This window comes from Dactylosporangium sp. NPDC049525, from assembly GCF_040676755.1.
Lineage (GTDB): Bacteria > Actinomycetota > Actinomycetes > Mycobacteriales > Micromonosporaceae > Dactylosporangium.
Genome location: NZ_JBFAPO010000064.1, coordinates 1 through 57,671 on the forward strand (window position 1 = coordinate 1; position 57,671 = coordinate 57,671).

A 57,671-nucleotide genomic window follows, 5' to 3' on the forward strand; every position below is an offset into this window, starting at 1 on the left:
CTCACCGGTGTCCAGTTCACCCGGCTGCCCCCCCACCGCGCGGCCGGGGGGGGGCGCGCCCGCCGCCGGCCTCCTCGTCAGAGTGCGGGGTGCTGTTCGCGCACCGGGCTCAAGGATTCCAGCAGCGTGGCGAGGTACAGGATCGTCGACTCCGCGTACCAGCTGGCGGCCAGCTGCACCCCGATGGGCATGCCGTCGCCGGTCGTGCCGAACCGCATGGACAGGGCCGGGAGTCCCGTCAGGTTGAACGGGACGGTCGTTGAGCTCACGTGGAAGGCCTCCATCGTGCGGCCGTCGAGCGTGAACTGCGTGAGCCCATGCTTGTGCGCGGGGATCGTCGTGACCGGGAGCAGGAGCGCGTCGTACCGCTGGAAGTAGTCCGCGAAACCGTCCCGGAGCCGCTCGATGCCTTGCTCGGCCAGGACGTAGTCCTGCACGGAGGTGTCAGGTGTGGCGAGCATGGTCGTGGAGTACGTGAACATCTCGTCTTCGTGGCCCGCGGTGACCTCCCGCATCACCGGCTTCATCTCCATGACGTGCTGCCGGGTGAAGAGTTCGAGGGGGTTGTCCCGCTCGAGCGCCGGGATGCTCACGGCATCAACGCGGATCCCCGCGTCCTGCAGGGCATCGGCGGCATCCTGAACAGTTGCCGCGACCTCGGCGTCGACCGGACCGAGTCCCGAGTCGACCAGCCAGCCGAGGCGGACGGGCCGGACCGGCGAGGCACCCACGCCGGCGTCGAACTCGCGCGGGACGGTCGCGAAGCCGTCGGCGCCGTCGGGACCGGACAGCAACGAGTACGCCAGTGCGAGGTCGCGGATGCTGCGGGCCATGGGACCGGCGTGCCAGTCACGACGCGGCTCCCGCGGCCAGGCTCCCGTCATCGGGATCCGCCCGTGCGTTGGTTTGAGGGCCGCGATGCCGGTGTCTGCCGCCGGCCCGCGCAGCGAGATGGACAGGTCACTGCCGATGCCGAGCGGTGACATCCCAGCCGCGATCGCCGCGGATTCCCCGCCGCTGGAACCGCCGGCGCTGAGGTCGAGGTTCCAGGGGTTGTTCGTCCTGCCCGTCAGGAGGTTGTCGGACTCGATCCAATACGCGAACTCCGGGAGGTTGGTCTTCGCCAGGAGGATCGCACCCGCGTGCTTCATGCGCGCCACGCTGGTGGCGTCCAGGTCCGGGACACGCCCAGCGAAGATCGGCGAACCGCGCTGGGTCAGCACACCTGCGGTGTCGAACGAGTCCTTGACCGTGAACGGCACACCGTGCAGCGGCCCCACCTGCCCACCCGCCGCGAGCTGCTCGTCTGCCGCCCTCGCGGCGTCCAGCGCACCGTCCGCGACCGTGACGACGGCGTTGACCTTCGAATTCACGGCCTCGATACGACGCAGGTGCGCCTGAACCACCTCGACCGAGGAAGCCTTCTTGGTGCGGATCAGCTCGGCGAGCTCGGTCGCGTCGAAACGCATGAGGTCCGTGGTCACAATGGATTCCTCCCTATTCCGGCCTACTCAGAACAGAAAGCATGTGTCGAGGTGGGCCCGGGCCCGAGCACGAAGATCTCGCCCGGATTCTCGTGTCCGGGTGAATGCAGTCGCTGCCGGGAAGCATCCGGTGGCGAGGCACTCTGCGATGCTGGCGTGGTGGTGGAGGGCAGGTTCCGGGATCCAGGGACCGGGCTGTATGAGCTCGCGGCGCAGGACATCGGCGTGGTGTGCCCGCGGTGCGGTTCCCGGGCCGTGGTCACGCCTCGGCGGGTCGACGGGTCGCCGGTGTCGTCGTGGTCGCGGCGGTTCGGGTGTACGGCCTGTGGGTCGTCAGCGTCCTGGGCGCCGGCGGACGGTGCTTCGCTCTGGGGCGGGCCGGTCGATCCGTTCTTCCGGCTGCCGCTGTGGCTGACGGCGCAGTGCTGCGGCGGGCGGACGCTGTGGGCCTTCAACGACACGCATCTGACGCTGCTGGAGGACTACGTCGCCGCGAGGCTGCGGGAGCGGGCCACGGACCGGCCCGGCCTGACGCTCGTGGCCCGGCTGCCGGCGTGGCTCACGGCGGCGAAGCACCGCGACGAGGTGCTGCGCGTCATCGCCCGGCTCCGCAGGTCTCAGGCAGGTCCCGGGCGCTGATCGCCCGACGGGGTCACGGCGCCGCCGTCCGCGTGGGGAGGTGCGCGGTCAGCAGGTGTCCGGTCGCCTCGAGGTGGGTGCGCATGGCGGTCTCGGCGGCGGCGCCGTCGCGGGCGAGGACCGCTGTGACCACCGGCTCGTGCTCGGCGTGGATCTGGGTCAGGGTGCGGCCGCTGGCGGTGGTGGGCGGGCCGAGCAGGGCGGTGGTGGAGCGCAGCTGGGCGACGATGGCGGCGGCTCGGGTGTTCGCGGCGGCGCGCAGCAACAGGTCGTGCAGCTCCCGGTCGGCCGGCCAGAAGGCCGCCTCGTCGTCGTGGTCGGCGGCGGCCGCCATGGCCTCGAGGGCCGCTCGGATGGCGGCATGCTGCGCGTCGGTACCGCACAGCGCGGCCTTGCGGGCGGCCGGCGGCTCCAGGGCGAGGCGGATCTCGATGATCTCCTGGATGTCGTGCGCCCGGGGCGGCGTGACGCGGAAGCCCCGGTTGCGCTGGATCACGACCAGGCCCGCCTCGGCGAGGCGGAGCATCCCCTCGCGGACCGGGCTGCGCGACACCCCGAGCAGCTCCGCGAGCTGGTAGACGGAGTAGGTCCGCTCCGGCACGAGCTCGCCGGCGGCGATGCCGTCGCGGACCGCCTGGGCGACGGCGTCGGCGAGGGAAGGGGCCTCCTGCGGCAGGCGGAGCGACGGCATGAGTAACATGTTACCTATGAACGACGTGGTGGCGGCGCTGGAGAAGGCCGGACTTGAGGTCCGCGCCGACGCCGGCACGCGCGGCATGTACTCCTCGGACGCCTCGCTGTACCGCATCCTGCCGCTCGCGGTGGTCCGGCCCAGGCACGTCGACGAGGTCGCCGCGGCGCTCGCCGTCGCCCGCGAGACCGGGGTGCCGCTCACGTCCCGCGGCGCCGGCACGTCCGTGGCCGGCAACGCCGTGGGCCGGGGGATCGTGCTGGACTTCTCCCGGCACCTCAACCGCGTCCTCGCCGTCGACCCGCAGGCCCGGACCGCGGTCGTGGAGCCCGGCACCGTGCACGCCGTGTTGCAGAAGGCCGTCATGCCGCACGGCGTGCGGTTCGGACCGGACCCCTCGACGCACCCGCGGTGCACGATCGGCGGGATGATCGGCAACAACGCCTGCGGTTCCCGTTCGCTGGCGTACGGGCGTACCTCGGACAACGTGGCAGGGCTGGAACTGTTGACGGCCGCGGGGGAGCGCCTCGTCACCGGCTACGACGGCAAACCGTTCGCGCGGGGTGCGGAGTCGACCGTCGACGCCGTGCGTGCGGCCGTGGGGAAGCACCTGGCCACCGCCCGCACCGAGTTCGACCGGTTCGGCCGGCAGGTGTCCGGGTATGCCGTGCAGCACCTGCTGCCCGAGCGGTTCGACCTCACCCAGGCGCTCGTCGGCTCCGAAGGCACCCTCGCCGTCATCACCCAGGCGACCGTGAAGCTCGTCGTCGACGCCCCGGTCCGGGTCGTGGTGGTCCTCGGCTTCCGCGACATCGTGGCCGCCGGCGAGGCCGCCCCGGCCGTCGTCGCGCACGGCCCCACGTCCTGCGAGGGCCTCGACTCGCGGCTGATCGACGTGCTGCGGGCCCGGCGCGGCGCCAACGCCGTCCCGCCACTGCCGGGCGGTGGCGCCTGGCTCTTCGTCGAGCTGGCCGGCGACGACCTCGGCGAGGTCGAGTCGCGGGCCCAGATTCTCGCCGCCGCCGGCATCGGCGACGACGCGCTGGTCGTCACCGACCCCGTCACCCAGGCGCAGCTGTGGCGCATCCGCGAGGACGGCGCGGGCCTGGCGGGCCGCGCCCCGTCGGACCGTCCCGCCTGGCCCGGCTGGGAGGACGCCGCCGTCCCGCCGCAGCGCCTCGGCGCCTACCTGGCCCGGTTCGACGAGCTCGTCGCCTCGTACAAGCTGACGTCCGCGCCGTTCGGGCACTTCGGCGACGGCTGCATGCACGTCCGCCTCGACTTCCCGCTCGACGAGCCGGACGGCACGAAGATCCTGCGCGACTTCCTCACCGACGCCGCCAAGCTCGTCGGCGAGTTCGGCGGCTCGCTGTCCGGTGAGCACGGCGACGGCCGGGCCCGCTCCGAGCTGCTGCCGCACATGTACTCACCCGACGCGATCGCGCTGTTCGCCGGCGTCAAGCGCGCCTTCGACCCGGGCAACCTGCTCAACCCCGGCGTCCTGGTCGACCCGGACCCGGTCGACGCCGACGTGCGCCCCGCCGGCCGGTTCCCGCTCAAGGCCCTGGCGATGGCGTACCCGCACGACGGCGGCGACCTCGCCCAGGCGGTGCACCGGTGCACCGGCGTCGGCAAGTGCCGCGCCGACAACTCCGCCGCCGGTGGCGTCATGTGCCCCTCCTACCTGGCCACCCGCGAGGAGAAGGACTCCACCCGCGGCCGCGCCCGGGTGCTGCAGGAGGTCGTCCGCGGCGAGCTCGCATGGTCCGACCCGGCCGTGCACGACGCCCTCGACCTGTGCCTGTCCTGCAAGGGCTGCGCCTCGGACTGCCCGACCGGCATCGACATGGCCACGTACAAGTCCGAGGTGCTGCACCAGACGTACCGTGGCCGGCTGCGCCCACGCTCGCACTACACCCTCGGCAAGCTGCCGTTCTGGGCGCGGCTGGCCGGGCGGACACCAAGGCTGGCGAACCTGGGCATCCGGCTGCCGCTGCTCGGCCGGCTCCTGCTGTGGCTGGCGGGCGTCGACAAGCGGCGGACCGTCCCGGCGTTCGCGCGGCACCCGTTCCGCCGGACGTTCCAGCCGCAGCCCGGTGGCACGCCGGTGATCCTGTTCGCCGACTCGTTCTCCGACGCCTTCTCCCCGGAGGCCGCCCAGGCCACCGTCCGCGTGCTGCGCGCCGCCGGCTACGAACCCAGACTCCCGTCCGGGGCGGTGTGCTGCGGCCTGACCTGGATCACCACCGGCCAGCTCGACGAGGCCCGGAAGATCCTGTCCCGGACCGTCGCGGCGCTCGCCCCCGACGCCCGCGCCGGCATCCCGGTGGTCGGCATCGAGCCGTCGTGTACGGCGGTGCTCCGCTCCGACATCCACGAGCTGCTGCCCGGCGACGAGGACGCGGCGGCGGTCGCCGGTGCGGTGCGGACCCTCGCGGAGCTGCTCGCGCAGACCCCCGGCTGGACGCCGCCGGACCTGTCCGGCGTCGACGTCATCGCCCAGCCGCACTGCCACCACCACGCCGTCCTCGGCTGGAAGGCCGACGCCGACCTGCTGCAGTCCACCGGCGCGAAGGTACGGCGGCTGGCCGGCTGCTGCGGCCTGGCCGGCAACTTCGGCGTCGAGATCGGCCACTACGAGGTCTCGGTCGCGGTGGCCGAGCAGCACCTGCTGCCGGCCCTGGACGCGGCCCCGGACGCGGTCGTCCTCGCCGACGGCTTCTCCTGCCGCACCCAGGTCGCCGACCTGCGCGACCGCCCCGCCGTCCACCTCGCCCAGCTGCTCGACTCCGCCGGCACCGGCTGAGGTCACCGGCCGAAGAGCTGCTCGTCCAGGCCGGCGGGGCGGACCGTCTCCGGGCACGACGGCGAGTAGTAGTTCATCGTCAAGACGGCCCGGAAGGCGTCGGCGCGGCGCAGCGGCTCCACGTAGTGGGCGTGCCGGCGGGCGTCGAAGAAGTACAGCTGGCCCTTCGTCGGGTAGATGCGCACGGCGTCCGCGTCGACGGCGGTGACGTCGCGGGCGGTGCGGTCGCGGGCGACGACGAGGGCGCCGCCGGTCTCCTCGGTGCAGGAGGTGAGGTACAGCAGGCCCTGCATCGGGTTGCTGTCGACGTGGCACGGGTATCGCATCGTGATCCCGTCCTGGATGTTGAGGCTGAGCGCGCGGTTGTCGCTGCTGGTCTCCTGCAGCTTCTCGTCGACCGTGCGTTCGCCGAGTTCCTTGAACCATCCGTGGTACAGCTGATGCGTCCACGGCGCGGCACGCCGCAGGACCTCGCCGTCGACGCTGTGCATCGGCAGCCGCGCGTCGGCGACCTCGCGGGCCGTGGCCATGGTCGGCCGGAAGACCCGGCGGACCGCATGCTCGCGGGCCACGTCGAGCAGGGCCTCGGCCCAGCCGGCGGGCAGCAGGTGCCCGACGTCGTACACGTGCCAGTGGAACGGCAGCTCCTGCGGTGGCCGCCAGGCGGTGCTCGTCATGCGCGACAACCTTTCTGGGCCTGGTCCGCGGTCTCGACCGGGCGACCGGCCATGGATTCGTGGTAGCGCTGCACCGCCTGCCAGAGACGCGGGAACCGCATGTGCGCGACGAACCGGTCGAGCACCTCGACGGAGCGGCCGGTCAGGCTGACCGGCCCGCCGCCCTGGCCGTGGGCGTCCGGCAGCGCGCGCAGGGTCGGATGGCCGCCGAGGCGGGCCCACACCATGCGCTGGTGCTCCTGCTGCCAGCCGAGCATCGCGTCGTCGAGCTCCAGCATCTCCAGCGCGACCGCCCCCAGGTCCGGGTGGATCGTGCCGGCCTCCAGCAGCTCCGTCTCGCACGCCACGCCGTCGGACGCCATCGCCGCGGTGAAACAGCGCCACAAATGCCGGCACGCTTTCTGCAGATTGCGCATGCCGGGGGAGTCCAGGCCGCTGCCGCCGTCCGGGAGGCTCGCCCGGATCTGCAGGAACTCCGTCTGCGGAATGCCGGACCGGACCTGGTTGAGATGCGTCACCGTCAGCCGTTGCAACTCTGTCGCGCGGCGCACCAGACGATGCGCGGAGCGATAATCGCGGCGGCCCAGATCGTCGGCGGCGCGGACGATGTCGAAATGCATGTTGTACCAGAGCAGTTCCGCCGTGAGATGCAGGGTCTGAAACAGCAGGAAATCGGGGTGCGGCATTTCCGGCAACGGGTGCAGCGCCCGGACCGCGGCGGTGAACCGCACCACGTCGTCGTATGCGGTCGGCCCGCCGACGGTGAAGACCGGCCCGGACATCCCGTGTTCGTGCTGCCCTTCGCCGCCGGACGCGTGACAGTCGCTGGCCATGTGAACGTTTCGCTCCGTTTCCCCGTATGCCGGAATGGACCGCACACGTATGTGACGAGAATCGCACGCGGAGCATTGTGTCGGTGCGTAAACGATGTGTCGCTCACGGACACGCTACCGAGTTGCACTGAGCAGTGTCAATGAGATCGGCAATGCGCCGGTCGCCTCTGCAGAGCCGATCAAGGAATCGCCAGACATTGGTCGTCGTCACCATATGGCGGTTACCCGGCCGGTGTGCCGCGTCCTGTGCCGGGCCGGATCCGGCCGTTCACCCTGCAGGGATCCGAGGAGCTGGGCCGTGCGGTGATCCAGCCGATCGCCGCGCTCGTCTCGCTGCGCGTCGTCAAGTCCTGCTGACCCGCGCGAGCCACGACGACAGCGCCGCGGCGACGGCGTGGGGGCGGTCCTCGGGCAGGAAATGGCCGGCGTCGCCGGCGTCCACGACGGTGAGGTCGGACAGCTCGGACCGGCACATGGTGACCTTGTCCGCGCCCAGCACGACCCCGGCGCCGCCGTGGATCAGCAGCTTCGGCACCGGTGACGCGACGAGGTTCGCCCAGGCGCCGGCCATCGAAGTGGCGGTGCGGGCCGGCTCGCCGCCGATCGGGATCTCCCGCGTCCACTGCAGCAGCGGCAGGCGGGACCGGGGCGTCGGGTACGGCCGGCGGTACTCCGCGAGGTCGGTGGCGTCGAGGGGGCGCCGGGTCGCGGTCGGCAGGACGACGTCGAGGAAGAGGTTCTCCTCCAGCACCAGCTGCTCGCCGGCGCCGGGCGTGCGCAGCCGCTGGAACAGCTCCCGGCCGCCGGCGTCGAAGTCCGACCAGTCCGGCAGCGGCCGGAGGTGCCCTTCCATGAACGCGACCGCCGCGACCCGCTTCGGGTGCCGGCGCAGGTACTCCAGGGCGAGCGCCACCCCCCAGTCGTGCGCCACGAACACGATGTCGTGCAGGTCGAGCGCGGCGAGGAACGCCTCGAGGTGAGCGACGTGATCGGCGAGGTGGTAGCCGAGGTAGTGCATGCTCGTGCCGGCCACTGCCACGTCCCGGTGGACGAACCGCATCGCCATGGACCCAGTGTGCGGCCGGCCGCTCAGGCGGAGTAGCTGAAGTCCTCGACGATCATGGATTCGGCGGGGACCCGCAGCCACATCGTCCCTCGAGTCTGCGGGTCGTCGTAGAGGTACCCGCGGAACCGCTCGTCCCAGCGGCCCTCATCCGGGCCGAGGTACCGGACGAGCTTGCGGCGGCCGCGCGGGACGTCGAACGGCACGAGCTCGCCGCGGCCCCGGGCGATGACCTGCCTGACGACGCCGGTGGCCAGGTCGCACTCGTCGACGATCAGGGCGAGGGCGGGGTCGGCGCGGACCCGGTGGAACAGTTTCGTCCACGGCCCGGTGAGGACCCAGAACGCGCCGTCCTCCCACAGGTACCAGACCGGCCGCACCGTCGGGCCGTTCGTCGCGATGCGGGCGACCAGGGGCCGGGCAAGGAAGGCGTCGACGTCGAACGGCGTGCCACTCATCGGTGTGTTTCTCCGCTTGTCGGCCGCAAAAGTCAATGATCCCGCCCGCCGGTGCGCGGGCCGCCTGACCCGCCTGGTCTTCGTCGACGCGCCGGAACCGTTGCCGGGCGAGCACGCCGCCCTCCGCGCCCGGTCCCGGACCTGGCGCGAGACCTGTGGCTGCCACCGAAGCCGCCGGGGGAGCGCATTTACACTCGTTTGCCGGTTGCGGCTCAGCGGCGCGCTCCGCCTGGACTGTTCGACGCGGTGGTCGGCATCCTGACGACCCCGAAGCGCACCTCCTGCCAGCGCTTCACTCCGAGCGCCGCGAAGGCGTCCTCGTATGCGTAGCGGTGCCTGCTGATCCGGCGGCTCGCTTGAGCGAACCGGTAGCGGTCGTGTTGCCAGGCATCCAGGAATGCCCCGCAGTGCCAGGGCCGGATGTTTTCCAGTCGGTCCCGGGACTCTTGCAGCGACTTCACGGCCTGGACCCGTTCGTGTGTCTCGTACATTGCAAGGAGCGTGCGGACATCTTCGACGAACTGGTGGCGCGCGTCGATGAAATGCGTCCAGTACGACTCGGTCGCCCGGTTCAGGCTGTAGCCGTCGTTGAACAGTGCGTAGAGGCCCTCGGCGAGGAGGTCGCCGAATTCCTCGAAGGAGGCTCGCAGCGGGTTCTCGAAGGGGTTGTACTCGAGTTGCCGCACGTTGCCGACGTGAGCGACACCTGCGGTGTGGGCTTCCGCGGCAAACGCGAACCAGTCCTCGTTGTAGACATCGGGGAACACCTGCAGGTCGACGCCCTCGGATGTGTTGACGCCGAGCGCGGCCCCGCTGACGAAGATGCCCTGCGGCTGGCCGATGAGGCGGTTGGCGTGGCAGACCACGGAATTGTCGGGGAAATGCACGGTCTTGAGGCCGGCGAAACGATTGGCGTCGAGGTGCTGAGCGATCCGGTGGACATGCTCCGGGGCGATGTCGATGATGTCGTCGTCCAGAAACATGATCTTGCGCCAGTTGCGGTAGCGGGCGAGCAGCAGACCGAGATTGCGTTTCAGGCTGAGGTTGCTCGTCCGGTCGCCGCTGAGCTCGCGGAATTCGTCTGCTGAGGTCGCGAGCTGTCGAACGTCGAAGTCGTCCCACGTCGGGGTGGAAGTCATCGGGGTTCGTCCGGACGACACATGCGCGAGCACGGCCCGTCCACTGCCGGGCGTGCGGGCCACCAGTTCGGCCGCCTCCTGGATGTCGCATTGATGGGAGGCGAGGACGACAAGTGTGGCGCCATACCGGCCAGCGAGATCGACGGGACCGCTCAGGTGCTGTGCCCGTCGGGCTGCCGGGACGATGATCGCATCAATCGGCCGGCCCGACGGCTGGGCCTCTGAGTGCCAGTCGAGCCTGCGAAGGAGCCGGTCGTGGTGAGACCGCTGACCGGACGACGGGCGCAAGGCAGTACTCAGCGTCATACCGGCTCCTGCCAGGACCTTGACGAGGCTTGCCCGAGCAGGCGTCTCGACGGCTCCGTCAACTGCCACCACCGATCGGTCTCTCCAACACGATCGCATTCTCCTCTGCGACGTTCGAACTGTCGCGGGAGCGCCGATGATAGACGACGCACTCGAACCCCTGCGGGTAATCTCTGCTGAGCCGGTACATGTGCCGCTCCGCGGTGACCGCTAGGTGTCCCGCGGCGATGCAGCCATAGCCATGTGCGCCGGCGGTGATGATCACGTGGCGGCCTTCTTGGTATGGGCTCGGCGCTTTCACGAGAATCCCGTAGTCGCGTATCTCCGTGGCGTCACTCGCTACCAGATAGTTTTGTCCATGAACCAGGTCCCTGACGGCGTTTCGATTATTGTCGTTCTGTAGTACGGTTACGCCGCAGCGAAGTCGTGCAAGGAGGTCCTTTGTCACCGAGTTCACATCTGGTCCACCTACCACGATTAGATTCTTGCGGCGTTCCTCGCCTAAACTGTCGGCGGACTTGACGGGAAGGACCGCCCGAAGGCCGACGCGCGCGAGTCCTGCCTGAATTCGAACGATCGCCTCGTGGTCGCCCCGGCCCATGAGGCCGGAGCTTTCCTGATCGGCGAGGTGGCGCTCGATAAAGGGGAGTAGCTCGATGACGAGGTCACGCTTTTCGGGTGGCACCGACGCGGGAAGGGTTTCATAGAGCACGGCCGGGCTCAGCGTACCCTCAATGATGCATGAATCGGCATTGAGGAACGGCGCCCACATCGCGCGGGTGTACTTGGAGCCTCGCCTGGTCCTTGCAACCCGCCATCCTGCAACGAGACCACTGCCGATTCCTGCGGCTAACAGGTTCTCCGCGATTGATTCGACCGCGCCCACGTATCGTCTCCCCTCAACGGAGGTCGCCTAGCTCAGCCGAAATGCGTAAACGTGATCTCAGTCGATGCTATTCATCGGGCATAGTCGTGCGACGATGATAACAGGATTTGTGATATTTCCGTGAGTGAGTGATCTAGTCGTATCGCCCTGGTGGACCGCCCGCTCCGGGTCGAAGCTGTGAATGTTCGGGCCAGGCGTAGAGAATGTTCGCCGGATCCTGGAGATCGGGCGAGAGAGCCTCGCCATGGAAGACAGGGACTCGTACGAGGATGCCGTACTCGCCCTTGGGGAAGCGCTGCGCGAGAAGGGCCTCGTTCGACTGGCGGATTCGGGCGTCGGTCAAGGTCCGAACCGCTCCCAAGACCCCGCGGCTGTGGATGCCGTTGCACAATGTCAGGGTTCGGCTGGAGTTGAAGGGGTTGGCCACTCGCGCCAGTAATCCGACGTCCTCCTCGAGGTCGCGCTGCGCGCCGTCCTCGGACCGCGACCAGACGGGCATGAAGCGCCGCTCGGCGGTGCCGTGGCCGACAGCGAAGATCTCACCGGTGACCAGTTCGGGGATTTCGACCTGTCGGACCGGCAGGCGGGACAGTTGGCGTAGCAGCCGGCGGGTGACCGGGTTCCAGGCGATACCGCCAAGCAGGACCAGATGGCCGGACAGGTCGTCGGCGGTGACTCTCGACGCCTGCTTGAAGAAGACTGGAAGGCTCGGGTCATTCTCCGCCCGGATATGTCCATAAAGTTCGATCAGTGCGTCCTGATCGGCATACCGGTGCAATGCGGTGTAATTGGGGTTAAACTCATCCGACAGCGGCCCTTGGGCGGGCGTCGGCGCGTCGGGCGCGATGATCACGACGGGGCCGTCATCAGCGAAATACCACGACCGGTAGCTTGCGACCCTGACCGCCTCGGCCGCGGTCGATCCTCCGCGTGCCTGCTCGAGGAGAGCCCCGAGTTCCTCAAGGAGTTGATCGTGTGCCGCCTGCTGTTCGGTCGTGAGCTCGGCGAGCGAAACGAGCCGCGGAGGAGATCCGTGCAGCGTAGGTAGGCGGGCGTAGGGCTCGAGCCTGCTTTCCGGCAATGGCTCCGGGCGTTTCAGTCGCTCCCAGGAAGACACTGCACCGGCGCTTACCCGTCGCCCGTCGTGGGAGAACGCGTCGGCGAGCTCCTCCTGAGTCAGCCCTGCGGCGGCGCGCAGGTCGCGCAGCCTTTGGGCGAGCTGCACCGCCCCTGGCGTCGTCACCGGTGCCTCCTTCGGTCCGCGTGGGCTACGACAAGGTGCATCGCCGGATCTACATCGGCGTTGCGTCACACGGGGGAATCCTTGGTGCGAAGGGTCTGCACTGAACATAGTGCACTGCACTCAGCTGGACTCTAGTAGATTCTACTCCACTGCACTAGACTCTAGTTGAGTGGAATATCTCGTGCATGGTGCGTACACATATGTCCTCCGGTCATCATGCTGCGAGCGCGTCGGCGGTGTCAGGAACGGCCTGCGGGATCGGTAGGATCGCTTGGGGCGCGCCGCGCCATTTGTTCTTTTCAGGTGGTTGTGGCAACCCGCTGCAGCCAAGAGCCTTTGGGGTCTCACGTGCTGTCTATGCAGGATGCGCTGCTCGCGCTGACCAAATACTGGGCCGGTCATGGCTGTCTAACCGTGCAGCCGATGAACACCGAGGTCGGAGCGGGCACGCTGAACCCGGCGACGTTTCTGCGGGTGCTCGGGCCGGAGCCGTGGAAGGTGGCGTACGTCGAGCCGTCCGTGCGCCCCGACGACGCGCGGTACGGGCAGAACCCGAACCGGATTCAGACCCACACCCAGTTCCAGGTGATTCTCAAGCCGGAGCCCGGCAACGCGCAGGAACTGTATCTGGGCAGTCTGGCCGCGATCGGGGTCGACGTCGCCGCGCACGACGTGCGGTTCGTCGAGGACAACTGGGCCTCGCCGGCGTTGGGTGCGTGGGGGTTGGGCTGGGAGGTGTGGCTGGACGGGTTGGAGATCACCCAGTTCACCTACTTCCAGCAGGCCGGCGGGCTGAACCTGGACCCGGTGTCGGTCGAGATCACCTATGGCATGGAACGCATCCTGATGGCGTTGCAGGGGGTCAGCCACTTCAAGGACATCGTCTACGCCGACGGCGTCAGCTACGGCGAGGTCTTCGGCCAGGCCGAGTACGAGATGAGCCGCTACTACCTCGACGACGCCGACGTGGCCGCGAACCAGACGCTGTTCGACACGTACGCCGCCGAGGCCCGCCGGATGATCGACGCGGGGCTGCCGATCCCGGCGAACACCTACGTGCTCAAGTGCAGCCACGCGTTCAACGTGCTGGACGCCCGCGGGGCGATCTCGCCGACCGAACGGGCCCGCGCGTTCGGGCAGATGCGCCGGCTCGCCGGTGAGGTCGCGAAGCTGTGGACGCTGCGCCGCGAGGAGGCCGGGCACCCGCTCGGCCTGGCGGCGCAGGCGGCCGCGCGGCCGGTGACGGGCGAACTGCCGGTCGTGGACGGCCCGTCGACCGTGGTGTTCGAGATCGGCATGGAGGAGCTGCCGCCGGCCGAGGTCACCCGTACCGCCGAAGCGCTCCGGGCCGCACTGACGTCTGCGCTGGCAGGGACCCGGCTCGGCCATGGCGACATCACCGTCTATGGCGCGCCACGCCGGGTCGCCGCCGTCATCGCCGGGGTCGCGCCGCGCGAGGACGACCACGACCGGCAGGTCCGCGGTCCGCGCCTGTCGGCCGCCTACGACGCCGAGGGGAAGCCGACCAAGGCCGTGCTCGGCTTTGCCCGCGGCAAGGGCGTCGACGTGGCCGACCTGCAGCAGGTCGACGTCGACGGGGTGAGCCACGTGGCGGTCGTCCAGCACGTCATCGGGCGCACCGCCGCGACCGTGCTCGCCGAGGTCCTGCCCGGTGTGGTCACCGGCCTGCAGGCCGAGAAGAACATGCGCTGGAACGCCCCTGGGCTGTCGTTCTCCCGGCCGATCCGCTGGATCGTGGCGCTGCTCGGCGCGCACGTCGTGCCGTTCACCGTGGCGAACCTGACCGCCGGGCGGACCACCGCCGTGCACCGCACCGCCGCGCAGCCGCACGTCGACGTCCCGGCCGCGGACGCGTACCTCGACACCCTCACCGCGCACGGGGTCGTCGCCGACGCCGCACTGCGCCGCAGCGGCATCATCGAGGCCGCGGGCGCGCTGGCCGCGCAGGTCGGCGGCGTCGTCGACGTCACCGGCGAGGCGAAGCTCATCGACGAGGTCACCAACCTGGTCGAGGCGCCGACCGCGATCCTCGGCGGCTTCGACCCGAGCTACCTGGACCTGCCCGCCGACATCCTCACCACCGTCATGCGCAAACACCAGCGGTACCTGCCGGTCCGCGACGCCGACGGCGGGCTGCTGCCGCACTTCGTCGCCGTCGCGAACGGCCAGTGCGACATCGACCAGGTCCGCGCCGGGAACGAGGCCGTGCTCCGCGCCCGCTATGAGGACGCCGCGTTCTTCTGGCGGGCCGACCTGACCGTGCCGGTGGAGCAGCTGCGGGCCGCGATCGGCCGGCTCACCTTCGCCGAGCGGCTCGGCTCCATGGCCGACCGCGCCGACCGCATCGCCGCGCTCGCCGCCGTGCTCGCCGACCGCGTCGGCCTCTCCGGCGACGACCTGGCGACGCTGCGCCGGGCCGGGGCGCTGGTGAAGTTCGACCTGTCCTCGCAGATGGTCACCGAACTGTCCAGCCTCGCCGGGGTCATGGCCCGCGAGTACGCGCTGCGCGCCGGGGAGCCGGCACCGGTCGCCACCGCGGTGTTCGAGGCGGAGCTGCCCCGGCAGGCTGGCGACATCACGCCCGCCACGCCCGCGGGTGCGCTGCTCGCCCTGGCCGACCGGTTCGACCTGCTCGCCGGGCTGTTCGCCGTCGGTGCCACCCCGACCGGCAGCTCCGACCCGTTCGGGATGCGCCGCGCCGCCCTCGGCGTCGTGAGCATCCTGCGCGGCCAGCCGGCCCTCGCCGCGGTCACCGTCCCGGACGCCCTGGCGGCGGCCGCGCAGCGGCAGCCCGTGCCGGCCGGCGACGTCGTCACGGCGGCGACGGAGTTCATCGTGCGCCGCTACGAGCAGCAGCTGCTCGACGCCGGCCACGAGCACCGGCTGATCCAGGCGGTCCTGCCGCTGGCGGTCACCCCCGCGCACGCCGACGCCACCCTCGAAGAACTCGAGCGGCGCGTCACCGACCCCGCGTTCGGTGCGCTGGTGCAGGCGGTCCAGCGGGTCGTGCGCATCGTCCCCGCCGGTACCCCGGCCGCCTACGCTCCGGACGAGCTGCGGGAACCCGCCGAGCTCGCGCTGCACGACGCGGTGGCCAAGACGCGGGTCGAGCTCGGCGACACCGCCGACCTCGGCCGCTTCGCCGACCTGGCCGCCGCGCTCGTCGAACCGGTCAACACGTTCTTCGACGACGTGCTGGTGATGGACCCCGACCCGGCGGTGCGCGCCAACCGGCTCGGCCTGCTCGCCGCCATCCGCGGTCTCGGCGCGCACCACCTCGACTGGGCCCAGCTCGACTGACATCCGGCAGCACGCGCCGAGTGCCCCGGCCGCCGCTTGTGGCGAGCGGCCGGGGCAGTCGTGCGGTCAGTTCCGTCTGCAGACGTGGGACCTCCCGCGCATCCACGCAGGGCAACTACGCTGGGGCGGATCGGGAGATGGGATGCGGCATTGACCGAGTTTGTGGTCGGAGAGTCCGTGCTGGTCGACGAGCCGATCAGTGGCTACGAGGCGCTGAGTGTCTTCTTCAAGGTCGCCGACGAACGCGGCCATCTCGCTCCCTCCGTCGTCGTCGATGACACCGGCCGGCCGGTGACGCACCGCGACTACACCGACCGGATGGGAGTCGCACACGCCGGCGCCGGATTGTGGGCGTTCTGCCGGGAACCGCTGGCTGAAGCGGTGGGGCTTCCGGAAGGTACGCACTGGGTGCGCGACCACGCGTCCCATCTCATGTTCAACGGCGGCTCACCGTTCGCCAGCAAGCCGCATTTCTCCGCGCAGTTGTACATCCAGCAGTTCGGCTCCTCCGCCCCGCAGATGATGAGCCCGGTGTGCACGGCCGGGACGGTGTCCTTCGCGCCGGACGGGTCGCGGATCTGCTTCCTCGAGGAACGCCTCGGCCACCTCACCGACCACAACGGGATGGCGAAGTACCTGCTCTGGGAGTACGAACTGGCGCTCGGCACCCGCCGCATGATTGCCGGTTTCCCCGCGCCGGCCCGTCTGGACTTCACCGAGGTGGCGTACGGCCCGGACGGGCGCTACATCCACCTCTGCGACTGGGCGTCGGGCACGAACCTGCTGGTGCGGGCGAGCGACGGGATGGTGATCCAACTCGACATCCGTTCCGCGGCGGTGAGCTGGAACCCGTCCGCGGGCGTCAACGCGATGATCGTCATGCGGCCGGAGCCCGGGACAGGTCGGGTCAACGTGTACGACTACGACCTGGCCACCGAGGCCCTGAGCCTGCGCTGCGACCTGCGGTCGACGACCGGCCTGCCGTTACGCGTCCGCGAGTTGTCCATGTCGAGCGCAGGGGTGGCGCTGGTGACCGCGTCGGTGGGCCCGGCCGGCGTCGAGCAACTGCGTCGCGGCGGGGTACATGCCGCCGCAATCGTGGACATCGACCGCGGCACCATCGAACCCGCCCTCCCGGTCGGCTTCCGGACGCCCGGCGCGCAGCGCCGGCACACCAGCCCACGATGGTGTGACGCGCCGCCGCCGATGACCGCTTCGCGGACCGAACCGGCCGAGCGCCTGATGGCTGCCGCGAGTATCAGCAGCTGCGAGCCGGACGGCCCGGCGCTCGCGCAGGACCTGGTCGGACGATGGCTGGAAATCCTGGACGGCATCGAGCAGGCGTGGCGCGCACGCCGGATGCCGCTGAGCCGGCTCGCGCAGGAGTTCGCCCAGTTCGCGATCGGCTGCCGCGACCTGGCGCCGCAGGCTGCCGCCGACGTGCTCAAGCGCCTCGACGAGCTTGCGCTCCATCACCCGGTCCCGCGGGCCGTCCGCTCGCGGATCGCCAGCCCTTACCAGGTCTGGTCACCCATCGGCAGCGAGACCGTTGCGGTATCGGCCGCACCCGAGGCGTCCGTGGAGATCCGAGGAGCGGTCGGCCGGCTCATCGCCGCGACCACGGTCGCTGCCGTGCTGCCGGCCGTGCGCCAGTTCCTGGCGGCGCTGCAGTCCGCTGGACGGCGGCCTGATCAAGCCTGGGAGTGGCTGGCAGAGCTCAGCACCGGCGCGCTGTTCGCGGCGGACTACACCTTTGCCGCGACCGCCGCGCTCGGCACCATCCGCTGGAATCTGCACCACGTCGATCTGGATCATTCGGTGACGTCGTACGGGCTCGGACTGACGCCCTCGCGCTTCGCCGCAACGCTGGTGCTGAACGGGTTCGAGGCATGCACGCACCTGCCCGAACGCACCGAACTGGGCCGCAGCACCGAGAAACTGTTCGACGTGGAAACCACCCGCGACATGTGCCAAGGGCTGCTGCAACGGTTGCCGCTGCCACAGCTGCTGGCGTCCTCGGCGCGCCCTCGCCGCCCACGCGGCGAACCGACGGAGGTGTCCCGCCCGGTGCCGGGCGCCCGCTGGAACGCGAGGGAGTCCACATTGGCGCAGCGCAGGGTCTTCATCTCGTACATGCGCGAAGACGCGACGATCGTCGACCGGGTCGTCGCCCGTCTTCGCGCCGCCGGCGTCGACGTGTGGCTGGACCGATCCGACGTCCGACCGGCCGCCGACTGGCGCCGCGAGATCCACCAGGCGATCCAGGACGGTGTCTATTTCGTCGCCTGCTTCTCACCGCGGTACAGCCACACGGACCGCTCGTACATGAACATGGAGCTTCGCCAGGCGGTGTACGAGATGCAGCTGATGCCGTTCGACCGGCGCTGGTTCGTGCCCGTGGTCCTGGAACCGTGCAAGCTGCCCGACATCGTCTTCGACGCGACCACGCGGCTGGACCACCTGCAGTGCATCGACCTGAGCGCGGACTGGGACACCGGCGTGCGTCAGCTGATCGAGGTGCTCACCTCCTCGGACTGATCAGTTGTCCGGCACCGACCGCATCGCCTTGGAGTCCTCGTCCCAGGAGCCGTGTACCCGGAACCGGATACGGTCGGTCCAATCCCTGCCGTTCCAGGCCCGCTGGAACTCCGGCTCGCCGCGCACGACGGCGCCGTAGTTGTAGGGGTTCGGGTACCAGCCGGGGACGTCCATCGCGGGCGGGTTCAGGTACTCGTCGGTGTAGAACCGGTTGCCGGCGACCAGGTCGCAGTTGCGCAGCCGGCCGAGGATGACCGCCGCCCAGGCCGTGATGTCGTGCGCGGTCTCCGCGGTACGTGGGTCCGGGTCCTCGAACATGTGCCGGTACAGTCGCCGGTCCCGGTCACCGTCGTCGAACTGCTGCTGGGAGACCGCCCAGAAGATGTTCATGCTGTAGCCGCAGAGGCCGTCGACGCGCTCCCGGACGGCGTCGCTGAGCCGGGCCTTCAGGTCGGGCCGCAGCGAGGGTCCTGGCTCGAACCCGACCGACGACAGCGCCACCCCGAGGGTGTCCAGCCAGCCGCCCTCGCCGTTCATCAACGTCGCGTCCAAGAAGACCATGGTCGTCCGGGCCACCCACGCGTACATGGACTGGTCTTGGCGCAGCACGCCACGCACCACCTGCGCCGCCGGCTGCAGCCCGTAGACGTCCGTGACCGGCTCACCCCATTCGGACGATGCGGCGACCGGTAAACGGGCGATCTGGTTGATGCACGCAGCGGCGAGGAGATCCTTGCGCTGGCCTGCCGGTGCGGTGCTCAGATACCGCTTGGCCTCGGAGTCACGACCGAACAACCCCACTGTGCGTCTCCCGTCGTCATTCGTTGGTCATTTCCAGGGCCGCGCGGTACGCGTCCGGATCGACGTGGACGCCTTCGGCGTGGAGCACGAGGAGCCCGCCGGCCACGCGCGTGCGGGAGTCCGCCACCAGAAACTGGCCGCGAAGATTGCCGCCGAGCCAGGTGTCGGCGGGCAGTTGGTGCATGGCACGGAGGCCGGCAGCGTAGATTGCTGCCTCGGCTTCGCCCGGAGCCTGCACCAGCGCGCCCATCTGGATGTTCGAATCCTCGGCGATCAGCACCCGGTTCCACAGGAAGCACAGCAGCGCCAGTTTCGCCGCGACGACTGCGTCGCCGCGCGTCGCGGCCTCGGCGGCAAGGTCGCGCAACCACCACCACGGTCGTTCCAGCAGCGCGTTCACCTCGCCCTGGCTGGTGATCCGCCGGTGCGGATCACTGACCGGGCAGGCACCGAAGATCAGCTTGGCGGCGGCGTTCGCCTCCTCCAGGTTGCCGCCGCAACCGAGGACCCGATCGACGTAGTCCATGACGTCCCGTGCGTCGGCGGCGGGAAGATCGGGCACCCGGGCAGGGCGTGGCATCGAGTGACCGCTGTGGGTGTCGAGCGCAGCCGGGCGCCGGCGAAACTTCATCCGCATCCACCGGTCACCCGGCCCCATCCAGCCGTAGTTCGCCTGCCGGCCACCCTCTTCCGTCGCGGCCAGGGTGTATCCGTGCACCTCGGCGCTACGCCGATATCCGGCCTCCGGGTATGTTGCCCATCCGCCGGGTCCGGCGTCCGACTCGCGAATTTCGATCTCGATCCGGCCGGGTGCCTCGCTTCTCAAGACCTCCTCGAAGTCCGCGGCGTTGGTGAACACCCGGACTTGCAGACCCTGCGCGGCGCCGCCCCACGTGGGATCTGCCGGTGGTGGGGCTGCCTGCCGTCGCCGGCCACCGCGACCGAAATGGACCACCGCGCCAACCGTTAGCACGACCAGGACGCCGCAACAGAAGACGCCGGAAAGATCGCTTCCACTCACGACCATCGACCCTTCGGAACTGAGGTCGTCCATCTCTTCCGGCTCACGCTAGCAACGCGGACCTGGCGTGACCCACCGTGAATCGGGCAGGTCTCGTGGCCGAACGCTGCGAACCGGCCGCCCATCGGTCAGTCGGACGACCATGATCTGCCGGGATGCGAAGCAGGTCGACCGGTTGCCGTCCGCGATCCTCTGCCACGGTGCCGCCGGCGGTCATGTCGACTTCGCCACCCCCACGCCCGTCCTCCGCCAGCCCAGCCTGATGGTCAGCGATCACCGGCCAGAATCTCGTTCGCCAGCGCCACCAACTGCGGGCCGGCGAGACGCTCCTGGGCCAGCTCCTCGACGGTCATCCCGTGCAGGACCGGCAGGATCACCTTGCGGTCCCCGCGTTCCAGGGCGACCAGGGCCGCGAGCTCGCGTTGCGTCCATGCCTTCTCAAAGAACGCGCGGCTGAGGATCACCACGCCGTACCGGCTCTCGCTCAACCCACGGTCGATGCCCGCCCGCAACGTGTCGCCGAGCGCCAGTGCATGCGAGTCGACCCAGACCTCCGCACCGATGGCCCGCAACGCGACCGCCAGCGGGGTTGTGACGGTCTCACGGTCCTCGGACGCGTCCGAGATGAACACGTCATAACCCATCCGTCCTCCATCCTGCGGCGGCCCATCATGTGTCGCCGTACGAAATCGGAACGTTCTGACGGACAGGTCACCGCCGGGGCGTCAGCCGTTCGGTTGTACCGCGCGGAGTGAACTCCCGGCTTTGCCGCACCGGGGTCCGCCCGCCCTGCCACAGTGGCGCTGGGCCGTCGCGACCCCGGCCGGAGCCGGCGCGCGCCACGGCCGCCTGCCCGCCAGACGATCGCCCACTCCGGAGCTCTCCCGTGACCGATGCGCCACCGCCGCCGCGCGACGATCCAACCGCAGGATCGAACTACGGCCACACCATCCGGGCCAGCGGCTCGGGCAGCGTCTACGCCAACCGCGGCGACGTCAGGATCAACGAGCCGCCCGACCCGCGACCGACCCTGAAGGCCGCGCGGATCGGTGCCCTGGCCGTCCTGGCCGCCGCGGTGATCGCCGGTGCCGCGACGCTGCTCGCGCCGATGCTGTCGAAGGACTCCTCAGCCGGGAAGGAGACCGCCGAGCTGCACCTGAGCGCGGACAGCGTCGCGATCGGCGGGCAGTACACGGCCGAGGCGAGCGGCTTCGAGTCCAAGGAGCCGGTGCGCCTGTCGTGGAACGACCGGCCCGACCGCGAAGGCGCCCAGGTCATCCAGGACCTGACCGCCGACGACGACGGCCGGGTGAGCGTGGTCATCCACGAGGGCGCGTCGCCTGGCATGTACGTCATCTTCGCCGCCGGCCTGCGCTCCGGGCGTACCGCGTCGGCGAGCCTGCGCGTCGTCGAGGCCGCACCGCCCAAGCTCGTCGCGTCGGCGAAGGCGAACCGCCGCGGCTCCACCGACGGCATCACGGTCACCGTCGAGCAGGTGGACCGCTACGACAACGGCCTCGTGGTGCTGCACCTGGCCGCCGCGCACAACAAGACCTCCACCGTCTCCCTCGCCGGCCACGAGTTCCGCGCCGCCGACCCGACCGGCCGCTCGTACGGCGCCGACGGCCAGCAGAGCCAGTGGGACGGCCAGATCTCGGCCCGGCAGACGGTCCGGGGCACGATCGCCCTCGACGGCCCCGTGGACCAGGCGGTGCGCAGCCTGCAGGTGACGTTCCAGCAGGTGTTCACCGACCACGGGTTCCGCGACCTGTCGATCACCGACGTGCCGGTGCCGGCCGCCTGACCCCCGGCGCGGCACGGCTCACTCGGACGGGGCGTCCCCATGGCCGTAACCCGTTCATCGGCACCTGACGGTCCCTGACATCCTGGGGGCATGAGTCGCTTCCTGGTCACGTCCATGCCGTTCGCCGGGCATGTCGGACCCACGGCTGGACTGGCCGCCGAGCTGATCGCCCGTGGGCATGAGGTCGTGGCGTACACCGGCGGGAAGTACGTGTCGCGGTTCGCCGAGCTCGGTGCGCAGGTCCGGCCGTGGGTGCAGGCCCAGGACTACGACGACGCGGACCTCGCGGCCACCTTTCCGGCGGTCGGCAACGGCAAGGGGATGCGCAGTGGCCGGGCCAACGTCGAGCTGGTGCTGCTCGGCACGGCCGCCGGGCAGGCCGCCGACATCCGCGCCACGGTCGAGGAGCACAGCGCCGCGGGCCGCCCGATCGACGCGATCGCCGCCGACCAGCTCGCGCTCGGCTCGGCGCTGGCCGCGGAGGCGTTGGGGTTGCCCTGGGCGACGGTGGCGATCACCGCGCTGACCCTGACCAGCCGGCACCTGCCCCCGGTCGGGCTGCGGCTGCTGCCGGTCACCGGGCCGGTCGGGCGGTTCCGCGACGCGGCGCTGCGGTCCCTCATCGGCGGCGTCTCCCGGAAGATGCTCGCCCCGCAGGTCAACCGGGTCCGGGGCGAGGTGGGCCTGCCGCAGCGCGCGGATGCGAGCCTCGACGACGGGTACTCGCCGCATCTGGTGCTGGCGCAGGGGGTGCCGGGGCTGGACTATCCCCGTCCGGACCTGCCCGCGCACGTGCACTACGTGGGCCGGCTGGCGCCCGCCGCGCGGGCCGACGCGCAGCTGCCCGAGTGGTGGCCCGAGCTGGCCGCCGCCCGGGCGCAGGGCCGGCCGGTCGTGCACGTCACCCAGGGCACCCTCGACGTCGACCCGGATGACCTGCTGCGACCCACGATCGCCGCGCTGGCGGGCGGGGAGGCGCTGGTCGTCGCCACCACCGGCGGCGCGCCCGAGTCGGCGTTGGATCCGCTGCCGGGCAACGTCCGGGTGGCCCGGTTCGTCCCGCACGACCTGCTGCTGCCGCTGGTCGACGTGGTCGTGACGAACGGCGGGTGGGGCGGCGCGCTCGCCGCGGTGCAGGCCGGGGTGCCGCTCGTGGTGGCCGGCGCGACGCTGGACAAGCCGGAGGTAGGGCGCCGGGTCGCCTGGTCCGGCGTCGGGTTGGACCTGCGGACCGGAAGCCCGGCCGCGGGCCGGGTGGGACGGGCCGTGGCGCAGGTGCTCAAGGACCCCGGCTTCCGGCGGCGGGCCGCGGAGCTGGGTGCGGCGCTGACCGCCGCGGGCGGCGCACCGGCCGCCGCGAAGCTGATCGAGCAACTGCTCACCGCGCCACCCCGGGAGTCGCCGCCGCCAACGTGATGGGCGTACGGTGGGCTTGATCGTCGGGGGTGGGGGAGGCGGGTGTGGAGTTCCTCGTCCTGGGCACGCTCGAGGTCCTGGCCGGCGGGGAGCGACTCGACCTCGGCAGCCAGCGGCAGCGCACGGTCCTCGCCGCGCTGACCCTCGACGCGAACCGGGCCGTTCGCCTCGACCGGCTGGTCGAGGCGCTCTACGGCGAGGACCCGCCGTCGACCGCCCGGGTCCAGGTGCAGATCTGTGTCTCCGCGTTGCGGCGGCTGTTCGCCGGGCACGGGCAGCCCGCCGCGATCGTGACCGAGGCACATGGGTACCGGCTGCGCCTCGACGACGACCAGTTGGACCTGCACCGGTTCGAGGCGGCGCTGCGGGAGGCGCGGCGCCTGCGTGACCTGCGACGCGTCGAGGAGGCGGTGGCCCGCTACCGGGAGGCGGCGGCGCTGTGGCGCGGGCCCGCGTTCGACGGTGTCGACAGCCGGCTGGTCGAGTCGGCGGCGGCGCGGCTGGCGGAGCGGCGCTGCACCGCCGTGGAGGAGTGCGTCGAGCTGGAGCTCGGGCTCGGCCGGCACCGGGAGCTGATCGACGAGCTCACCGCCCTGGTCGCCGAGCAGCCGCTGCGCAGCAGGTTGCTCGGGCAGCTGATGCTCGCCCTGTACCGCTCGGGCCGGCAGCCGGAGGCCCTGGACGCCTACCGGGCCGCCCGGCGGCACCTCGTCGAGGAACTCGGCCTGGAGCCGGGCGAGGACCTGCGCCGGCTCGAACACGCGATCCTGACCGGCGACCCGCAGCTCAGCCTGCCGTCGCCGGAGCAGGGCGGGGAGCCGCCGCTGCCGGCGCCGCACCTGCTGCCCACGGACATCGCCGACTTCACCGGGCGCAGCGCCCAGCTCGACGCGATCGAACGGCAGCTGACGCTCGCCGCGCAGGACGCGTCCCGGTTCGCGGTGCCGGTCGTCGTCATGCCCGGCAAACCCGGCGTCGGCAAGACCACCCTGGCCGTGCACGCCGCGCACCGGCTCGCCGCCCGGTACCCCGACGGTCAGCTGTTCGCCGACCTGCACGGGCGCAACAGCGGCCAGGTCAGCGCGATGCAGGTGCTGGAACGGTTCCTGCGGGCGCTGGGCGTGCCCGGCGCGCAGATCCCGACGACGCTCGACGAGTGCGCGGAACGCTACCGGGCGCTGCTGAGCAACCGGCGGATGCTGGTGGTGCTGGACAACGCGAGCAGCGAGAGCCAGGTCCGGCCGCTGGTGCCGGGCACGTCCCGCTCGGCCGTCATGGTCACCAGCCGCGGGCGGCTGGCCGGGCTGCCGGGCGCGGTCCACGTCGACATCGACGTGTTCGACGCCGCTCATTCGGTGCAGCTGCTGTCCCGGGTCGTCGGCGCGGACCGCATCGAGGCAGAGTCCGCGTCGACGGCGCAGCTCGCCGAGCTGTGCGGGCACCTGCCTCTCGCGTTGCGCATCGCCGGTGCCCGGCTCGCCGCGCGTCCACATTGGAGCGTCGACCAGCTGTTGCAGCGCCTCGTGATCGAGACCCGGCGGCTGGACGAGCTCAAGCACAGCGGCCTGGGGGTCCGCGCCAGCATCGCCCTCACCTACGACCATCTGGCCCCCGACGCGCAGCGGCTGCTGCGGCTGCTGACCGTGCCCGAGGTCCCGCACTTCTCCGGCTGGGTCGCGGCCGCGCTGCTCGACACGGCGCTGCCGGACGCGCAGGACCTGCTCGACGAGCTCGCCGACGCGCAACTGGTCGAGACCAGCGGCTCGAGTCGCGGCGAGTCCACCCGGTACCGGCTGCACGACCTCATCCGCGTCTTCGCCCGGGAACGGCTGCTGCAGGACGAGACAGCCGCGGCCCGCGACGCCGCGCTCGGCCGGTACCTGGGCGCGCTGCTGCTGCTCGCCGGCGCCGCGCACGACGCCATGTACGGCGGTGACTTCCTGCGCTTCCGGTCGCCGGCCGCGCTGTACCCGCTGCCGCCGGCGCAGGTGCGGCGGCTGGTCGACCCGCCGCTGCCGTGGTTCGAGCGGGAACGGCCGGTCCTCGTCGCCGCCGTCCGGCACGCCGCGGCGGCCGGTCTCGTCGAGCACTGCTGGGGCCTGGCGCGGACCGCGGTCACGCTCTTCGAGTCCCGCAACTACCTCGGCGACTGGCGCGAGACGCACCGGGTCGCCCTGGCCGCCGCGACCGAGGCGGGCGACGAGCGGGGGCAGGCGGCCACGCTGTACTCCATCGGCTCGCTGCGCATCGTGGAGCGGCGCTTCGACGAGGCGCTGGACGCCCTGGAGGCGGCCCGCACCCGGCTCGAACGCCTCGGCGACGAGCAGGGCGTGGCGCTCGTCGAAGGGCACATCGCGTTCGTCGACCGGATGCACGGCCGCTACGCCGAGGCCACCGAACGGTACCTGCGGATCCTGACCACGTTCCGCCGCAACGAGGACCTGGTCGCGGCCGCGTACACGCTGCAGAACCTGGCCCAGATCAAACTCGAGCAGGGCGACCTCGAGGCGGCCCGCACCCTGCTGCCGGAGGCGTTGCAGGCCATCCGCCGCGCCGGCAGCGCCCGGGTCGAGGCGCAGGTGCTGCACCGGCTCGGCGAACTGCACCTGCAGGCGCAGGAGCCGCAGGCCGCCTACGTCTTCGAGCAGGCCCTCGCCGTCGTCCGGGAACTCGGCGATCCGGTCGGTGAGGCGTACGCGCTGCTGGGCGTCGGCACCGCCGGCCTGCGCGGCGGTGACCTGGCCGGCGCCGCGGCGGCGCTGCGGGACGCCCGGCGGCTGGCCCGCGACCTGGGGGAGCGGCTGGTCGAGGCCCGGGTCTGCATGGTGCTCGGCGAACTGGCGGCCGGCGAGGACCCGGCGCTCGCCGTCACCGAATGGCGCCGGGCGCTGGAGCTGCTCCAGGTGATCCGCGCACCGGCACTGGAGGCGCAGGTCATGGCGCTGCTCGCCGAGGTCGACCCCGGATAAGCCGGCGATGCCGCGGCGATAATCCGCCGCCGCAGCCTGGACGGGCCGCCGGACGTCAGGCGCCTGCACCGACGTCCGTCCCTGACCGCGCCGCGGCACGACGGAGGAGACCTCATGCTCGGAATGCTCGGACACCTGGTGCCGGAGCGCCGGCAGGCCGTGCTGCTCGCCGTCGCCCTGCCGGCGGCGCTGTACCTCGGCCACCGGATCGTCGAGCAGGTCGACCTGGCCGCCGGGGCGTGGACCCAGGTCGTCGCCGGGATCTGGCTGGCCACCCTGCCGTTCGCGCTGCTGGGCCTGGTCCTCGGCCAGCTGACCGCGGCGAGTGACCTGCCGGCCGTCACCAACGGCGTGCTGAGCATCGGGTCGCTGCTCGGCGGCCTGCTGGTTCCGGTCGTGCTGTTCCCGGCGTCGCTGGTCGACCTGGCCGAGGCGCTGCCGACGTACCGGCCCGGCGGGGTCGGCCGCGGCGCCGTCGACGGCCACCCCGACGTCCGCGACGCGGCCCTGGTGCTCGCCGCCTGGACGGTCGAGGCAGCGCTCGTGCTGGCGGTCCGGCACTGGCGGACCGCGCGGCGAACCGGCTGATTGCCGACGGCAATGTTGGGGTACCGGTCCGGCATCGCAACGACGACCCTGGAGCGAACCCATGACCGACGCGGTGCACCTGCAGATGTCGCTGGACCTGCCTCGCGAGTCGGCCGGAGTGGGCCAGACCCGCCGGATGCTGGACGGTGCCCTGGCCGGTGCGGGCGTCGAGGAGGACTGTCGCGACGACATCCGCCTGGCGCTGAGCGAGGCGTGCAGCAACGTCATCAAGCACGCCGACCTCGCCACCACCTACCACGTCGACGTCAGCGTCGACGGGGACCTGTGCGTGATCGAGGTGACGGACGACGGCGGCGGGTTCGATCCGTCGACCGTCCGGGCCGGTGACGTGCTGGCCGAGGCGGGCCGTGGGCTGCAGATGGTCGCGGCCGTGGTCGACGGCCTGGACGTGGTGTCGGTCGACGGGACCGGGACCCTGCTGCGGTTCACGAAACAGCTGACCTGGAACCGCTGACCGCCCGGCCGCCCCCGCTGCGGCAACCCTTCGCGGCGTCTGACACGTTGGTGCAAGGGATTCGCCGGTGCGGACGGAGAACGGGTCGGATGGCTGAGGGTTTCATGGCGCGGCTGGGCAGCTGGTGTTTCCGGCGCCGGTGGTGGGTGCTGGGTGTCTGGCTGGTCGCGGTCGCCGGTGGTGTCCTGGCCGCCGGGCCCCTGCTCAACGCGATCTCCGAAGGCAACAGCGTGCGCAAGAAGGTCGAGTCGATCGAGGCGTACGACCTGATCGGCACCGCCGACGACTCGTCCGGGACGGTCATCGCCCTGGTGGACGGCGTCGACCCGGCCGCGCAGGACGTCCGCGCCGCCGTCGCCGCGGTCGCGGACCGCGTGCGCGGCGTCGAGCACGTGCGGCAGGTCGAGGCGACGGCGGTGTCGCCCGACGGCCGTGCGCTGCTCGTCGTGGCAACCCTGGAGAAGGTCGACAGGCCGACCCGCAACACGGCCGTCGACAAGGTCGAGACCGAATTTGATCGGTTCGACGCCGAGCTGCCGGCCGCCGCCGACGTCCGCGTCGGTGGTTCCGCCACGATCAGCCGCGACTCCAGCCGGACCCTCGCCGCCGACCGGGACCGGGCCGAGCTGCTGTCGCTGCCGCTCACCCTCGTCGTGCTCGTCGTCGTGTTCGGCGGTCTCGTGGCGGCCGGTGTACCGGTCCTCGCCGCGGTCGTGTCCGTCGCATCCGTGTTCCCCGTGCTGTATGTGTTCACCACGTTCACCGACGTCGACAACAACGCGTTGACCGTCGCGTCGCTGCTCGGACTGGGCCTGTCGGTCGACTACGGGCTGCTGCTCGTGGCCCGCTACCGCGAGGAGCTCGCCGCCGGGTTCGCCCCCGACGTCGCCATCGGCAGGGCCTGGGCGACCGCCGGGCGCACCATTTTGTTCAGCGCGCTGACCGTCGCCGCCGCGCTCGCCGGGCTCCTGGCGTTCTCGGTGCGGCAGCTGACCGCGCTCGGCGCCGCCGGCGTGTCGATCGCGCTGGTCGCGATGCTGGCGTCGCTGACGTTCACCGCCGCGCTCATCGGGCTGGCCCGCCGGCGCCTCAAACCCGCCCGCCGGCCCGCCGCCGACGAGGCCGCCCGCGGCTTCTTCGCGGCGCTCGCCGCGCTCGTGCAGCGCCGCGCGGCGCTCGTCGCGGTGCTCACCGCGGTGCTGCTGCTCGCCGCCGGGCTGCCGCTGCTGTCGGCGACGGTGAAGCTGCCCGGCCTGCAGGGCATGCCGCGCAGCATCGAGTCGGTCCGGGTCGCCGACGAGCTCAACGCCCGCTTCGGCCGCTCGTTCGCCCCGACGATCACGCTCGTCGCGCGGACCGGCGCGGCGGACCTGGACGCATATGCCGCCCGCTGGTCCGCCGACCCGGCCGTGGCCAAGGTGCAGCCGGCGAAGCCGGTCGGGTCCGGCCTGGCCGCCGTGGAGCTGAACCTGCGCGGCGGCGCGCAGGACGACGCCGCGAAGGACCTGGTGCACCGGGTCCGTGCCGACCGCCCCGCCGGCGTGCAGTCGTGGGTGACCGGTGACGCCGCGGTACTGGTGGACCTCGTCGACCTCATCGTCGACGACCTGCCCCTCGCGCTGGGTATCACGCTGACCGCGATGCTGGTGCTGCTGTTCGCGATGACCGGTTCGGTGGTGGTGCCGGTGAAGGCGATCCTCGCCAACGTCGTCTCCCTGGGCGCGACGCTCGGCGTCATGGTCGCCGTGTTCGAGCACGGCTGGCTCTCCGGGCTCCTCGGCACGCTCACCGTCGGCGGCCTGGATCCGTTCGTCGTGGTCATCCTGTTCGCGTTCGCGTTCGCGCTGTCCATGGACTACGAGGTGTTCCTGCTCGGCCGGGTCAAGGAGTACGTCGACGGCGGCGACGACACGAACGCCGCCGTCCGGCGCGGGCTGCAGCACACGGGCCGGGTCATCACCTCCGCCGCGCTGCTCATGGTCATCGTGTTCGGCTGCTTCGCCGCGGCGCAGATGGGCAGCATCGAGCAGATCGGGCTCGGCCTGGCCACGGCGGTGTTCATCGACGCGACCGTGGTGCGCTGCCTGCTCGTCCCGGCCACGATGACCCTGCTCGGCCGGTGGAACTGGTGGGCGCCGGCGGCGCTGCGGCGCCTGCACCGGCGGATCGGCCTGAAGGAGCTGACCCTGCCCCCCGCGGAGACGCCGGCGGGCGTGCCGGCCATGAGCGCCGCCGACGGGTGAGCACGCCGATCGCGCGCGGCCCGGACCCCGGCGATGCACCAACCGCCAAAACGGGCACGCCGGGCGACATAGCCATCGGCTGATTCGTTGGCGAGGATCGGGTCATGACAGATGTGAGTGGGGCACTTCGGTCGTACGACATCTTCACACCCGAGGCGATGGCCGATCCGATGCCGCTGCTGCACCGGATCCAGGCCGAGAGCCCGATCAGCTGGATTCCACAACTCAACGCGTGCCTGCTGACCCGGCACGCGGACATCGTCGCGGCGCTGAAGGACCGGCGGCTCGACACCGCGAACCTGGGGCAGGGCCTGGACCGGCTGAGCGCGCAGGAGCAGGAGGAGCTGCTGCCGTTGCGGCGCTCGATCCAGATGTGGATGGGTCACACCGACCCGACGGACCACGTCCGGTTCCAGCAGCTGCTGAAGCGGTACTTCACGCCCGTCACCGTGAACGCGCTGCGCCCGCGGGTCCGGGAGATCACCCACGAGCTGCTGGACGCGGTGGCACCGCACGGCCGGATGGACGTCGTCAAGGACCTGGCGTATCCGCTGCCGGCCAACGTCATCGCGGAGATCCTGGGGATGCCGGCGAGTGACCGGGTCCAGCTGCAGCTGTGGTCGCGGGACATCCTCGCGGTGTTCCAGCTCGCCGACATGGACCGGCTGCGGCAGGCGCAGCGCAGCGTCCTGGAGATGCAGGACCACCTGCGGCTGCTGGTCGAGCAGCGGCGGCAGGAGCCGCGCGAGGACATCCTCAGCATGTTCGTCGCCGCGGAACGCGACGGCACGGTCACCGAGGACGAGATCGTCGCCAACTGCGTGCTGCTGCTCTTCGCCGGGCACGAGACCACGGCGGGCCTGATCGCCAACGGCCTGCTGCTGCTCTTCGACAACCCGGACCAGCTGGCGCTGCTGCGGTCCGATCCGACCCTGACCGCCTCGGCGGTGGAGGAGATGCTGCGCTGTGACGGCCCGGCCGGGGTCATCGTGCGGGTCAGCAGCGAGCCGGTCGACGTGGCGGGGCACCCGTTCCCCGCGGGTCAGCAGTTCTACCTGGCGATGCTCGCCGGCAACCGCGACCCCGAGGTGTTCGAGCAGCCCGACAAGTTCGACATCACGCGGAAACCCAACCGGCACACCTCCTTCGGGATGGGCGCCTTCTACTGTCTCGGTGCGGCGCTGGCCCGGATGGAGGCCGACGAGTGCTTCCGCATCCTGCTGGACCGGTTCCCGGACCTGCGACCCGCGTACAAGAGCCCGGACCTGCACGCCGCCCCGCCGCTCGGCCACCGGCTGGTCACCCTCGACGTGGAGTTCTGACCAGGCCGGGACCCTGCCGACGTTGACGTCGTCGCGGCGGTCACGGCGCTGTGCACGCGGCTGCCCCGGTGACGGCGTCGGTGGCAGCATGGTCGGGTGGCCGGTCATGTGTACATCGCCTATCACCCGAGTGATGCCGGGTACCGCGACCGGCTGGCCGCGCAGTTGGCAGCAACCGGGATGACGGTGTGGTTCCAGCCGCCGGCCGAGTACGGCACGCAGTGGTTGACGGTGATCCGCCGCCAGATCGACACCTGCGGCGTGTTCGTCGTGCTGATGACCCAGCGGGCGGAACTGTCGGACTGGGTCGACCAGCAGGTTGCGCACGCGCTGACAGCAGGGGTGCCGATCATGCCGCTGCTGCTGGAGCGGGACTGGACGTTCAAGCGGCTGAGCAACGCCGGACACCGGACGTTCACCGGTGTCAGCCCGGGCATGCTGCCACGCCGGCCGTATTTGGACGATCTGCGGACGGCGCTCGGCCTGCCGCCGCTGGTGCCGCCGAGCCCGGAACCACCGGTGCTGCAGCCGGCCACGGTCATCGCCCTGCCCCCGTCCAGGGTGGACACCGGCGAACGACCCAACCCTGGCTGGGAGGACCTCCACTCGCCGAGTGCGCGACTCGTCTGGTCCCCGGGCGGCGAGACGATCGCGGTCGCCGGGAACGATGGCACGACCTATTTCTGGGACGTCGCCGTCGGCGCGGTCCGCGTGACGATCGAGCAGCAGGAGGAGATTTCCGCGCTCGCGTGGACGCCGGACAGCGCATCGCTGGTGACCGGGGACGTCGACGGTGCCGTGCGGGTCTGGGACGCCGCGACCGGCAGGCAACGGTTGCACATCAGTGAGGACCGGCAGACGGTCAACGTTGCCGCGTGGTCGTGTGACGGCGCGTTGCTGGCCACCGCAGTCGGCGACCGGTCCACAATTCGGCTCTGGGACGCCGCCACCGGCGCGGCCGTCACCACCCTGAATGCGGGAAGGCATGATCTTGTCGGGGTCGGTGTCTGGTCGCCGATCGAACCGCATCTGCTGGCGGTGCAAGACGCGCGAAGTCTGCGCCTCTGGGACACGAACGCCAACACCGTCCGAGCGCGCGTGTCTCCGGCCGGTCACTACGGCCTGGCTTGGTCACCGGACGGGCGGTATCTTGCCACCACGCTCGACGAAGAGATCATCATCCGGGACGCCGCCACCATGACCGAGCAGCACGTGTTGATCGACCGCAAGGCGGCGCTGCGTTGCGTGGCCTGGGCGCCGGACGGCAAGCGGCTGGCCACCGGCGGCGCGGACTGCTCCGTCCGCATCTGGCAGCCACCCCACCCAGACCCGATCCTCGTCCTCGACGGCCACCCCGCGGCGGTGTACACCGTCTCCTGGTCGCCCGACGGGCGGCGGCTCGCGGCGTCCGGCGGGGGCTGGACCCCGCTCATCTGGGACCTGCCCGCCGAGCCGCCCACCCCAACCCCTCGGCTGATCGCTCAGACAAGCGATTGAGGTGGCTGACGGGCTTCAGAAGGAACTCCGCATGATCTGCGAACGGATTCATGATTGACGCTGGCTACCGCCCGTCTTGCGGCACGGGCATGACCGATCCGGTGCAGCCGGAGGTCGTGGCGCTTGACATCGCGCGCGCAGAAATGGGTGTTGAGGTGTAGTTGCAGGCGGTCGCCGCGAATGCCCTCGATCTGGGGCGCTGGTGATGTTCGGCGGCGTCGCCGCGCGGCTGGTCGGGCCGCTGACCGCGCTGGCCGCGCTCCTCGCCGGCGCGGCTGCTGTCGTCGCGCTCGCCGGGATGGCCGTGGTCGTGCTTGCGTTCGTGCCGCGCTGCTGATCCTCGCGGGCGTCGTCAGATGGTGGTGGTGAGCGTGCCGGTCACTCGCAGAAGACGCGCACCTTGGCGTCGGGCTGGTCGACCTCCACGGTCAGGTCGTCGAGGTGCTCCACGAGTGCCTCGAGCTGTTCGGGCTTGAGCTGGGTCAGGTCGATCGGCACGCCGGACTTGCTCAGCTCGGCGTTGGCGTAGCCCAGTGCCTGCGGCGGGATCAGGGCCGCCAGCCGCACGCCGGCCCGCAGCAGCTGCAGCGGCACGCGCACGTTGACCCGTCCCGGTTCGCCGTTCTCGACGGCGTCCACCACGACCCGCAGGTACTTCGCCTTGCCCTTCGGCCGGGCGTCGAGACCTGAGGCGGTCGGCGGCTGGTCGCGCTCGAGCGCGGCGATGAGCTGCTCTGCCTCCTCCGCGGTGATCTTGCCGGCGGCGAGCATGTCGAGGATGTCCTTGCGTTGTTCGTTCATCGGAGTTGCTCCTATCGGATGGCGACGAGCACGGCCGTGCGGCCCTGCTCGAGGTCGAGCCGGGTGCCGGGCAGCGCGGAGACGATGCGCCAGCTGGTGTCGAGTGCCCGTGCCGCGCTGACGCGGTACACGAGGCAGGTCACGGCCGCCACCAGTGCGGCCAGGATCAGGATCGGCGAGAACACGAGCACGATGGGCAGGATCGGGACCCAGACCCGGATGGGGCGGCGGTGCGGGCGGTTGACCCGCACCGTCAACAACTGCGGCATCACGAGCGACCCTCCAATTCGGACAGTGCCTGCTGCGCGGTGATCTCGCCGCGGCGCAGCCGGTCGATGACGTCGGCCCGGGACGGCGCAGGATCGGTCTCGACGAAGTCGAGCATCTGCGTGATCCGGTTCAGCCGGGATTTGATCGTCGGGTAGCTCACCCCGAAGATCCGCTCCATCTCCTTGATGGAGCCGTGGCACCGCACGAACGCCGTGACGAAGACCTGGTCCTCGACGTTGAGCTGGGCCAGTTGCGGCAGCTCGAACTCGCCCTCGATCGCGACGCCGTTGGCCGCCAGGCGCACCCGCTCGACGACGAACGGCTGGCCCCGGGTCAGGTTCGTGAGCTCCTGCCAGTCCAGCGGCTGCTCTGTCATATTTCATTTGTACGCGGCGCGACATTAACTTTCAAGATGTCGATCTTAAGATTGTTGAGTCGGCCGGTATCGCGGTCAGCCGATCGGCTCGGCGCCCTGCATGAGGGTGACGTCGGCGGTGGCGACCGGGTTGCCGCCGGCGGCGGTCAGGTCGCTGAGGTACAGCACGAACCCGGGCGGCCACCGGCTGATCTCGGCGCCCGGTGCGACGACGATGACGAACGTGTCCGGGGTCGCCGGCAGCAGCCGCTCCGGACGCTCCACCGTGAACCAGCCGGTCGGCGGCAGCAACTGCTCCTGCGGGAATTCGCCGGGCGGGAACCGCCGGGAGACCGGCCACTGCGGGTAGGCGGGCACCGCGAACTCGGACAGGCCGAGCCGGACCCGGCGGCCGTACGGGCCGGAGACCACGGCGGTGAACCGGTCCGGCGGCGGGTCCCAGTCGAGGCCGGACAGCCACACTGTCGCCGGCGTCACCTCCAGGCGCCACGGCGCGGCCGGCGCGACCCGCACCACGACCGGGTCGCTGACCACCGGCGCGTCCGTGCCGGCGGTGACGGCCGCGGCGAGCTCGAGGATCGTCTCGGTGAGATCGTCCGGCCGGACGGTGACGGTGAACCTGGCCGCGGTGCCGGGCCGCAGGTCCCGGGTCGGTTCGGCGACGCTGCACCAGGCGCGGGCGCGATCCGGGCAACGGACCGACACCGTCGCCCGGGCGGGCACCGTGGCGAGGTTCGTGACCGTGAACGTGACCGTCGCCGGGTGTTCCACGCTGTCGGCCACGAGCAGGAACGAGTCCGGCACGATCGAGAACGCAACTGCCATGATGGGGTTGCCCTCCGGCGTCAGCGGATGAACGAGGTGGGGCGCGGCGGCGTCGAGAACACCTTCAGCGTGCCGTTGGCGACCTCCTCCGGGAAGAACTCCGCGAGCAGCCAGCGCAGGCCGGTCGACGCGGTGACCGCGCCCTCGGCCGGCACGGTCTCGGTCACGACGTAGCGGATGCCGCCGAGGCCGAGTTCGGCGTTCAATGCGACGTAGCCTCGCGCCTGCTCGAGGATCTTCTGCATCGCCGTCTGGGAGAAGCTGGAGTCGAATCGCATCGCGGTCCGCACGATCGAGTCCATCTTGTGCTCGACGATGAGCGTGTCGGTGAGGCTCGTCAGGTATTTCTCGCCGGTGCGGCTGACCAGGCCGTCGGGGACGATCAGCTTGCCGTCGAGCAGGAACTGATGCTCCAGGTACTGCCCGGTGACCCAGACCTGGTTGCTCATCCAGACCTTGCGGGCGTTGACGATCGCCTTCGGCCCGAGCCACTGCGCCTTCGCCGTGAGCTGGATCGCCTGGCGCGGGGCGGCGCCGACCAGGCGGGCGCTGCCGGTGATGGGCAGCACGGTCGCGATCGCGGCGCCGGCCTCGAGGAGCTTGCCGGTGGCGGCGGCCTTGTCCGCGGCGGCCTGCACGATGTCGCCGCGGGCGAGCGCCTCGTCGCCGGAGATGCTCAGGCTCGCCGCGTCGACGATGTTCGCCGGGGCGGCCAGCAGCGGGTTGACGAAGGAACTCTCGACGAACGCGCCGATCTCGGCGGTCGGGAGCAGGGTCAGCAGCACGTACCGCAGCAGCAGCGGATTGTTCGTGTCGAACGCGTCCCGCCAGCCGGCGCTGACGGTCTCCGAGGCGAACGTGCTCACGTAGCGGGGCGCCTCCGGGTGGCGCTCCACCAGCTTCGGCACGTCCTGCGGTTTGGGTGCGGCGCCGCCGGGCCAGCCGATGATGACGTCGCCGACCGGCGGCGGCAGCGGCGGCCCGATCACGCCGGGCTGGCTGAAGATCCACATGTGCAGGCGCGCGTTGAAGGACGGCAGCGTGGTGAGTTCCGGGTGTCCGTTGCGCTGGAAGAAGCCGAGTGCCTCGGACCGGGTCGACGTGCCCGCGGCGACCTTGACCTGCAACGCGCGGTCGGCCGCGGTCGTCGGCGGCGACGTGCCGACCCTGGTGAGCCGCGCCGGCACCGCCGGCTGCTTCGCCGGCTGCTTCGCCGGCGGCGTCGCCGGACGCTGCGCGGGATGCGCCTCCGCAACAGTCGGCGAAGTCGGCGCGACGGGCGGCGTCTCGGCCGCGGGCTGCCGCACCGCGGGCGTCTCGCTGCCCGACTGCGTGGACGGCTCCGGATGCACGTTGCCGCCACTGCCGCGGTGCTCGGCGCCGGCGTGCAGCGTCTCGTGCTCCGGCAGTCCGGTGGCCGGCGGATGCTCCCGCTCGCCCGTCGGCCGCTCCTCGATGACCGTCATCTCCTCGTCGGGGGCGATGACCGCGCCGAGACCCGAGTCGTACGTATAGCCGGGCGGCAGCCACGCGTCCAGCGCCGCCACGTAGTGGTAGCCGGCCGGCACCGGGTGCAGCTTCGGCAGGATGTCGTCGATCGAACCCTCGGCGGTCTCGGACACGTACTTGGCGTCGTCGTTCATTGCCCGGCAGAGCCCCAATCCGTGGACAGCGCAGGATCACCCGCTACGCAGAGTATCGACGCGACTGCCCACTGGGAAGATCCGGTCGCCACTGACAGCGGCTGATTGCCGTGGCGGTGGGGTGTTAGCGCGCTGTCAGTCCGGTGTCAGAGCGGCTCGCGATGGTCTGTGGGCAAGCCGGACCGGCTTGGCACCGAGTCAGACCAAGGAGTGAGCAGCATGCAGACCTTCGACACCCCCGCCCCGATCTGCGCCGTTCTGGACATCCCCGCGGGTCGGGTCCAGTTCGTCGCCGCCGACCGCGTCGACACCACCGTGGAGGTGCTGCCCGCGGACCCGGCCAAGAGCCGTGACGTGAAGGTCGCCGAGCAGACCACGGTCGTGTACGGCGACGGTGTCCTGCGCATCGAGGCGACCGCGAAGCATCAGATCCTCGGCAGCTCCGGCTCCGTCCAGGTGACCGTCGGCCTGCCGGCGGGTTCCCGGGTGGAGGTGAAAGCGGCCAGCGCCGACGTCCGCACCGTCGGGCGTCTCGGCGACGTCGCCTACGACGGCGCGCACGGCGACATCAACCTCGACGACGTCACCGGGGCGCGGCTGACCACCCTCGCCGGTGACGTCTCCGTCGGGCGGCTCAACGGGCCGGCGCAGATCAGCACCGCGAAGGGTGACATCCGCATCGTCGAGGCGGTCCGTGGTGCGGTGGTGCTGCACACCCAGGCCGGTGACGTGTCCGTCGGTGCCGCCGCCGGGGTCGACGCGTCCCTGGACGCCGGCACCAGCTACGGCCGGGTCCACAACGCGCTCAAGAACGCCGGCGGCACCGCCGAGCTGACCATCCACGCGACCACCGCCTACGGCGACATCGCCGCCCGCAGCCTGTAGAGCCCGCGGCCGGTAGAGCCCGCAGTCTGTAGAAGGAGCAACCATCATGACCAACCTGGCCATCGCGGCGAACGGGCTGCGCAAGTCCTACGGCGACAAGGTCGTGCTCGACGGTGTCGACCTGGCCGTCCCCGCGGGCACGATCTTCTCCCTGCTCGGCCCGAACGGCGCCGGCAAGACCACCGCCGTCAAGATCCTCTCCACGCTCATCTCGCCGGGGCCCGGCTCCGGCGTCATCCGGGTCGGCGGGCACGACCTCACCGGCGACCCGCAGGCGGTCCGCGCGGCGATCGGCGTCACCGGCCAGTTCTCCGCCGTCGACAACCTGATCACGGGGGAGGAGAACATGCTCCTCATGGGCGACCTGCACCACCTGTCCAAGCGGGCGGGCCGCCGCGCCGCGGTCGAGCTCCTGGAACGGTTCGACCTCACCGACGCGGCGAAGAAGCCCGCCTCCACCTACTCCGGCGGCATGCGCCGCCGCCTCGACCTGGCCATGACGCTGGTCGGCAACCCGCGGATCATCTTCCTCGACGAGCCCACCACCGGCCTCGACCCGCGCAGCCGGCACAACATGTGGCAGATCATCCGCGAGCTCGTCGCCGACGGCGCCACCGTCTTCCTCACCACCCAGTACCTGGAGGAGGCCGACGAGCTCGCCGACCGCATCGCCGTGCTCAACGACGGGAAGATCGCCGCCGAGGGCACCGCCGATCAGCTCAAGCGGCTCATCCCCGGCGGGCACGTCCGGCTCCGCTTCACCGACCCGGTCTCCTACCAGTCGGCCACCCTGGCCCTTCCCGACGCCGTCCGCGACGAGGAGTCCCTCGCACTGCAGATCGCCAGCGACGGCAGCCAGCGCGACCTGCGTTCCATCCTCGACCGGCTGGACTCGGTCCACGTCGAGGCCGACGAACTGACCGTGCACACCCCCGACCTCGACGACGTGTTCTTCGCCCTGACCGGCGGCGCCGGCGTCCCCAACCAGCCCATGGAGGCGGTCCGATGAGCTCCCTCGCCCTCGCCGTCCGCGACTCGAACACGATGCTGCGCCGCAACCTGCTGCACGCGCGCCGCTACCCGTCGCTGACCCTGAACCTGCTGCTCACCCCGATCATGCTGCTGCTGCTCTTCGTCTACATCCTCGGCGACACGCTGAGCGCGGGCATCAGCGGCGCCCCGGACCGCTCCAAGTACATCGCGTACCTCCTGCCGGGCCTGCTGCTGATGACCGTCGGCAGCACCGTGATCGGCACCGCCGTCTCCGTCTCCAACGACATGACCGAGGGCATCATCGCCCGGTTCCGGACCATGGCGGTCCACCGCGGGTCGGTGCTCGTCGGGCACGTCGTCGGCAGCGTCCTGCAGTCCGTCGCGAGCGTCGTGCTGGTTGGTGCCGTCGGCGTGGCGATCGGCTTCCGGTCCACCGACGCCACCGTCGTGGAGTGGCTGGCGGCGTTCGGGCTGCTCGCCCTGTTCGCCCTGGCGCTGACCTGGATCGCGGTCGGCATGGGCCTGGTCAGCCCGAACGCGGAGGCCGCCAGCAACAACGCGATGCCGCTGATCCTGCTGCCGCTGCTGTCCAGTGCCTTCGTCCCGGTCGACGCGATGCCCGGCTGGTTCCAGCCGATCGCCGAGTACCAGCCGTTCACCCCCGCCATCGAGACCCTCCGGGGGCTGCTGCTCGGCACCGGCATCGGCCACAACGGGTGGCTCGCGGTCGGCTGGTGCGTGGGGCTCGCCGTGCTCGGCTACTTCTGGTCGACGTCGAAGTTCAACCGCGACCCGAAGTAGCCCGACCATGACGTACGCGATCGAGGCCGAGGGGCTGGTCAAGCGGTACGGGGGTCGGGTCGCGCTCAGCGGGGTCGACCTGCGGGTGCGCACCGGCCAGGTGATCGGCGTCCTCGGCCCCGGTGCGGCGGGCAAGACCACCCTCGTGCGGATCCTGGCGACGCTGGTGCGTCCCGACCTGGGCCGCGCGAGGGTGGCCGGCCATGACGTGACGAAGGAGCCGGCGCGGGTGCGCTCCCTGATCGGCCGGCGGGCCGTGCGGCACGGGACCGGGCCGCGGATCCTGGTGCTGGACGAGCCGACCGCCGGCCTGGACCCAGCCGGCCGCGACGAGGTGTGGGCCGCGGTCCGCGAGCTGGCCGCCGACGGCGGCACGGTGCTGCTCACCACCCGGCACCCGGAGGAGGCCGACCAGCTCGCCGACCGGATCAGCGTCATCGACGGTGGCCGGGTGGTCGCCGAAGGCCGCCCGGGGGAGCTGCGGAGCCGCGTCGGCGGGCAGATCCTGCACGTGCGCCCGGCCGTGCCCGCGGACACGGCGCCGGTCTCCCGGATCCTTGCCGAGCTGACCGGCGTGGCCCCGGCCCGCGACCCGGGCACCGGCCTGCTCACCGTGCCGGCCGCCGACCCGATGCTGCTGTCCGCGCTGGTCCGAAGGCTGGACGCGGCCGGGGTCACCGCCGACGAGCTGGGTCTGCGCCGCCCCACCCTCGCCGAGATCCTGGCGGCGTTGGTACCGCCAGGGTCAGGCTGAGCGCCGTTGCGCTTCGCCGGCCAGCCGGCCGATCGCGTCCCGCCTAGGTGTCTCGGCGCCGCGGCGGTACGCGTCGGCGTAGCCGTCCTCGCCGAGGCGGGCCGTGAGCCGGTCGGCGAGGGCGCGCAGCTCGGGTTCGCCGTGGTCGAACTCGCCGCGGATGACCTCGCTCATGCCGAGCGCGGCGGCGGCGTCCACCGGTTCGTCCTCCAAGGCGAGGAGCCCGGCGAGCAGTTCGGCAGCCCAGGCCAGGCCGGCGCTGTAGCCCTGGGCGACCAGCGAGCGGACGGCTTCCGGCAGCAGCGCCCTGGCCTGCACCACGTCGCCCTGCGCCAGCCGGTTCTCCAGGCGGGTGCTCACGATGAGGTCCCGGGCCACGTGTTCGGCGATGGCGCCGCGACGGACCAGGGACTCCAGCTCGTCGAGGGTCCGGTCGGCCCGCTCCAGGTCGCCGGCGAGGCGGTGCACGTTGGCCAGCCCGACGAGGATGTTCACCTCCATGCGGCGGTGCCCGCGTTCCTGTGCCCGGCGCTGCGCCGCCTGGATGTCGCGCAGCGCGCCGTCGAGGTCGCCGCTGCGGCGGCGTTCCCGGGCGAGCCTGGCCCGGCTCAGGTACAGGTAGTCCTCGACGCCCAGTTCGGAGCTGAGCACGACGGCCCGCTCGAACGCCGCGATGGCGGGGCCGTGTTCACTGCGCAGCGAGTGGTCGCGGCCCAGCGGCAGCAGGCTGAGCACGAGACCCCAGCGGTCGCCGACCTCCTCGAACCCGTCCAGCGCGGCCTGCCGGGACGCGGCCCCGGAGCGCAGGTCGCCCTCCTCGGTCAGCAGGAAGTCCTTCGCCCAGTGCGCGCTCGCCCGGATCCACGGGTCGGTGGAGGTCAGCGCCGCGGCCAGATCTGAGGCCACGTCGGGTTCCTCGGTCGCGTGCGCCAGCTGCGTCATCCGCATCAGCGGCCGCGCCGGGTGGAACTCCCGGGCTCCCGCCGAGTCGACGTCCATGCTCGCCCGCACCACCCCGAACGCGGTCCTGGCCTGCTGCGGCAGCGCGCCGCCGTACCGCAGGTACGTCTCGAACTGCGTGGTCATGCCGCTCATGCCCCAGTACCAGAACATGGCGCCGACGAACCGGGACGCCGTCGCCGCGTCACCGGCGTCCACGGTGCGGCGCAGCGCGTGCACCAGGTTGTCGTACTCCGCGTCGAAGACCGCGATCGCGGCGAGCTGGTCGCGGGTCCGCAGCAGCGGCTCGTGCTGCTCGGCGAGGGCGAGGAAGTAGCCGCAAAACCGTTCGTCGATGGCGTCGGCGGACGCCTCGAGGCGCCCGAGCGCGTATGCCCGGACGGTCTCCAGCATCCGGTACCGGTCGCCGGACTGCCCGACGATGGACTTCTCCACCAGGGCGTCGAGCACGTAGAAGACGTCGCGTGCGGGCAGCGCCGGGTCCGCGCAGACCGCTTCGAGCGCCGCTGTGGTCGCCCCGCCGGGGAAGGCGGCGAGCCGGCGGGCGAGGACCCGTTCCGGCTCTTCGAGGAGGTCCCAGCTCCACTCGACGACGGCGAGGAGGGTGCGCTGCCGGGGCAGCGCGGACCGGCTGCCGGAGCTGAGCAGCCGGAACCGGTCGTCGAGGCGGCGCGCGATCTGGTCGACGCCCATCGAGCGCAGCTTGGCGGCGGCGAGCTCCAGCGCGAGCGGCATCCCGTCCAGGCGCCAGCAGATCTCGACGACGTCGTCGACGGTCGACTCGTCCAGCGCGAAGCCTGGCCGTACACTCGCCGCCCGGTCAACGAACAGGCGCACGGCCGCGGCTCGGGCCGCCTCCGCCGGCTCGACCGAGTCCCGTGGGACTTCGAGCGGACCGAGGTGGCACAGCGCCTCGCCGGTGATCGCGAGGGGTTCGCGGCTGGTGGCGAGGACCCGCAGCTGTGGCAGCCGCGCCAGCAGTGCGTCGACGAACTCGGCGGCGGCGTCGACGAGGTGCTCACAGTTGTCCAGCAGCAGCAGGGCGTCGCCGACGTCGAGCAGCTCCACCACCCGGTCCAGTGGCGTGGCCGGGCCGCCTTCGTACACGCGGCCGTCGGAGGCGTTGAGCGCGCCCACGACCGCGTCGGCGAGCTGCTCGGGCACGCCGACCGCGGCGAGCGAGACGAACCACACCCGCCCGGCGACCTTCGCCGCCTCCAGGACCAGCCTGGTCTTTCCGGCGCCGCCGGGTCCGACCACGGTGACGAGGCGGTTCCTGGTGAGGAGCCCGGCCAGCTGCGCCATTTCGGCGTCCCGGCCGACGAAGCTGGTGAGCTGGGCGGGCAGGCGGCTCGGTGCCGCTTCGGGCCGGGTCGCCGGCTGTTCCATCTCGCCGCGCAGCAGCGCCAGTTGCAGCTCCTGCAGCGCGGCGCCCGGGTCGACGCCGAGCTCGTTGCCCAGCCGGGCCCGGATCTGCTCGTAGACAGCGAGGGCGTCGCTCTGGCGGCCCGCCGCCGCGAGGGCCCGCATCCGCAGGCCTGCGAGGCGTTCGCTCATCGGGTGTTCGGCGGCCGCGGCGCCCAGCGCGTTCAGTGCCTCGGCGTGCCGGCCCAGCCGCAGCTCGGCGTCGAAGCGGTCCGCGGTCGCGGTGACGCGCAGGTCGTGCAGCCGGGCGGCGGTGTTGCGGGCGAACGGCGCCTCCTGCAGGTCGGCCAGGGCCGGTCCTCGCCACAGGTCCAGCGCGGCGGTCAGCGTGGCAGTGGCCTGCGCGGGCCGGTCCGCGGCCAGCTCCCGGCGGCCTTGCGCGGCCAGGTCCTCGAACCGGTGCGCGTCGACGTCCTCGCGGCGCACGGTGACCCGGTAGCCGCCGGCGACGAGGTCGACCGACCCGGCGTCCCGCAGCGCCCGGCGCAGCCGCGACACCAGCCCTTGCAGCGCGGCCGCGGCTCCGGTGGGCGGTTCCTCGCCCCACAGGTCGTCGATCAGCAGGTCGGCCGACACGGGCCGGCCGGCGTCGAGCGCGAGCCTGGCGAGCAGCATCCGCAGCCGCACCCCGGCGATCTCGACCGGCGTGCCATTCTGCGCGTGGACTTCAAGTGGACCTAGAACCGCAACGTGCACGGGGCCAGCTTTGCAGAACCCCTCCGTTGATCTTCCGCTGCGTGGGTCGCGTGGCGCCGCCAGGTGGCGGCCGGCCACCCCGACCTTCCCCGGCGTTGCGCCGGTCGGGTGGATCGGCGCGGGAAATCACACACCGAAATGTGTTACGCCGGGTGGTGTCTGCGGGTCGCAACGCGGTCACGTGGCGTTGCCTGGCCGACACTGGCATGCTGATCGCCTGGTGGGAGGGCTCCGGGTCCTGGATCGGTGATGACACATGCGTGGGGCAGGAACGAAACGGGTCGCGCTGGTCGCGGCGGCACAGGCCGGCGACGAACAGGCCCGGGACGAACTCATGGCGGCCTACCTGCCGCTGGTGTATTCGATCGTGCGTCGCGCGCTTGCCGGCCACCCGGCGTCCGTCGACGACGTCGTCCAGGACACGATGGTGCGTGCCCTGCGTCAGCTCCGGTCGGTGCGGGATCCGGAACGCTTCCGGGCCTGGATCGCCGCGATCGCCGTCCGGCAGGCCGCGACCCAGCTGCACAGCGAGCGGCTGACCGTCGGGCGGACGGCCACGCTGGACACCGTGATGGGCACGCCGGACGCCGTCGACTTCGAGGACCTCACCATGTTGCGCGTCGAGCTTGCCGGGCAACGCCGGCAGGTGGGGCAGGCGGTCGCGTGGCTCGATCCGGATGACCGGGCGGTGTGGTCGCTGTGGTGGCTGGAGGTCGGCGAGGAGCTGACCCGTGCCGAACTCGCCGCCGCGCTCGGGGTTGGCGTCGCGCATGCCGGCGTGCGCGTGCAGCGCATGCGGCGGCGGCTGGATCAGGCGCGCGCACTGGTCGCGGCGCTCGACGCCAGGCCGCGCTGCCCGTGGCTGGACACCGTTGTGGTGACCTGGGACGGCATTCCGGGCCCGTTGTGGCGCAAGCGGATCTCCCGGCACACCCGCTCATGCACCACGTGCGCCGGCGCCGCCGAGGAGATGGTCGCCACCGAGCGGCTGCTGGCCGGGTTCGCGTTGCTGCCGGTGCCGGCGGCCCTCGCCGCCGCCCTGACCGGCCATGGCCCGATCGCCGGTCCCGCGGCGACCACCGCGGGCGGCGTCGTCGCCACCACCGGTCACACTCCGCTGGCGGCCGCGACGGTGGGCGGGGCCGCGGGTGGGACGGCTGCCACGGCCGGTCCCGGTTCGCTGACCGCGACGGCCGCCACGGCCGCGGGTGGGACGGCGGCAACGGCCGGGTGGCTGGTCGGCGTCCCCGTCGCGAAGCTGACCGTCGCCGCGGCGATCGTTGCCGGGATCACCACCGCCCTGACCTGGCCGAGCGACGCCGCGTCGCCGCCCGTTACGGCCGCGCCGTCCAGCCGGCCGTCATCGGCCGCACCGCCGACGACGCTGCGGCTGGGACCGATGTCGTTGGAGTCCGGTGCGGTTCCCGGACGGTATCTGGGCACCGACGGGCAGTTCGGCATCCTGGCCGACGCCATCAGCCCGGCCGCGCGCAGCCAGGCGACGTTCGAGGCGGTCCCGGGCCTGGCGGACGCGACCTGCTACTCGTTCCGGGCGGCGAACGGGCAGTATCTGCGGCACCTGTCATGGCGGCTCCGGCTGAGCGACGACGAAGGAAGCCGCGTGTTCCGCGGCGACGCCACCTTCTGCCCGCTCGTCACCGAGGACGGCCAGGTGTTTCTGGAGTCCGCGAACTACCGGGGCTACTTCATCCACCGGCAGGACGAGCAGCTCTGGGTGGATCAGGGCGACGGCACCGCCGCGTTCCGCACCGACAGCGCGTTCCGGGTCCGCCCGCCCTTGTCCTGAGACCGACTGCCGGCCTGCGACCGGACGACGGCGCTCGGCATAACAACAAATTTCTCTGCAAAAATATCTGTTATCCCGGGTGCCGGTCTCAGGTCGCACAAACAGTCGCATTCATTGTTGCCCAAATGAATCGATGCCGTTGAGTTCGACGATCGACATTTGCGCAGGTCGGCTCGTGGTGCTGGTATTGACGCGGCAAATGGGAGCGTTCCCGAAACGACGGCGAGCGTATTTCGTGGCGATTACCAGGCAGTTAGCAAGAACGCTTGACAATTGATGTTAGCGATCACATCATGAAGTCCCCGTCGCATTCGCGGCCGGACCGCGGGTCCTGAAGTATTCATGGATCCGTTGTCTCCGGCCGGTTTGCCGTGTCCAAGCAGCCGGAGTCGCAGCTATGTTCAAGGTGCTCACCGCCGCACTGCACAGCACTGCCACCGCGTTTGCCCGCCGTCGCGGGACCCCGATCGTCGCCGTCGGTGCGCTCCTGTGCGCCGGGCTCATCCCACCCGCAGGCCCGGCGCACGCCGCCGCCGGATGGTCGCCGCGCTCCTCCTACACGTCGACGGACAAGGCGGACGGCACGTACTCGGTGCCGCTGCTGAACGCCGACGTGCCGGACGTCAGCGTGGAGCGCGTCCCGGCCGCGGCGAACCGCGAGGGGCGGGACGTCTACTACATGATCAGCACGACGATGCACCTGAGCCCGGGCGCGCCGATCATGAAGTCCTACGACCTGGTGAACTGGGAGACCGTCAACTACGTCTTCGACCGGGCCAGCATCGGTGACGCGTTCTCCCTGCGCAACGGGCAGAACTCCTACGGCCAGGGTCAGTGGGCGTCGTCATTGCGCTATCACGACGGCACGTTCTACGTCGTGTTCAACACCAACAACCTGGGCGGCGCGTACCTCTACCGCACCGACGACATCGAGAACGGCGCGTGGCAACGCGTCGCACTCGGCCGGGCCCTGCACGACCCGTCGTTGTTCTTCGACGTGGACGGCACGCCGTACATCTTCTACGGCTCCGGCGGCACCAGCGCCGTACGGCTCAACGGCGACCTGACGGCCATCGCACAGGACTACCCGAACATCTTCACCGCGGGCGACTACGCCGGCCGCCCGTTCATCGGTGGCCTGTTCGAGGGCGCCCAGTTCTACTACATCGACGGCTACTACTACTGCGTCGTCATCACCTGGCCGTCGGGGCAGGGGCGTCAGGTCGCCATGTTCCGCTCCCGGGAGCTGCTCGGGCGATACACCGCGGCGGGTGGCGTGAACACGTACGAGGCGCGCGGGGTGCTCAACTCCAACGGCTTCGCCCAGGGCAGCCTCGTGCCGATCGCCCGCCCGGGTGGAGCGACCGACTGGTACGGCATGTTCTTCCGCGACACGTTCCCGATCGGGCGCATCCCGGCGCTCATCCCCGCCACCTGGCAGGACGGCTGGCCGACGTTCGGCACCGGCGGGGTCGTGCCCGTGGACGGCGTCTTCGCCAAACCGATCCGGCTCACCGCGGAGCAGGAACTGCTCGAACGGCAGAAGTCCCTCGTCGGCTCCGACGACTTCGACAACGACGCGCCGCACAAGGCCTACACCGACGAGCAATGGACGATCCCGGCACCGCCCACCTACGACGCGTCGCTCATCGGCGTCGAACTGCTGCAGAACCCCGGCTTCGAGGCCGGGACGCTCTCGCCGTGGGCCGCCCAGTTCGGCGCAACCCTCGCGCTGGACACCACCGGCCCGGCGACCGGAGCGGCGGCGCTGCGGGTCAGCAACCGCACGCTCAACGGTTCGGGGCCGAACCAGTCACTCAACGGCAAGATGCAGCCGGGCCTCACGTACACCGTCTCCGCGAAGATCAAATATGTGTCCGGGCCGGCCACCGTGCGGTTCAACCTCGCCGCGGACTGGGGTGCCGGCGTCCAGGTGATGGCGGCCGGTGACGTGCCGGCAGGGCAGTGGACGACGGTGTCGGGCCAGTACACGGTCCCCACGACGGCGAACGGCAACACGTTCAAGTTCGCGGTGGAGACGCCGTGGGCCAACCCTCAGCCGGCGTCGTCGGCCGTCGAGTACCTCATCGACGACGTCTCGATCGTCGGGCAGGCGGTGACGACCGAGTACCCGACCGCGGCGGAGATCGCACCGAACGGGTCCCGGCTCGACCCGGTGTGGGAGTGGAACCACGCCCCCGACAACCGCTACTGGTCGCTGACCGACCATGACGGCTGGCTGCGGCTGACGAACGGCAAGGTCGTCACCGGCAAGTACATCTACTCGAAGCTGTCCAACCGCGCCGAACTGGCCTGGCTGGAGGAGGCCCGGAACATGCTCACCCAGCGCACGTTCGGCCCCCGCCAGTCGGTCGAGACCAGGATGGACGTGTCCGGCATGAAGGACGGCGACGTCGCCGGCCTGGCCGCCTACAACCGCGGCTTCTCCTACGTGGCGGTCAAGCGCACCGCCGGAGTCAACACGCTGGGCGTCGTCAACCGCGGTCAGCCCTTCGCGGTCGACCTCGATCAGGCGGCGCTGGAGAGCTTCGTGCCCGGCACGACAGTGCCGCTGGGCGGCGCGACCGAGGTGTACGTGAAGGCGGACCTCGACTTCGCCTCGCCGGTCGGGCAGCTGTGGACGACGTTCTCCTACAGCCTGGACGGGCGGCAGTGGAGCCAGCTGGGCAGCCGCGTCGGCCCGCAGGCGCTCGACGGCAGCCTCGCGCACTTCATGGGTCACCGGGTCGGCCTGTTCAACTACGCGACACAGCAGACCGGCGGGCGGGTCGACTTCGACTACTTCAACCTCAGCGACACGCTGACCGCGCAGCAGCGGCCGCTGGACACCGGAGCCCTCGACGCGGCGATCGCCCACGCACACACGCTGGACGCGGGGTCCTACCCACCCGACGCCTGGGCCGCGATGCAGGCCGCACTCGCCGACGCGACCGCCGCGCGGGCCGGGCAGTTCGGCACCCAGAACCAGATCGACGCCCCGGAGCGGGCACTGAGCCGGCAACTGGCCCAGCTCGGTGTGCTCAGGGCCGACCCCGCGGTGCCGGTCACGATCACGGCACAGGCCCGATGCGTCGCCGGCAAGGCATTCGTCGCCGTGCAGGCCCGCAACGACCATGACGCACCCGTGAACCTCACCCTGCAGACCTCCTACGGCGAGCGGTCCTTCACCGCGGTCGCGCCCGCCGGCAGCGCCTACCAGCAGTTCGCCACGCGTGCCCCGGCGGTGCCGGCCGGCACGGTGACGATCCGGGCCGCCGGGACCGTCGGCGGCCGGGACGTGACGACTGTCCGGACTGCCCAGTACACCGCCGTCACCTGCGCCTGACAACCCTGTTTCCGTCGCCCGGGACCGGTCCTCGACCGGCCCCGCGGTGCCCCACACCCCAGTTACGTCGACACCAAGGAGGATGTACGTGGTACATCGCTTACGAACAGCGGCTCGCCAACGGGCCGTGGCGTTCGCGGCCATCGGCGCGCTGCTCGGCGCAGGTCTCGTCGCCGCGGCGGCCCCGGTCCAGGCCGCCGATGAGAACCTCATCGTCAACGGCGGGTTCGAGAACGGCCTCACCGGCTGGTTCGTCAACAACGGCAACGCCGCCGACAGCGCCACCCTCGCGTCGACCGCGGACGCCTACGCCGGCGCGGCCGCGGCGCTCGTCACCAGCCGCACCACCACCGGATCCGGGCCGATGCAGGACCTCAGCGGCAAGGTGCAGGCCGGGCAGACCTACGCGCTGACCGCCCGCATCAAGTACGAGAACGCCGCCGGGCCCGCGACGAAGCAGTTCTTCGCCACCATGCACTACGGCGGCGGCACCTACACCAACCTGGTCAGCACCGTGGCGACCAAGGGCCAGTGGGCCCAGTTCAACGGCACGTTCACGATCCCGGCCGGGCAGAGCGTGTCGACCGCGCGGCTGTTCTTCGAGACGCCGTGGACGGCGACCCCGTCGGCGGCGCCGGACACGCACCTCATGGACTTCAAGCTCGACGACGTGTCGGTGATCGGCGCGCCGCCGCCCCCGCCGCCGTCGAAGACCGTCGAGGTCGTCGGCAAGCTGCCCGGCGAGCACAACCCGTTGATCGGGCACAAGTTCGGTGCGGACGGGTTCGGCTTCGTCCACGGCGGCCGGGTGTACATGTACATGACCAACGACACCCAGGGCTACGCGCCCGACCCGGTCACCGGCGTCTCGGCGGCCATCAACTACGGCAACATCAACCAGATCACGCTCATCTCCTCCGACGACCTCGTGAACTGGACCGACCACGGCGAGATCCAGGTCGCCGGCCCGAACGGGGTGGCCCCGTTCACCAGCAACTCGTGGGCACCCGGCATGGCCAGCAAAATGGTCGACGGCAAGGAGAAGTTCTTCCTGTACTACGCCAACGGCGGCGGGTCGAGCAACGTCATCACCGGTGAGTCGCCGCTCGGGCCGTGGAGCAGCGAGCGCACGTCGACACTGATCAACGGCGGCACCCCCGGCGCCGAGCCCCTCGTCTGGCGGTTCGACCCGGCGCCGCTCGTCGACGACGACGGCCAGTCCTACCTGTACTTCGGTGGTGGCCCGGCCGCGACCAGCATGCCGGCGGCCGAGCGCTTCAACAACCCGAAGAACATCCGGGCGATCGAGCTCGGCGACGACATGGTCTCCACGCAGGGATCGGCCGTCGTGGTCGACGCGCCGGTGGCATTCGAGGCCGGGCACGTCTTCAAGCGTCAGGGCAAGTACTACTTCTCGTACTCCTCGCACTTCGGCGGCAGCGACTTCGGCGGCAACCAGACGCCGCTGCCGGGCTACCCGGGGGGCGGCCAGATCGGGTACATGATCTCCGACAACCCGATGTCGTGGACCAAGGAGACCTATGCGGGTGTGCTGTTCCCGAACCAGTCGCAGTTCTTCGGCGCCGGCACGGGCGGCAACAACCACCAGTCGGTGTTCGAGTTCGAGGGCAAGTACTACTTCACCTACCACGCCCCGACGCTGAACAAGCGGATCAACGGCAACACCACCCAGGGGTACCGCAGCCCGCACATCCAGGAACTGACGTTCAACCCGGACGGCACGATCCAGCAGGTCGCCGGCAACTACGCCGGCGTCGGCCAGGTCCGCAACTTCAACCCGTACCACGTCTTCGAGGCCGAGACACTCGGGTGGAGCAAGGGCATCGCCACCGCCAAGATCGACGGCGGGTCCGCCCAGTTCGGTGCGTCGGCCCCGAACCTGGCCGTGCGTGACGTCGACAACGGCGACTGGACGGCCCTGTCGGCCGTCGACTTCGGCGCCGGCGGCGCCAAGACCGTGACGGCGAAGCTCCGCGTGCTCGCATCCGACGCACGGATCCAGGTGCGGCTCGACAGCGTCACCGGCCCGGTGGCCGGCACGATCCAGGTCGGCCCGCCCAGCGGCGGCTGGACCGAGGTGACCGCCGCCCTCGACGGCGCCACCGGCGTGCACGACGTCTACTTCACCTACGAGGGCCCGGCCGGCCAGGACCTCGTCGAGCTCGACTCCTGGAAGTTCGACCGCCGGGCCGACCTGCCGGTCACCGCGACCGCGCAGACGCGGTGCACCGCGGGCAAGGCGTACGTCGCCGTCCAGGCCGGCAACGGCCACACGACGCCCGTCGACATCACGCTCGAGACCCCGTACGGCACCCGGACGTTCACCGGCGTGGCGCCGGGCGCCAACGCCTACCAGTCGTTCGCCACCCGCTCGAGCACGGTCGCCGCCGGAACCGTCACGGTCCGGGCCCACGGGACCGTCGACGGCACCGACGTCACGACCGTCATCACCGCAGCACACTCCGGCGCGACCTGCGCCTGACCCCCCCGACGACAACGGAGCATTCCCATGAACAAGTGGAACCGGCTGCTCGCCGCCGGCACCGTCCTGGCCGGGACGATGGCACTGCCGTCGCCCGCCTTCGCCGAACCCGGCGACGACGCCGACGTCCAGGTGACGGTCGACATCGCCGAGATCCGTGAACCGGGCGTCCTCGCCCTGTCCATCGCCGGCAACGCCGTCGTGCTGACCGAGAACGGCTCGACCCTGCTGATCCGCCAGTTCACCGGCACCCTGCCGACGGTGACCGTCACCGACACCCGCACCGCGGACGAGGTGCCCGACGGCGCCAACTGGGCGGTGCTCGGCAGCGCCACCAACTTCACCGGCACCGCCGGCCAGACCCCGATCACCGCCAACCATCTCGGCTGGAAGCCGCACCTCGTCGACGGCGGGCCGACCGGCCTGGTCACCGAGGGCGAAGAGGTCGTGACCGTCCTGGACGATCCGACCCAGCCGGGCAACAACGTCGGCCTCACCGACCAGGAACTGCTGGTGTCGACCTACGACTCGGAGACCGTCACCGGCGACGCGTACTCCGTCAACGCCGACCTCTACCTGCGCACCCCGGCCGACGTCGCCGCCGGCCAGTACACCTCGACGCTCACCCTCTCCCTGTTCGAGTAGCCGCCTCGGCGGGGGCCCCGGACCGGGGTCCCCGCCGGGCCCGTTGAAAGGGTCGCCCCCGCCATGACCGTCACCTCTGCGCCGCGCCGGATACTCGTGGCCCTCGCCGTCGTCTGCCTCGCCGTCGCGGCGGCGCCGGTCGCGGCAACGGCGGATCCGGGCGGCACAACCCTGACCTGGACCGTGCAGCCGGCCGGTGCGAGCGGCCCGGACGGCCGCCGCTGGATCGAGCGCACCCTCGACCCCGGCCAGGGCGTCACCGAACACCTGGCGGTCCGGAACTTCAGCGACACCACGGTCGTCTTCGCCCTGAAGGCCGCGGACGGCTACCTCACCGACAAGGGACGCTTCAACATGCTCGCGTCCGATCAGACCTCCGTGGACGGCGGCACCTGGATCGCCGTGCAGGACCGGGTCACCGTCGCCGCGGGGGAGACGAAGGTCGTCCCGTTCACCATCACGGTGCCGGGCGGCGCGACACCGGGCGACCACCCGGCCGGCATCGCCGCCACGGTCACCAGCGCGGGCGGCACGGTCAACGTCGAGAGCCGGGTCGGCTTCCGGGTCATGACCCGGGTCAGCGGCACCGTCACCGCCGCACTGCCCGTCAAGGACCTCACCGTCGCGTACACGCCCTCGTGGAACCCGTTCTCCGGCGGCACGGTCCGGGTCCGGTACACGGTGACCAACGACGGCAACGCCTGGGCCACCGGGAAGAGCCGCGTGGCGGTCGCCGAACTGTTCGGGCTGACCGGCCGCGGCGGCACCACCGACGTCGAGGAGCTCCTGCCGGGTGGCACCCGGACCGTCGAAGCCCGCGTCGGCGGCGTCTGGGCGCTGGGCCACCTGCGCACCACCGTCGACGTGACCCCGGCCCTGCTCGGCGGGGATCAGGCCGGCGCCGACCTCCGCCCGACCTCGGCGACCGTGACGACCTGGGCGCTGCCGTGGCCGCAGCTGGCCCTGCTCGCGCTCGTCGTCGGGCTCGCCCTCGCGATCCGGGCGGTGCGCCGCCGGCGCCGGCGGCGGCTCGCGCTGCTGCTCGAGCACGCCCGCGAGGAGGGCCGCGCCTCCGCCACCGCGCCCCAGGCGGCGCAGGCATCCTGACCGGCGGCGGCCGAGGAGGGCACGGCAGGTCCGGGCCGGTGCTGTTCGGCTGCCCGCGATGGAGTAGGTCATACGGGCCGGGATTCACCCGCGTGGGAATTGCGCCGTCGGCACGGGTGACTTCGCTGCACCGTTGTGGATAACGCTTTTCGCGCGGTTCTTTTCGTCCGGCGTTCACGTGCCCGCGGTCCGGCCGCGACAATGTGCGGAATTGATGTGCGGCATTGACATGTGACGTATTACGACAGTAGCGTACGTCCTGCTCTGGGGCCCCAGCAGTGGTTGAGTCCAGGAACAACACTCCTGGGCTGACGCGGTGACCGCCGTTCGCGCCGCACGGGCGGCGGTCACTCCCGTCGACTGGTATCACGGTATTGCCGTGCAAATATGGCACGCTCTGCCGCACGCATCCGTCGCTGCCACGACGGTGCATTGTTCCGTAATCCTGGCACAGATCCGCCCTATCCGCCTGCGATGCAGGTGAGCGCTCACACCGCCGGGCCGCTCGCCTGAGTTCGACGCCACTTCCCTCAGAAGGAGGCCTCATGCAAGGCAAACTGCGGGCGCTGCTGCTCGCCGTGGCGCTCACCCTCATGGCCGCCGTGGTGCTGGTGTCGATGCGACCCGCATCGGCCGCCGGGCTGACCCGGGTCACCAGCTTCGGCAACAACCCGACCGGCCTCAACATGTACATCTACGTGCCGACCGCGGTCGCGCCCCGGCCCGCCCTGCTGGTCCTGGTGCACTACTGCGGCGGCTCGGCGGGCGGCATCTTCAACGGCAACGGCCACGACTACGTCAGCGCGGCCGACCGCTACGGCTTCATCATCGTGCTGCCCGAGGCCACCCGCAGCGGCAACTGCTTCGACGTGTCGACCCCGGCCGCGTTGCAGCGCAACGGCGGCGGGGACTCCACCGGCATCATGTCGATGGTCGCCTACGCCCGCGCGAACCACCCGATCGACGCGTCCCGGATCGTGGTGTCCGGCTTCTCCTCCGGCGCCATGATGACCAACGTCCTGGCCGCGCAGTACCCCGACGTCTTCAGTGCCGCGTCCGCGTTCTCCGGCGTCCCCGCCGGCTGCTTCGCCACCACGAACGGCTCGCTCTGGAACAGCCAGTGCTCCGGCGGCTCCATCAGCCGCACCGCACAGCAGTGGGGCGACCTGGCCCGCGCCATGTACCCCGGCTACACCGGCCGCTACCCGCGCATGCAGCTGTGGCACGGCACCACCGACACCACCCTCGCCTACCCGAACTTCGGTGAGCAGATCAAGCAGTGGACCAACCTCAACGGGTTGGGCCAGACGCCCGGGTTCACCGACCATCCGCAGTCCAGCTGGACCCGCACCCGCTACGGCAGCACCACCACCCAGGCAACCGTCGAGGGCATCAGCATCGCCGGGGTCGGGCACCAGCTGCCGATGACCGGTCAGCTCGCGTACGCCATCGCCTTCCTCGGCCTGGACGGCGGCACCACGCCGACGCCCACGCCGTCCGGCAGCACCACGCCGTCGGGCGCCACCACGCTGGTCGGCGTCGCGTCCGGGCGGTGCCTCGACGTGCCCGGGAGCAACTCGGCCAACGGCACCCAGCCGGCCATCTGGGACTGTCACGGCGGCGCCAACCAGCAGTGGACCGTGACCGGTCAGACGATCCGGTCGCTCGGCAAGTGCCTGGACGCCCCGCTGAACGCGACGGCCGGCGTCAAGGCACAGCTGTGGGACTGCACCGGCGCGGCGAACCAGCAGTGGAGTCTCAACGCGGACGGCACGATCCGCAACACCCAGTCCGGGCTGTGCCTGGACGTCAACCGCGCCGCCACGGCCAACGGCAGCACGGTGATCCTGTGGACCTGCACCTCCGCCGCGAACCAGCGCTGGACCCGGCGCTGATGGGCCCGCACCACGACGTCATGCCGCCCATGGCGTCGATGATCCCGACAGATCCGCCCGTGTCCCGCGCGGCCGCCCGCCGGGCCACGCCGGATGAAGGAGGCACCATGACCGCCGCAGCGCTTCCACGCTCGCGCCGTCCCCACCCATTTCCCCGCTCCCGCACCCGGCTCGCGATCGCGGCGCTCGTCGTCGTGCTCGTCGCCGCCGGCGCCATCGTGGTGATACTGGGCCGCGCCGCCCTGGCCGCCGACACCGCCCAACAGGTGATCGGGGCCGGCTCCGGGCGCTGCCTCGACGTGCCGAACTCGAGCACCACCAACGGCACCCAGGTCCAGCTGTGGGACTGCAACGGCGCGGCCGGGCAGTCGTGGACCTACACCGCGTCCAAACAGCTGACCGTGGCAGGCGGCAAATGCCTCGACGCGAGCGGCCGGGGCACCACCAACAACACCCCGGTGATCATCTGGGACTGCAACGGTCAGGCCAACCAGCAGTGGAACGTCAACACCAACGGCTCGATCACCGGCGTGCAGTCGAACCTGTGCCTCGACGCCACGGGCCGCGGCACCGCGAACGGCACGAAGATCATCCTGTATGCGTGCGCCGGCCAGACCAATCAGCAGTGGACCCTGACGGCGCCGCCGTCGGGTGGCACCGGCGGCCCGTGTGACCTCTACGCCGCGGGCGGCACGCCGTGCGTCGCCGCACACAGCACGGTGCGGGCGCTCTTCAGCGCCTACGGCGGCAACCTCTACCAGGTGCGGCGATCGTCGGACAACACCACCAGGAACATCGGCGTCCTCGCCGCGGGTGGCGTCGCGAACGCGGCGGCACAGGACACGTTCTGCGCGGGCACCACCTGTGTCATCACGGTCCTGTTCGACCAGTCCGGGCGCGGGAACGACCTGTGGTACCAGGGATCGAGTGCGGTCCCCGGCTCACCGCAGAGCAGCCCGGCCCGGGCGACCACCGAGTCGCTGACGGTCGGCGGCGGCAAGGCCTACTCGCTCTACATCAACCCCGGCAACAGCTACTGGCGCGACGGTCACCTGACCGGTGTGCCGACCGGCAGCGCACCCGAAGGCATGTACATGGTGACGAGCGGCACCCACGTCAACAGCGGCTGCTGCTTCGACTACGGCAACAGCGAGACGACCCGCAAGGCCGACGCCGCCGGTGCCATGGACGCGATCTACTTCGGCACGAGCTGCTGGTTCGGCGGCTGCTCCGGCTCCGGCCCCTGGGTCCAGGCGGACCTGGAATGGGGGCTCTTCCCCGGCGGCAGCAGCGCCTGGAACCCGAACCAGCGGGCGTTCACCAGCAAGTTCGTCACGGCGACGCTGAAGAACAACGGGACGTCGCGCTACGCCATGAAGGGCAGCAACGCGCAGTCGGGCAGCTTGTTCACCCTGTACGACGGCGCCCTGCCGAACGGCTACAGCCCGATGAAGAAGCAGGGCGCGATCGTGCTGGGCAGCGGCGGCGACTGCTGCAAGCCCGACGGCGGCGCGAACCAGAGCGCCGGCACGTTCTACGAGGGCGCCATGGTGTCGGGCTACCCGTCCGACGCGACGGAGAACGCGGTGCAGGCCAACATCGTGGCGGCCGGCTACCGCTGATCCCAGGGTCCGCTGTCGGCGCCATCCGTCGACGGCGGACCACCACGACCGGAAGCCCCGGCCGGCGGGCACACCGCCGGCCGGGGCCGCCCGGCGCTGCCGGTCACGTGCCGGGTGCGGCTATCTGGCGGGTGCCGGTCCAGTGGTGTTCCGCAACGAGATGGGCGGGGCGTGCAGCACGTGCCGGGGATGCGCCTCGGGTGTGGCAAGGCGCTCGAGCAACAACTCGACGGCGTGCGCGCCCATGTCGTGGGTGGGGATGTCGGCGGCCGTCATGGGCGGCCGGAAGTCCTCGGCCCAGTGCCGGGCGGCGACGCCGGTGACCGAGAAATCGCGCGGCACGAGCAGGCCGGCGCGTTCGAGGCCGCGCTGGATACCCGGCAGTGCGGCCTCGTTGATGGTGACCAACGCGGTGACCTCGGGGTGGTCGTCGCGGAGTCCTTCGACGCAGGATTCTCCGGCCGGCGCGTCGTCGGCGCAGCAGACGTCGACCGTGGTCAGGTTCCGCTGGGTGGCCGCCTCGGTGAACCCGGCCAGCGCGCGGTGGCCGGGGCCGTATCCGGCCGCGACCAGTTCGGCGGAGCGGTTGACGAGGGCGACGTGGCGATGGCCGAGGTCGGCCAGATGATGGACGCAGCGCGCCACGAGGGCGGCGTAGTCGACGTCGACCCACCACATGTCCTGGGCCTCACCGGTGCGGCCGATGGTGACGAACGGCAGGCCGGTGTGCTGCAACCGGGTCACCCGGTCGTCCTCGAGCCGGATCTCCATCAGGATGACGCCGTCGACCCGGCGGCCGGTGACGATCCGCTCGAACGAGCGCTCATGGTCGCCGCCGGACGGTGACAGCAGGACGTCGAAATCGGCCCGCGCGGCGGCCTCGACCACGCTGGCCACGAACCCCAGTTGCATGTCGGTGAGCCGCTGCCTGGCCGGGGGGATGACCAGTCCGAGGGTGCGGGTCCGGCCTTCCTTCAGCGCGCGGGCGCTGGCGTTCGGGCGGTACCCCAGCTCGTCGATGACCGCCTGGATGCGCCGGCGGGTCTCCTCGGACACCGGACGTTTGCCCGTGAGCGAGTAGGACACCGTGCTGCGGGACACGCCCGCCCGACGGGCGATCTCTCCGATGTTCATTCCGCTCCCCACCGACCGGCCCGAGTGTCGCGATGACACGGCAGTTCGACGACCCTACCTGAGTCATCTGAGGACGGTCGCAGAACCGTCGAACCGATTCGCACAGATGCTTGACCAACGCGCGACAGCGCGCTTATGTTTTGTCGAACCGATTCGCATCATGGTGCGACGCGCCGGCCGTGGCAGCACGGAACGCAACCGGTCGGCGCTCGTGCGGGACCGTCACACCCCCGGTCCACCCGCCGCTCGGCGCTGCACCCGCGCCGGGTGCGACGGTCCGGAAACCGCCCACTCCACCACGGCCGGCGACAGCCGGACATCCCACTTCCCAGAGGGCCGCCATGCGTATGTTCACCAGCGGGCGCCGTGTCTTCGGCGCCGTCCTGCTCTCATGTGCCATCACTGTCGGCGTCACCGGCTGTGCCTCCTCGGACGACGGCGGCAACGGCTCCACCGGCAGCGGCACGTTCACCATGTGGGACCCCTACCCGCAGTACGACGACAGCTCCGCCTGGGTGAAGTTGTTGACCAAGTGCGGCACCGATGCCGGCGTGACCGTCAAACGCACCGGCTACGACACCAGCGACCTGACCAACAAGGCGCTGCTCGCCGCGCAGCAGGGCAACTCGCCGGACGTGCTCATCGTCGACAACCCGGTGGTCAGCACGATGGCCGAGGCCGGCGTGCTCACCACCACGGCCGAGAACAAGCTCGACACCAGCGCGATCGAGCCGAACCTCATCGCCGCCGGGACGGTCGCCGGTAAGGCGTACGGGGTGCCGATCGGCGCGAACACGCTTGCGCTGTACTACAACAAGGCGGTCCTGCAGGCGGCCGGCGTCGACATCGCCACCGTCAAGGACTGGCCGTCGTTGACCGCGGCACTGGGCAAGGTGAAGGCCGCAGGCAAGAAGGGCATCACCTTCTCCGCGATCGGCACCGAGGAGGGCAGTTTCCAGTTCC

At 71.3% G+C, this 57,671-nt stretch carries 45 protein-coding genes (1 of these 45 running past the window's edge); 26 read left to right on the forward strand and 19 right to left on the reverse strand.

Annotated elements, in window-relative coordinates:
* Positions 1-77: 77 nt before the first annotated feature.
* The gene (locus AB0K00_RS48485; RefSeq protein ID WP_363536892.1) at positions 78-1,484 is read right to left on the reverse strand and encodes an amidase; all 1,407 of its coding nucleotides are present in this window, start codon (positions 1,482-1,484) and stop codon (positions 78-80) included.
* A 159-nt stretch (positions 1,485-1,643) separates the two neighbouring features.
* Here AB0K00_RS48485 and AB0K00_RS48490 point away from each other — a divergent pair, with 159 nt between their 5' ends.
* Complete coding sequence (locus AB0K00_RS48490) at positions 1,644-2,123, forward strand: hypothetical protein (RefSeq protein WP_363536895.1); 480 nt, start codon at positions 1,644-1,646, stop codon at positions 2,121-2,123.
* A gap of 13 nt (positions 2,124-2,136) precedes the next feature.
* Here the strand turns inward: AB0K00_RS48490 and AB0K00_RS48495 are convergent, their stop codons facing one another.
* The gene (locus AB0K00_RS48495; RefSeq protein ID WP_363536898.1) at positions 2,137-2,814 is read right to left on the reverse strand and encodes a GntR family transcriptional regulator; all 678 of its coding nucleotides are present in this window, start codon (positions 2,812-2,814) and stop codon (positions 2,137-2,139) included.
* Positions 2,815-2,830: 16 nt separating this feature from the next.
* Between AB0K00_RS48495 and AB0K00_RS48500 the strand changes: the two genes are divergently transcribed.
* Positions 2,831-5,620, forward strand: a complete 2,790-nt coding sequence (locus AB0K00_RS48500; RefSeq protein WP_363536901.1) for an FAD-binding and (Fe-S)-binding domain-containing protein — start codon at positions 2,831-2,833, stop codon at positions 5,618-5,620.
* Between the two features lie 2 nt (positions 5,621-5,622).
* Here AB0K00_RS48500 and AB0K00_RS48505 read toward each other — a convergent pair whose 3' ends face one another.
* Both AB0K00_RS48505 and AB0K00_RS48510 read right to left on the reverse strand, forming a co-directional pair.
* Positions 5,623-6,297 (reverse strand): 2OG-Fe(II) oxygenase, encoded by a 675-nt coding sequence (locus tag AB0K00_RS48505; protein ID WP_363536904.1) that lies wholly within the window; start codon positions 6,295-6,297, stop codon positions 5,623-5,625.
* Positions 6,294-7,175: a hypothetical protein gene (locus tag AB0K00_RS48510; protein ID WP_363536907.1), complete on the reverse strand. Its 882-nt coding sequence runs from the start codon at positions 7,173-7,175 to the stop codon at positions 6,294-6,296. The genes AB0K00_RS48505 and AB0K00_RS48510 overlap by 4 nt, the downstream gene beginning before the upstream one ends.
* A gap of 189 nt (positions 7,176-7,364) precedes the next feature.
* On the opposite strand from AB0K00_RS48510, the gene AB0K00_RS48515 reads away from it, so the two are divergent.
* Positions 7,365-7,487, forward strand: a complete 123-nt coding sequence (locus tag AB0K00_RS48515; RefSeq protein WP_363536909.1) for a hypothetical protein — start codon at positions 7,365-7,367, stop codon at positions 7,485-7,487.
* Here the strand turns inward: AB0K00_RS48515 and AB0K00_RS48520 are convergent.
* From AB0K00_RS48520 to AB0K00_RS48540, 5 genes are all read right to left on the reverse strand, one after another.
* The gene (locus AB0K00_RS48520; RefSeq protein WP_363536911.1) at positions 7,474-8,196 is read right to left on the reverse strand and encodes an alpha/beta fold hydrolase; all 723 of its coding nucleotides are present in this window, start codon (positions 8,194-8,196) and stop codon (positions 7,474-7,476) included. The two genes, AB0K00_RS48515 and AB0K00_RS48520, sit on opposite strands and share 14 nt — an antisense overlap.
* A gap of 23 nt (positions 8,197-8,219) precedes the next feature.
* Positions 8,220-8,651 carry a pyridoxamine 5'-phosphate oxidase family protein gene (locus AB0K00_RS48525; protein ID WP_363536914.1) on the reverse strand — a complete coding sequence of 144 codons (432 nt, stop codon included), beginning with the start codon at positions 8,649-8,651 and terminating at the stop codon, positions 8,220-8,222.
* Positions 8,652-8,863: 212 nt separating this feature from the next.
* The gene (locus AB0K00_RS48530; RefSeq protein ID WP_363536917.1) at positions 8,864-10,096 is read right to left on the reverse strand and encodes a hypothetical protein; all 1,233 of its coding nucleotides are present in this window, start codon (positions 10,094-10,096) and stop codon (positions 8,864-8,866) included.
* Positions 10,097-10,154: 58 nt separating this feature from the next.
* On the reverse strand, positions 10,155-10,982 hold the full coding sequence (locus tag AB0K00_RS48535; RefSeq protein WP_363536919.1) for a hypothetical protein: 828 nt from the start codon (positions 10,980-10,982) through the stop codon (positions 10,155-10,157).
* A 133-nt stretch (positions 10,983-11,115) separates the two neighbouring features.
* Positions 11,116-12,225 carry a helix-turn-helix domain-containing protein gene (locus tag AB0K00_RS48540; RefSeq protein ID WP_363536922.1) on the reverse strand — a complete coding sequence of 370 codons (1,110 nt, stop codon included), beginning with the start codon at positions 12,223-12,225 and terminating at the stop codon, positions 11,116-11,118.
* Between the two features lie 348 nt (positions 12,226-12,573).
* Between AB0K00_RS48540 and AB0K00_RS48545 the strand changes: the two genes are divergently transcribed.
* Positions 12,574-15,546 (forward strand): glycine--tRNA ligase, encoded by a 2,973-nt coding sequence (locus tag AB0K00_RS48545; protein ID WP_363536925.1) that lies wholly within the window; start codon positions 12,574-12,576, stop codon positions 15,544-15,546.
* Positions 15,547-15,696: 150 nt separating this feature from the next.
* Positions 15,697-18,084, forward strand: a complete 2,388-nt coding sequence (locus tag AB0K00_RS48550) for a toll/interleukin-1 receptor domain-containing protein (protein WP_363536928.1) — start codon at positions 15,697-15,699, stop codon at positions 18,082-18,084.
* Here AB0K00_RS48550 and AB0K00_RS48555 read toward each other — a convergent pair whose 3' ends face one another.
* The 3 genes from AB0K00_RS48555 to AB0K00_RS48565 form a co-directional block, all read right to left on the reverse strand.
* Positions 18,085-18,885, reverse strand: coding sequence for a hypothetical protein (locus AB0K00_RS48555; protein WP_363536931.1), 801 nt, complete (start codon positions 18,883-18,885; stop codon positions 18,085-18,087).
* 16 nt (positions 18,886-18,901) lie between these two features.
* On the reverse strand, positions 18,902-19,939 hold the full coding sequence (locus AB0K00_RS48560; RefSeq protein WP_363536933.1) for a hypothetical protein: 1,038 nt from the start codon (positions 19,937-19,939) through the stop codon (positions 18,902-18,904).
* Between the two features lie 233 nt (positions 19,940-20,172).
* Positions 20,173-20,550 carry a toll/interleukin-1 receptor domain-containing protein gene (locus AB0K00_RS48565; protein WP_363536936.1) on the reverse strand — a complete coding sequence of 126 codons (378 nt, stop codon included), beginning with the start codon at positions 20,548-20,550 and terminating at the stop codon, positions 20,173-20,175.
* Between the two features lie 242 nt (positions 20,551-20,792).
* Here AB0K00_RS48565 and AB0K00_RS48570 point away from each other — a divergent pair, with 242 nt between their 5' ends.
* The 9 genes from AB0K00_RS48570 (at position 20,793) to AB0K00_RS48610 (ending at position 32,557) form a co-directional block, all read left to right on the forward strand.
* Positions 20,793-21,710, forward strand: a complete 918-nt coding sequence (locus AB0K00_RS48570; protein WP_363536939.1) for a hypothetical protein — start codon at positions 20,793-20,795, stop codon at positions 21,708-21,710.
* A 90-nt stretch (positions 21,711-21,800) separates the two neighbouring features.
* Positions 21,801-23,126, forward strand: a complete 1,326-nt coding sequence (locus AB0K00_RS48575) for a glycosyltransferase (RefSeq protein ID WP_363536942.1) — start codon at positions 21,801-21,803, stop codon at positions 23,124-23,126.
* Positions 23,127-23,170: 44 nt separating this feature from the next.
* Positions 23,171-26,095: a BTAD domain-containing putative transcriptional regulator gene (locus AB0K00_RS48580; protein WP_363536945.1), complete on the forward strand. Its 2,925-nt coding sequence runs from the start codon at positions 23,171-23,173 to the stop codon at positions 26,093-26,095.
* 114 nt (positions 26,096-26,209) lie between these two features.
* Positions 26,210-26,683: a hypothetical protein gene (locus tag AB0K00_RS48585; protein ID WP_363536948.1), complete on the forward strand. Its 474-nt coding sequence runs from the start codon at positions 26,210-26,212 to the stop codon at positions 26,681-26,683.
* Positions 26,684-26,744: 61 nt separating this feature from the next.
* Positions 26,745-27,158, forward strand: a complete 414-nt coding sequence (locus tag AB0K00_RS48590; RefSeq protein WP_363536951.1) for an ATP-binding protein — start codon at positions 26,745-26,747, stop codon at positions 27,156-27,158.
* Between the two features lie 89 nt (positions 27,159-27,247).
* The gene (locus tag AB0K00_RS48595; RefSeq protein WP_363536954.1) at positions 27,248-29,401 is read left to right on the forward strand and encodes an MMPL family transporter; all 2,154 of its coding nucleotides are present in this window, start codon (positions 27,248-27,250) and stop codon (positions 29,399-29,401) included.
* Positions 29,402-29,505: 104 nt separating this feature from the next.
* Positions 29,506-30,723: a cytochrome P450 gene (locus AB0K00_RS48600; protein WP_363536957.1), complete on the forward strand. Its 1,218-nt coding sequence runs from the start codon at positions 29,506-29,508 to the stop codon at positions 30,721-30,723.
* 96 nt (positions 30,724-30,819) lie between these two features.
* Entirely contained in the window at positions 30,820-32,220 is a 1,401-nt protein-coding gene (locus tag AB0K00_RS48605; protein ID WP_363536960.1) for a TIR domain-containing protein, read from the forward strand.
* Positions 32,221-32,422: 202 nt separating this feature from the next.
* A complete protein-coding gene (locus AB0K00_RS48610; protein ID WP_363536963.1) occupies positions 32,423-32,557 on the forward strand; it encodes a hypothetical protein in 135 nt (44 codons plus the stop codon).
* A gap of 41 nt (positions 32,558-32,598) precedes the next feature.
* On the opposite strand, the gene AB0K00_RS48615 is transcribed toward AB0K00_RS48610, so the two are convergent.
* From AB0K00_RS48615 to AB0K00_RS48635, 5 genes are all read right to left on the reverse strand, one after another.
* Positions 32,599-33,021: a hypothetical protein gene (locus AB0K00_RS48615; RefSeq protein WP_363536966.1), complete on the reverse strand. Its 423-nt coding sequence runs from the start codon at positions 33,019-33,021 to the stop codon at positions 32,599-32,601.
* 11 nt (positions 33,022-33,032) lie between these two features.
* Complete coding sequence (locus AB0K00_RS48620; protein ID WP_363536969.1) at positions 33,033-33,290, reverse strand: hypothetical protein; 258 nt, start codon at positions 33,288-33,290, stop codon at positions 33,033-33,035.
* The gene (locus AB0K00_RS48625) at positions 33,290-33,667 is read right to left on the reverse strand and encodes a DUF2089 domain-containing protein (RefSeq protein WP_363536972.1); all 378 of its coding nucleotides are present in this window, start codon (positions 33,665-33,667) and stop codon (positions 33,290-33,292) included. Before AB0K00_RS48625 ends, AB0K00_RS48620 begins: the two co-directional genes overlap by 1 nt.
* 75 nt (positions 33,668-33,742) lie before the next feature.
* Positions 33,743-34,492: a hypothetical protein gene (locus tag AB0K00_RS48630; RefSeq protein WP_363536975.1), complete on the reverse strand. Its 750-nt coding sequence runs from the start codon at positions 34,490-34,492 to the stop codon at positions 33,743-33,745.
* A gap of 20 nt (positions 34,493-34,512) precedes the next feature.
* Positions 34,513-36,135 (reverse strand): hypothetical protein, encoded by a 1,623-nt coding sequence (locus AB0K00_RS48635; protein ID WP_363536978.1) that lies wholly within the window; start codon positions 36,133-36,135, stop codon positions 34,513-34,515.
* Positions 36,136-36,354: 219 nt separating this feature from the next.
* Here AB0K00_RS48635 and AB0K00_RS48640 point away from each other — a divergent pair, with 219 nt between their 5' ends.
* Genes AB0K00_RS48640 through AB0K00_RS48655 form a run of 4 tightly spaced genes read left to right on the forward strand, consistent with a single transcriptional unit; the run spans position 36,355 to position 39,568 of the window.
* Complete coding sequence (locus AB0K00_RS48640; protein ID WP_363536981.1) at positions 36,355-37,020, forward strand: DUF4097 family beta strand repeat-containing protein; 666 nt, start codon at positions 36,355-36,357, stop codon at positions 37,018-37,020.
* A gap of 46 nt (positions 37,021-37,066) precedes the next feature.
* Complete coding sequence (locus tag AB0K00_RS48645; protein ID WP_363536984.1) at positions 37,067-38,029, forward strand: ATP-binding cassette domain-containing protein; 963 nt, start codon at positions 37,067-37,069, stop codon at positions 38,027-38,029.
* Positions 38,026-38,814: an ABC transporter permease gene (locus tag AB0K00_RS48650; RefSeq protein WP_363536986.1), complete on the forward strand. Its 789-nt coding sequence runs from the start codon at positions 38,026-38,028 to the stop codon at positions 38,812-38,814. The genes AB0K00_RS48645 and AB0K00_RS48650 overlap by 4 nt, the downstream gene beginning before the upstream one ends.
* Positions 38,815-38,821: 7 nt before the next feature.
* Positions 38,822-39,568, forward strand: a complete 747-nt coding sequence (locus AB0K00_RS48655; protein ID WP_363536989.1) for an ATP-binding cassette domain-containing protein — start codon at positions 38,822-38,824, stop codon at positions 39,566-39,568.
* Here AB0K00_RS48655 and AB0K00_RS48660 read toward each other — a convergent pair.
* On the reverse strand, positions 39,560-42,649 hold the full coding sequence (locus AB0K00_RS48660; RefSeq protein WP_363536992.1) for a BTAD domain-containing putative transcriptional regulator: 3,090 nt from the start codon (positions 42,647-42,649) through the stop codon (positions 39,560-39,562). The genes AB0K00_RS48655 and AB0K00_RS48660 overlap by 9 nt on opposite strands.
* 256 nt (positions 42,650-42,905) lie before the next feature.
* Here AB0K00_RS48660 and AB0K00_RS48665 point away from each other — a divergent pair, with 256 nt between their 5' ends.
* The 7 genes from AB0K00_RS48665 (at position 42,906) to AB0K00_RS48695 (ending at position 55,574) form a co-directional block, all read left to right on the forward strand.
* Entirely contained in the window at positions 42,906-44,456 is a 1,551-nt protein-coding gene (locus AB0K00_RS48665) for a sigma-70 family RNA polymerase sigma factor (RefSeq protein WP_363536995.1), read from the forward strand.
* 397 nt (positions 44,457-44,853) lie between these two features.
* Positions 44,854-47,802, forward strand: a complete 2,949-nt coding sequence (locus tag AB0K00_RS48670; protein ID WP_363536997.1) for a family 43 glycosylhydrolase — start codon at positions 44,854-44,856, stop codon at positions 47,800-47,802.
* 127 nt (positions 47,803-47,929) lie between these two features.
* Complete coding sequence (locus tag AB0K00_RS48675; RefSeq protein ID WP_363536999.1) at positions 47,930-50,305, forward strand: family 43 glycosylhydrolase; 2,376 nt, start codon at positions 47,930-47,932, stop codon at positions 50,303-50,305.
* Positions 50,306-50,332: 27 nt separating this feature from the next.
* A complete protein-coding gene (locus AB0K00_RS48680) occupies positions 50,333-50,950 on the forward strand; it encodes a hypothetical protein (RefSeq protein ID WP_363537002.1) in 618 nt (205 codons plus the stop codon).
* A 63-nt stretch (positions 50,951-51,013) separates the two neighbouring features.
* A complete protein-coding gene (locus AB0K00_RS48685; protein ID WP_363537005.1) occupies positions 51,014-52,057 on the forward strand; it encodes a hypothetical protein in 1,044 nt (347 codons plus the stop codon).
* Positions 52,058-52,602: 545 nt separating this feature from the next.
* Positions 52,603-53,952, forward strand: coding sequence for a PHB depolymerase family esterase (locus AB0K00_RS48690; RefSeq protein WP_363537008.1), 1,350 nt, complete (start codon positions 52,603-52,605; stop codon positions 53,950-53,952).
* Entirely contained in the window at positions 53,907-55,574 is a 1,668-nt protein-coding gene (locus AB0K00_RS48695) for an arabinofuranosidase catalytic domain-containing protein (RefSeq protein ID WP_363537011.1), read from the forward strand. Before AB0K00_RS48690 ends, AB0K00_RS48695 begins: the two co-directional genes overlap by 46 nt.
* 120 nt (positions 55,575-55,694) lie before the next feature.
* On the opposite strand, the gene AB0K00_RS48700 is transcribed toward AB0K00_RS48695, so the two are convergent.
* Positions 55,695-56,708, reverse strand: a complete 1,014-nt coding sequence (locus tag AB0K00_RS48700; protein WP_363537014.1) for a LacI family DNA-binding transcriptional regulator — start codon at positions 56,706-56,708, stop codon at positions 55,695-55,697.
* 341 nt (positions 56,709-57,049) lie between these two features.
* On the opposite strand from AB0K00_RS48700, the gene AB0K00_RS48705 reads away from it, so the two are divergent.
* A protein-coding gene (locus AB0K00_RS48705; protein WP_363537016.1) for an extracellular solute-binding protein crosses the window boundary here: on the forward strand, positions 57,050-57,671 show its start. 635 nt of this gene lie beyond the right edge of the window; the window shows 622 of its 1,257 coding nt (coding positions 1-622); the start codon lies at positions 57,050-57,052; the stop codon falls past the right edge of the window.

Bases quoted from the DNA above. Each gene is read 5' to 3' on its own strand.
- AB0K00_RS48615 (WP_363536966.1), bottom strand. From the start codon at position 33,021: ATGAACGAACAACGCAAGGACATCCTCGACATGCTCGCCGCCGGCAAG.
- AB0K00_RS48600 (WP_363536957.1), top strand. From the start codon at position 29,506: ATGACAGATGTGAGTGGGGCACTTCGGTCGTACGACATCTTCACACCC.
- AB0K00_RS48645 (WP_363536984.1), top strand. From the start codon at position 37,067: ATGACCAACCTGGCCATCGCGGCGAACGGGCTGCGCAAGTCCTACGGC.
- AB0K00_RS48505 (WP_363536904.1), bottom strand. From the start codon at position 6,297: ATGACGAGCACCGCCTGGCGGCCACCGCAGGAGCTGCCGTTCCACTGG.
- AB0K00_RS48500 (WP_363536901.1), top strand. From the start codon at position 2,831: ATGAACGACGTGGTGGCGGCGCTGGAGAAGGCCGGACTTGAGGTCCGC.
- AB0K00_RS48685 (WP_363537005.1), top strand. From the start codon at position 51,014: ATGACCGTCACCTCTGCGCCGCGCCGGATACTCGTGGCCCTCGCCGTC.
- AB0K00_RS48525 (WP_363536914.1), bottom strand. From the start codon at position 8,651: ATGAGTGGCACGCCGTTCGACGTCGACGCCTTCCTTGCCCGGCCCCTG.
- AB0K00_RS48520 (WP_363536911.1), bottom strand. From the start codon at position 8,196: ATGGCGATGCGGTTCGTCCACCGGGACGTGGCAGTGGCCGGCACGAGC.
- AB0K00_RS48665 (WP_363536995.1), top strand. From the start codon at position 42,906: ATGCGTGGGGCAGGAACGAAACGGGTCGCGCTGGTCGCGGCGGCACAG.
- AB0K00_RS48635 (WP_363536978.1), bottom strand. From the start codon at position 36,135: ATGAACGACGACGCCAAGTACGTGTCCGAGACCGCCGAGGGTTCGATC.
- AB0K00_RS48560 (WP_363536933.1), bottom strand. From the start codon at position 19,939: ATGGACGACCTCAGTTCCGAAGGGTCGATGGTCGTGAGTGGAAGCGAT.
- AB0K00_RS48585 (WP_363536948.1), top strand. From the start codon at position 26,210: ATGCTCGGAATGCTCGGACACCTGGTGCCGGAGCGCCGGCAGGCCGTG.
- AB0K00_RS48625 (WP_363536972.1), bottom strand. From the start codon at position 33,667: ATGACAGAGCAGCCGCTGGACTGGCAGGAGCTCACGAACCTGACCCGG.
- AB0K00_RS48640 (WP_363536981.1), top strand. From the start codon at position 36,355: ATGCAGACCTTCGACACCCCCGCCCCGATCTGCGCCGTTCTGGACATC.
- AB0K00_RS48700 (WP_363537014.1), bottom strand. From the start codon at position 56,708: ATGAACATCGGAGAGATCGCCCGTCGGGCGGGCGTGTCCCGCAGCACG.
- AB0K00_RS48595 (WP_363536954.1), top strand. From the start codon at position 27,248: ATGGCTGAGGGTTTCATGGCGCGGCTGGGCAGCTGGTGTTTCCGGCGC.
- AB0K00_RS48630 (WP_363536975.1), bottom strand. From the start codon at position 34,492: ATGGCAGTTGCGTTCTCGATCGTGCCGGACTCGTTCCTGCTCGTGGCC.
- AB0K00_RS48590 (WP_363536951.1), top strand. From the start codon at position 26,745: ATGACCGACGCGGTGCACCTGCAGATGTCGCTGGACCTGCCTCGCGAG.
- AB0K00_RS48620 (WP_363536969.1), bottom strand. From the start codon at position 33,290: ATGCCGCAGTTGTTGACGGTGCGGGTCAACCGCCCGCACCGCCGCCCC.
- AB0K00_RS48495 (WP_363536898.1), bottom strand. From the start codon at position 2,814: ATGCCGTCGCTCCGCCTGCCGCAGGAGGCCCCTTCCCTCGCCGACGCC.
- AB0K00_RS48575 (WP_363536942.1), top strand. From the start codon at position 21,801: ATGAGTCGCTTCCTGGTCACGTCCATGCCGTTCGCCGGGCATGTCGGA.
- AB0K00_RS48670 (WP_363536997.1), top strand. From the start codon at position 44,854: ATGTTCAAGGTGCTCACCGCCGCACTGCACAGCACTGCCACCGCGTTT.
- AB0K00_RS48650 (WP_363536986.1), top strand. From the start codon at position 38,026: ATGAGCTCCCTCGCCCTCGCCGTCCGCGACTCGAACACGATGCTGCGC.
- AB0K00_RS48655 (WP_363536989.1), top strand. From the start codon at position 38,822: ATGACGTACGCGATCGAGGCCGAGGGGCTGGTCAAGCGGTACGGGGGT.
- AB0K00_RS48565 (WP_363536936.1), bottom strand. From the start codon at position 20,550: ATGGGTTATGACGTGTTCATCTCGGACGCGTCCGAGGACCGTGAGACC.
- AB0K00_RS48680 (WP_363537002.1), top strand. From the start codon at position 50,333: ATGAACAAGTGGAACCGGCTGCTCGCCGCCGGCACCGTCCTGGCCGGG.
- AB0K00_RS48690 (WP_363537008.1), top strand. From the start codon at position 52,603: ATGCAAGGCAAACTGCGGGCGCTGCTGCTCGCCGTGGCGCTCACCCTC.
- AB0K00_RS48530 (WP_363536917.1), bottom strand. From the start codon at position 10,096: ATGACGCTGAGTACTGCCTTGCGCCCGTCGTCCGGTCAGCGGTCTCAC.